This is a genomic window from Chryseobacterium sediminis, from assembly GCF_008386505.1.
GTDB lineage: Bacteria > Bacteroidota > Bacteroidia > Flavobacteriales > Weeksellaceae > Chryseobacterium > Chryseobacterium sediminis.
Genome location: NZ_VUNZ01000005.1, coordinates 1 through 57671 on the forward strand (window position 1 = coordinate 1; position 57671 = coordinate 57671).

Annotated in this window: 53 protein-coding genes and 2 tRNA genes (1 of these 55 running past the window's edge); 29 read left to right on the forward strand and 26 right to left on the reverse strand. The window is 36.2% G+C overall.

Features of this window, described 5'->3' with window-relative positions:
• Positions 1-121: 121 nt before the first annotated feature.
• A complete protein-coding gene (locus FW780_RS22530; RefSeq protein WP_167510764.1) occupies positions 122-292 on the forward strand; it encodes a hypothetical protein in 171 nt (56 codons plus the stop codon).
• A gap of 482 nt (positions 293-774) precedes the next feature.
• Here FW780_RS22530 and FW780_RS22535 read toward each other — a convergent pair whose 3' ends face one another.
• Positions 775-936: a bacteriocin-like protein gene (locus tag FW780_RS22535; protein ID WP_167510765.1), complete on the reverse strand. Its 162-nt coding sequence runs from the start codon at positions 934-936 to the stop codon at positions 775-777.
• A gap of 227 nt (positions 937-1163) precedes the next feature.
• Between FW780_RS22535 and FW780_RS19865 the strand changes: the two genes are divergently transcribed.
• Positions 1164-1436, forward strand: coding sequence for a bacteriocin-like protein (locus FW780_RS19865; RefSeq protein WP_149835365.1), 273 nt, complete (start codon positions 1164-1166; stop codon positions 1434-1436).
• Positions 1437-1524: 88 nt separating this feature from the next.
• On the opposite strand, the gene FW780_RS19870 is transcribed toward FW780_RS19865, so the two are convergent.
• Complete coding sequence (locus FW780_RS19870) at positions 1525-2475, reverse strand: isopenicillin N synthase family dioxygenase (RefSeq protein WP_142718760.1); 951 nt, start codon at positions 2473-2475, stop codon at positions 1525-1527.
• Positions 2476-2559: 84 nt separating this feature from the next.
• Between FW780_RS19870 and menD the strand changes: the two genes are divergently transcribed.
• Positions 2560-4230: a 2-succinyl-5-enolpyruvyl-6-hydroxy-3-cyclohexene-1-carboxylic-acid synthase gene (menD, locus tag FW780_RS19875; RefSeq protein WP_149835366.1), complete on the forward strand. Its 1671-nt coding sequence runs from the start codon at positions 2560-2562 to the stop codon at positions 4228-4230.
• A gap of 2 nt (positions 4231-4232) precedes the next feature.
• Here menD and FW780_RS19880 read toward each other — a convergent pair whose 3' ends face one another.
• Entirely contained in the window at positions 4233-4859 is a 627-nt protein-coding gene (locus tag FW780_RS19880) for an aminotransferase class IV (protein ID WP_149835367.1), read from the reverse strand.
• A complete protein-coding gene (locus FW780_RS19885; RefSeq protein WP_149835368.1) occupies positions 4843-5820 on the reverse strand; it encodes an aminodeoxychorismate synthase component I in 978 nt (325 codons plus the stop codon). Before FW780_RS19885 ends, FW780_RS19880 begins: the two co-directional genes overlap by 17 nt.
• Before the next feature lie 44 nt (positions 5821-5864).
• On the opposite strand from FW780_RS19885, the gene FW780_RS19890 reads away from it, so the two are divergent.
• The 4 genes from FW780_RS19890 to FW780_RS19905 all read left to right on the forward strand — a co-directional run bounded on the left by FW780_RS19890 (position 5865) and on the right by FW780_RS19905 (position 8730).
• Positions 5865-6590: a hypothetical protein gene (locus tag FW780_RS19890; RefSeq protein WP_149835369.1), complete on the forward strand. Its 726-nt coding sequence runs from the start codon at positions 5865-5867 to the stop codon at positions 6588-6590.
• 72 nt (positions 6591-6662) lie between these two features.
• Positions 6663-7391, forward strand: coding sequence for a beta-carotene 15,15'-monooxygenase (locus tag FW780_RS19895; protein ID WP_149835370.1), 729 nt, complete (start codon positions 6663-6665; stop codon positions 7389-7391).
• 10 nt (positions 7392-7401) lie between these two features.
• Complete coding sequence (locus tag FW780_RS19900; RefSeq protein ID WP_149835371.1) at positions 7402-8481, forward strand: AI-2E family transporter; 1080 nt, start codon at positions 7402-7404, stop codon at positions 8479-8481.
• Between the two features lie 21 nt (positions 8482-8502).
• On the forward strand, positions 8503-8730 hold the full coding sequence (locus FW780_RS19905) for a DUF3820 family protein (protein ID WP_149835545.1): 228 nt from the start codon (positions 8503-8505) through the stop codon (positions 8728-8730).
• Between the two features lie 79 nt (positions 8731-8809).
• Here the strand turns inward: FW780_RS19905 and uvrB are convergent, their stop codons facing one another.
• Positions 8810-10801, reverse strand: coding sequence for an excinuclease ABC subunit UvrB (gene uvrB / locus FW780_RS19910; protein ID WP_149835372.1), 1992 nt, complete (start codon positions 10799-10801; stop codon positions 8810-8812).
• Between the two features lie 335 nt (positions 10802-11136).
• Between uvrB and FW780_RS19915 the strand changes: the two genes are divergently transcribed.
• Positions 11137-12354 carry a PQQ-dependent sugar dehydrogenase gene (locus tag FW780_RS19915; RefSeq protein ID WP_149835373.1) on the forward strand — a complete coding sequence of 406 codons (1218 nt, stop codon included), beginning with the start codon at positions 11137-11139 and terminating at the stop codon, positions 12352-12354.
• A 42-nt stretch (positions 12355-12396) separates the two neighbouring features.
• Here FW780_RS19915 and FW780_RS19920 read toward each other — a convergent pair whose 3' ends face one another.
• The 8 genes from FW780_RS19920 to FW780_RS19955 all read right to left on the reverse strand — a co-directional run bounded on the left by FW780_RS19920 (position 12397) and on the right by FW780_RS19955 (position 22336).
• Complete coding sequence (locus FW780_RS19920) at positions 12397-14835, reverse strand: TonB-dependent receptor plug domain-containing protein (RefSeq protein WP_149835374.1); 2439 nt, start codon at positions 14833-14835, stop codon at positions 12397-12399.
• A gap of 162 nt (positions 14836-14997) precedes the next feature.
• A complete protein-coding gene (locus FW780_RS19925; RefSeq protein ID WP_149835375.1) occupies positions 14998-16155 on the reverse strand; it encodes a pyridoxal phosphate-dependent aminotransferase in 1158 nt (385 codons plus the stop codon).
• A 2-nt stretch (positions 16156-16157) separates the two neighbouring features.
• Positions 16158-17234 (reverse strand): FAD-dependent monooxygenase, encoded by a 1077-nt coding sequence (locus tag FW780_RS19930; RefSeq protein ID WP_149835376.1) that lies wholly within the window; start codon positions 17232-17234, stop codon positions 16158-16160.
• A gap of 217 nt (positions 17235-17451) precedes the next feature.
• Complete coding sequence (locus tag FW780_RS19935; RefSeq protein ID WP_149835377.1) at positions 17452-18828, reverse strand: tryptophanase; 1377 nt, start codon at positions 18826-18828, stop codon at positions 17452-17454.
• A 92-nt stretch (positions 18829-18920) separates the two neighbouring features.
• Complete coding sequence (locus FW780_RS19940; protein WP_047381900.1) at positions 18921-19538, reverse strand: DUF502 domain-containing protein; 618 nt, start codon at positions 19536-19538, stop codon at positions 18921-18923.
• Positions 19539-19562: 24 nt separating this feature from the next.
• Positions 19563-20141 (reverse strand): tRNA-(ms[2]io[6]A)-hydroxylase, encoded by a 579-nt coding sequence (gene miaE / locus FW780_RS19945; protein ID WP_149835378.1) that lies wholly within the window; start codon positions 20139-20141, stop codon positions 19563-19565.
• 74 nt (positions 20142-20215) lie between these two features.
• The gene (locus FW780_RS19950; protein ID WP_149835379.1) at positions 20216-21304 is read right to left on the reverse strand and encodes an acyltransferase family protein; all 1089 of its coding nucleotides are present in this window, start codon (positions 21302-21304) and stop codon (positions 20216-20218) included.
• A gap of 144 nt (positions 21305-21448) precedes the next feature.
• Positions 21449-22336 carry a neutral zinc metallopeptidase gene (locus FW780_RS19955; RefSeq protein WP_149835380.1) on the reverse strand — a complete coding sequence of 296 codons (888 nt, stop codon included), beginning with the start codon at positions 22334-22336 and terminating at the stop codon, positions 21449-21451.
• A 184-nt stretch (positions 22337-22520) separates the two neighbouring features.
• On the opposite strand from FW780_RS19955, the gene rplU reads away from it, so the two are divergent.
• The 4 genes from rplU to FW780_RS22545 all read left to right on the forward strand — a co-directional run bounded on the left by rplU (position 22521) and on the right by FW780_RS22545 (position 24092).
• A complete protein-coding gene (gene rplU, locus FW780_RS19960; protein WP_076597840.1) occupies positions 22521-23099 on the forward strand; it encodes a 50S ribosomal protein L21 in 579 nt (192 codons plus the stop codon).
• A gap of 12 nt (positions 23100-23111) precedes the next feature.
• Positions 23112-23369 (forward strand): 50S ribosomal protein L27, encoded by a 258-nt coding sequence (gene rpmA, locus FW780_RS19965; RefSeq protein WP_027372929.1) that lies wholly within the window; start codon positions 23112-23114, stop codon positions 23367-23369.
• Between the two features lie 190 nt (positions 23370-23559).
• Positions 23560-23727, forward strand: a complete 168-nt coding sequence (locus tag FW780_RS22540; protein WP_167510766.1) for a bacteriocin-like protein — start codon at positions 23560-23562, stop codon at positions 23725-23727.
• 197 nt (positions 23728-23924) lie between these two features.
• Complete coding sequence (locus tag FW780_RS22545; protein WP_167510767.1) at positions 23925-24092, forward strand: bacteriocin-like protein; 168 nt, start codon at positions 23925-23927, stop codon at positions 24090-24092.
• Between the two features lie 87 nt (positions 24093-24179).
• On the opposite strand, the gene FW780_RS19970 is transcribed toward FW780_RS22545, so the two are convergent.
• From FW780_RS19970 to FW780_RS19995, 6 genes are all read right to left on the reverse strand, one after another.
• A complete protein-coding gene (locus FW780_RS19970) occupies positions 24180-26711 on the reverse strand; it encodes a DUF5686 family protein (protein ID WP_241676953.1) in 2532 nt (843 codons plus the stop codon).
• Between the two features lie 264 nt (positions 26712-26975).
• Positions 26976-27049: transfer RNA gene (locus FW780_RS19975), tRNA-Asn, on the reverse strand.
• Between the two features lie 293 nt (positions 27050-27342).
• Positions 27343-30519 (reverse strand): S41 family peptidase, encoded by a 3177-nt coding sequence (locus FW780_RS19980; RefSeq protein ID WP_149835382.1) that lies wholly within the window; start codon positions 30517-30519, stop codon positions 27343-27345.
• Between the two features lie 297 nt (positions 30520-30816).
• Positions 30817-30890 (reverse strand) — tRNA-Asn (locus FW780_RS19985).
• 80 nt (positions 30891-30970) lie between these two features.
• Positions 30971-32461 carry an RIP metalloprotease RseP gene (gene rseP, locus FW780_RS19990; protein WP_149835383.1) on the reverse strand — a complete coding sequence of 497 codons (1491 nt, stop codon included), beginning with the start codon at positions 32459-32461 and terminating at the stop codon, positions 30971-30973.
• 106 nt (positions 32462-32567) lie between these two features.
• Positions 32568-33008: a DUF6646 family protein gene (locus FW780_RS19995; RefSeq protein WP_047424548.1), complete on the reverse strand. Its 441-nt coding sequence runs from the start codon at positions 33006-33008 to the stop codon at positions 32568-32570.
• A gap of 222 nt (positions 33009-33230) precedes the next feature.
• On the opposite strand from FW780_RS19995, the gene FW780_RS20000 reads away from it, so the two are divergent.
• Complete coding sequence (locus FW780_RS20000; protein WP_149835384.1) at positions 33231-33983, forward strand: nitrilase-related carbon-nitrogen hydrolase; 753 nt, start codon at positions 33231-33233, stop codon at positions 33981-33983.
• 133 nt (positions 33984-34116) lie between these two features.
• Here FW780_RS20000 and FW780_RS20005 read toward each other — a convergent pair whose 3' ends face one another.
• Genes FW780_RS20005 through FW780_RS20015 form a run of 3 tightly spaced genes read right to left on the reverse strand, consistent with a single transcriptional unit; the run spans position 34117 to position 36221 of the window.
• On the reverse strand, positions 34117-34416 hold the full coding sequence (locus FW780_RS20005; protein WP_034692844.1) for a thioredoxin family protein: 300 nt from the start codon (positions 34414-34416) through the stop codon (positions 34117-34119).
• Between the two features lie 13 nt (positions 34417-34429).
• Positions 34430-34807 carry a rhodanese-like domain-containing protein gene (locus FW780_RS20010; RefSeq protein ID WP_149835385.1) on the reverse strand — a complete coding sequence of 126 codons (378 nt, stop codon included), beginning with the start codon at positions 34805-34807 and terminating at the stop codon, positions 34430-34432.
• A 4-nt stretch (positions 34808-34811) separates the two neighbouring features.
• Positions 34812-36221, reverse strand: coding sequence for an MBL fold metallo-hydrolase (locus FW780_RS20015; RefSeq protein ID WP_149835386.1), 1410 nt, complete (start codon positions 36219-36221; stop codon positions 34812-34814).
• 342 nt (positions 36222-36563) lie between these two features.
• Here FW780_RS20015 and FW780_RS20020 point away from each other — a divergent pair, with 342 nt between their 5' ends.
• From FW780_RS20020 to FW780_RS20075, 12 genes are all read left to right on the forward strand, one after another.
• Positions 36564-38090: a helicase HerA-like domain-containing protein gene (locus FW780_RS20020; protein WP_149835387.1), complete on the forward strand. Its 1527-nt coding sequence runs from the start codon at positions 36564-36566 to the stop codon at positions 38088-38090.
• Positions 38091-38251: 161 nt separating this feature from the next.
• Positions 38252-39475, forward strand: coding sequence for a 3'-5' exonuclease (locus FW780_RS20025; RefSeq protein WP_047424557.1), 1224 nt, complete (start codon positions 38252-38254; stop codon positions 39473-39475).
• A 260-nt stretch (positions 39476-39735) separates the two neighbouring features.
• The gene (gene lysA, locus FW780_RS20030) at positions 39736-40938 is read left to right on the forward strand and encodes a diaminopimelate decarboxylase (RefSeq protein ID WP_174774481.1); all 1203 of its coding nucleotides are present in this window, start codon (positions 39736-39738) and stop codon (positions 40936-40938) included.
• A 262-nt stretch (positions 40939-41200) separates the two neighbouring features.
• A complete protein-coding gene (locus FW780_RS20035) occupies positions 41201-42934 on the forward strand; it encodes a thiamine pyrophosphate-dependent enzyme (RefSeq protein ID WP_149835388.1) in 1734 nt (577 codons plus the stop codon).
• A gap of 136 nt (positions 42935-43070) precedes the next feature.
• The gene (locus FW780_RS20040; protein ID WP_149835389.1) at positions 43071-43553 is read left to right on the forward strand and encodes a hypothetical protein; all 483 of its coding nucleotides are present in this window, start codon (positions 43071-43073) and stop codon (positions 43551-43553) included.
• Between the two features lie 17 nt (positions 43554-43570).
• Positions 43571-44296: an energy transducer TonB gene (locus FW780_RS20045; protein WP_149835390.1), complete on the forward strand. Its 726-nt coding sequence runs from the start codon at positions 43571-43573 to the stop codon at positions 44294-44296.
• Positions 44297-44379: 83 nt separating this feature from the next.
• A complete protein-coding gene (gene miaB / locus FW780_RS20050; RefSeq protein WP_149835391.1) occupies positions 44380-45816 on the forward strand; it encodes a tRNA (N6-isopentenyl adenosine(37)-C2)-methylthiotransferase MiaB in 1437 nt (478 codons plus the stop codon).
• A gap of 242 nt (positions 45817-46058) precedes the next feature.
• Positions 46059-46784, forward strand: a complete 726-nt coding sequence (locus FW780_RS20055) for a tetratricopeptide repeat protein (RefSeq protein ID WP_149835392.1) — start codon at positions 46059-46061, stop codon at positions 46782-46784.
• 112 nt (positions 46785-46896) lie between these two features.
• Positions 46897-48186, forward strand: a complete 1290-nt coding sequence (locus tag FW780_RS20060; RefSeq protein ID WP_149835393.1) for a sigma-54 interaction domain-containing protein — start codon at positions 46897-46899, stop codon at positions 48184-48186.
• A 13-nt stretch (positions 48187-48199) separates the two neighbouring features.
• Complete coding sequence (locus tag FW780_RS20065; protein WP_149835394.1) at positions 48200-48904, forward strand: hypothetical protein; 705 nt, start codon at positions 48200-48202, stop codon at positions 48902-48904.
• Positions 48894-49445 carry an LptE family protein gene (locus FW780_RS20070; protein WP_149835395.1) on the forward strand — a complete coding sequence of 184 codons (552 nt, stop codon included), beginning with the start codon at positions 48894-48896 and terminating at the stop codon, positions 49443-49445. The genes FW780_RS20065 and FW780_RS20070 overlap by 11 nt, the downstream gene beginning before the upstream one ends.
• A 1-nt stretch (position 49446) precedes the next feature.
• Positions 49447-51573 carry a hypothetical protein gene (locus FW780_RS20075; RefSeq protein WP_149835396.1) on the forward strand — a complete coding sequence of 709 codons (2127 nt, stop codon included), beginning with the start codon at positions 49447-49449 and terminating at the stop codon, positions 51571-51573.
• A 39-nt stretch (positions 51574-51612) separates the two neighbouring features.
• Here the strand turns inward: FW780_RS20075 and FW780_RS20080 are convergent, their stop codons facing one another.
• The 4 genes from FW780_RS20080 to FW780_RS20095 form a co-directional block, all read right to left on the reverse strand.
• Complete coding sequence (locus FW780_RS20080) at positions 51613-52221, reverse strand: DUF4126 domain-containing protein (RefSeq protein WP_149835397.1); 609 nt, start codon at positions 52219-52221, stop codon at positions 51613-51615.
• A gap of 128 nt (positions 52222-52349) precedes the next feature.
• On the reverse strand, positions 52350-52721 hold the full coding sequence (rnpA, locus tag FW780_RS20085) for a ribonuclease P protein component (protein WP_149835398.1): 372 nt from the start codon (positions 52719-52721) through the stop codon (positions 52350-52352).
• 92 nt (positions 52722-52813) lie between these two features.
• Positions 52814-53539, reverse strand: coding sequence for a tRNA threonylcarbamoyladenosine dehydratase (locus tag FW780_RS20090; RefSeq protein ID WP_149835399.1), 726 nt, complete (start codon positions 53537-53539; stop codon positions 52814-52816).
• Positions 53532-54155: a TatD family hydrolase gene (locus tag FW780_RS20095; RefSeq protein WP_149835400.1), complete on the reverse strand. Its 624-nt coding sequence runs from the start codon at positions 54153-54155 to the stop codon at positions 53532-53534. Before FW780_RS20095 ends, FW780_RS20090 begins: the two co-directional genes overlap by 8 nt.
• 96 nt (positions 54156-54251) lie before the next feature.
• On the opposite strand from FW780_RS20095, the gene FW780_RS20100 reads away from it, so the two are divergent.
• The 4 genes from FW780_RS20100 to coaBC all read left to right on the forward strand — a co-directional run.
• The gene (locus FW780_RS20100) at positions 54252-54881 is read left to right on the forward strand and encodes a TetR/AcrR family transcriptional regulator (protein WP_142725174.1); all 630 of its coding nucleotides are present in this window, start codon (positions 54252-54254) and stop codon (positions 54879-54881) included.
• 103 nt (positions 54882-54984) lie between these two features.
• Positions 54985-55980, forward strand: coding sequence for an outer membrane protein assembly factor BamD (locus FW780_RS20105; protein ID WP_149835401.1), 996 nt, complete (start codon positions 54985-54987; stop codon positions 55978-55980).
• Positions 55981-56022: 42 nt separating this feature from the next.
• The gene (locus FW780_RS20110; RefSeq protein WP_047424579.1) at positions 56023-56346 is read left to right on the forward strand and encodes a DNA-directed RNA polymerase subunit omega; all 324 of its coding nucleotides are present in this window, start codon (positions 56023-56025) and stop codon (positions 56344-56346) included.
• Positions 56347-56469: 123 nt separating this feature from the next.
• Positions 56470-57671, forward strand: partial view of a bifunctional phosphopantothenoylcysteine decarboxylase/phosphopantothenate--cysteine ligase CoaBC gene (gene coaBC / locus FW780_RS20115; protein ID WP_149835402.1) — the 5' portion only. Its footprint extends 4 nt past the window's final position; the window shows 1202 of its 1206 coding nt (coding positions 1-1202); its start codon is at positions 56470-56472; its stop codon lies beyond the right edge, outside the window.

Sequence of the window (57671 nt, forward strand, 5' to 3'; positions counted from 1 at the left end):
GTAGGCCGCCGCCAGTTTTTATTTTATTTTTAAAAAATCCTTTATCTTATGATAAAGGATTTTTTTTGTTGTATACCCCAGGCCAGACAATTTCAAAGCGGGTACCCCCCCAATATAAGCAATGAGTAATCAGTATGATTCATTGTTTCTGATATCATCCGGTACAGAGATGGCTGATCCATTATCATTCATCGTTCATAACTTATCATTTATCATTGATGATGACATCCCCAGCTGTCACTCCGAAGGAGTCTCAACGACCTATTTTACATTATTCTATTACAAATTATAATCCCCAATAAATAAGCTTAGATTCCTATGGAATGACACAATTGAAAAAGAGGATACTTATAACACTATATGAAACTCGTAACCCGTAACAAGAACCTCGTAACCCGGATTCCGAAACTCATCATTCATAACTTATAATTCATAATTAGCTTCCTAGCCCTGATAGTAATGGTTACCCCGCAGTAAGGGGTTTGGAGAGTAAGTGGGTTTGAGCGTGGGAGAGTCCAGGCATGAGGAGTATAAATGGATAGCAGGATGAAGCTCCTGTTTTTAATTGCTAATGTCTTTACTTTAATATCAGATATCACTATGATTTGTCATACATTATTTTTAAGCCCATGAACAGCTTATCTTCTATGAAATCTATTCGGCTATAAAAATAGTATAAGAGAGGCTAGAATCTGTCTTATTGTAACCATAAACAAACAAAAAACCGCTTCAACTAAGAAACGGTTCCCATTTTATGACATTTTGATTTCAATCTTACATATCACTGTTCGTATCCGGACATTTGAAATCGTCACTGCAGGTAGCGCAAACAATTACTCCGCTGCAATAATACATACAGAAATCTGTTTCAGGAAGAGTAGCACCTCCGGAAATGTGTTTTAATTGGCCTTTTTGTAGTTTTTTTAGATTTTTCATATTGTTTTAATTAAAAATTTGTATGTAAAGTAAAAATAGTTAAAATATTTTTAATTAAACGAGTTGTGGCATGTAAAAATATAAAGTTTAATAAAATTATTGTCTATTGAATGAGTTATAGACTCTATTTGGTTTAAATATTTGATTATTAATGAAATAAATATTATTTTTAAACAAGCGTTATCCGAAAAGCTTGTAGAGTAGGAAATACCAAAAATCAAAAAACTATGAAAAATCTAAAAAAACTTTCAAGAGAAGACAAGAAAAGTATTGTTGCTGGAATAGACTTTCCGGCATATTGTTTTGAGGGTGGAGGACCTGGAGAAGGAGGTTGTTCTGCGGGAGAAATCTGTTCAGGTGGAAAATGTGTGCCTTACGGAGGAAATTCGGGAGGAGGAGGAAACCCTGGCGGTGGGGGTGATTCTTATACCTGTATCTGTCCCTGGGGAACTTTTACACAACCAACTCCGTGTCCGGAATTTTATTGTATAACAGGATAGAAAGAAAATTTAATCTGACTGCTATTAATTTAGTAATAAGGAATAATAAGAACAGCTGCCCCGAAAGAGACAGCTGTTTTTCTTTTTTTTATTTTTTAATCAATCCCAATTCGATTAATCGCTCATGCAGGAATTCTCCGGCGGTTGTATCTTCGTATAGTTTTGGATTGTTTTCGTCTACACAATTCTCAAGTGCATTTAAAGACATTGCACTGACAGGATGCATAAAGAAAGGAATTGAGTATCTTGAAGTACTCCACAACTCTCTTGGCGGGTTTACCACTCTGTGGATAGTAGATTTCAATTTGTTGTTAGTATGTCTTGAAAGCATATCTCCAACATTGATCATCAGTTCATCCGGTTCTGCAATGGCATCAATCCATTCTCCATTATGGTTCTGAACCTGAAGACCTTTCCCCTGCGCACCCATTAAAAGGGTAATAAGGTTAATATCACCATGAGCAGCAGCTCTTACAGCATCATCCGGTTCTTCAGTAATTGGCGGATAATGAATAGGTCTTAAAATAGAATTTCCTTCAGCGATTTTGTCATCAAAATAAAATTCATTTAAACCAAGGTGTAATGCTAAAGCTCTTAGTACATACTGTCCTGTTTTCTCAAGCATCTGGAATGCTTCTTTACCCACTTCGTTGAATTTTGGAAGTTCATCAACGATTACATTGTCCGGATACTCAGTTTTGTATTTTGAATCATCAGACAAATATTGTCCAAAATGCCAAAATTCTTTTAAGTCTCCTTTTTTGAAACCTTTTGCAGTTTCTTTACCGAATCCTACATAACCTCTCTGGCCGCCAATACCTGGAATCTCATACTTTTGTTTCGTTTCCACTGGCTGTTCAAAAAAGTTTTTTACCTCTCCATACAAATCATCCACTAGGTTGTCATCAAGAAAATGGCCTTTTAAGGCTACAAAACCAATTTCTTCATAAGCTTTTCCGATTTCATTTACAAATTTCTGTTTGCGTTCCGGGTTGTCCGAAAGGAAATCACGCAGGTCTACACTAGGTATTTTATCCATTTTTAGAAATTTACGAATAGCAAAATTACATTTTTTTTAAATTAAATGATTTTAAAATCATTATTTATAAGTTAAATTTGCTGTATGAAAAAATATTCTTCTAAGAGAAGTATCCAAATACTTGCACATCTTCTTCAACAGTACGGAATTGCTGATATCGTAATTTCTCCGGGGTCAAGAAATGCTCCTTTGGCCATTCATTTTTCAGAGGTAGATAGTTTTAACTGTTACAGTATTGTAGACGAAAGAAGTGCTGCTTTTGTGGCAATGGGGATGGCGAAAAGCGAAAAGAAACCGGTAGCAATTACCTGTACCAGCGGATCTGCTGTCGTAAACTACTATCCTGCTGTTACTGAAGCTTTTTATCAGAATATTCCACTTTTGGTGCTTACTGCTGACCGACCAACCGATTATGTTGATCTGTTTGATGGGCAGACGATAAGACAGAAGGATGTTTTTCATCAGCATTCCTATGGTGACTTCCAGCTTTTGGAAGACAGTAAGGAACATGCAGAAGATATTAATTTTGATATCATTAAAAAAGCTATCGAACTTTGCTTTGAAAAGCAGGGTCCGGTACATATTAATATTCCTTTGGAAGAGCCTTTGTATGAACTGGTTTCAGAGCTTCCAACTTTTCCTACCGTGGAAAAGACAATTAAGCATAAAGAATATGAAATTCCTTCAAATCTGATTGCTGAATGGCATACCTCACAAAGAATTATGCTGTTGGTAGGAACAAGAGATTATAGCCCTGAGTTGGAAAATCAATTGACGCAATTGGTGAAAAACCATTCTGTTATTGTTTTGAGTGAAGCCAATTCTAACCTGCATCATGAGAAGTTTTTTAAACATATAGACCGTTATATCTTTAATTTTACTGAAGAGGATTACAAAACTTATGCTCCTGACCTATTGATTACAGTCGGGCAGAACGTAGTTTCCAAAAAAGTAAAACAGTTCCTGAGAAGTGCCCGTCCTAAACAGCACTGGCACCTGGATGAAGTATGGCAGCCTGATACATATTTCTCACTGACAGAAAAAATTGAAGTTAAGCCTGAAGTTTTCTTCTCAAAACTATTGAAATTTATCAATCTGGAGCCTAGACCTTATTTTAATCTTTGGGACGTTTTAAGAGATAAAAAAGATGCTAAACACGAGCAGTTTTTGAATACGATAGATTTCTCAGATTTTTATTTCTTCAATAAAGCTTCACAGACGATTCCTGAAAATTATAACATCCATTTCAGTAATTCCTCAGGGATAAGATATGCACAGCTGTTTGATTTTGGAAAAAGAAAAATGTACTGTAACAGAGGAACCAGCGGTATTGACGGATCTACTTCTACTGCAATGGGGTTTGCTATTAAAAATGAAAATCCTACTTTGTTGATTACAGGGGATTTAAGTTTCTTTTATGATATTAATGGACTTTGGAATCAATATATTCCGCCGTTTGTAAGAATTATGATTTTCAATAACGGGGAAGGAAATATATTTAAAATCATTCCGGGACCTGGAAATGCCAACCCGAATACATTAGACGAGTTTATTGCCACAAAACACCGTAAAAATGCAGAATCTCTTGCCAAGCACTTTGGGTTCTCCTACATAAGAGTAGAGGATGAAATTACGCTTGACAGAGTTCTGGAGAATTTCTTCAAACCTGATGCACAGCCAAAAATCCTGGAAGTAAATACTCACGGGAAGAATAGCGCAGATGTACTGAAGTCGTACTTTGAATTTATGAAATAATCTTAAAGATCAAGATATTCTTCATTCCCAGGCAGATTGATAATTCTGTCTATAGGATAGATGAACATATCATCAAAATCATTTAAGGCATTAATGATCTGGAAATGGGTGAATTGCTTTATATTTTGTAAAGTGATCTCCGTTTCTTTGATCTTTTTATGCTTTAAAAGATGTTGTCTTTGTACTCCGTTTAGCAGATAGGTAGCAGGTGTAAACCAGTCTTTCCCTTTTAAAAATAAAAGATTGGAAAAAGAGGTATCGGTGATATGATTATTTTTAACGATGATAATTTCTTCTGTTTTGGATTTCATCTTCATTTTATCCAACTCTTTACGGTCTTCAAACTTGAATGAATAATCAAAACTGTTGTTCTCTACCAGCTTGAAATCATGAATTTCAGGGATAGCATAAGGAATCATCTGTGTTCTCAATCTTTTATCGAGATCATATGAAATTCTTAATTTGAAAAGGCCATCCTCATCATGCTGCAGATTTTTATAAATCTTGGCCAGATCAATGGAGTCTTCTTTCCCGAAATGAGAAAAAGTTTGATTGACACGTTTCTGGTGTAGATCCAATAGAAAAACCTCCTGATCTTCTACTTTAATGCTTTCAATGAATTGGGACATAGATTTTATTTTTCATTTCCTGATATTCGTCTTCTAATTTACTCATGTGCGTTATACCGCCTCCGCTTTTGAAATAAAGTTGATTTCCTTCTTTTTCTATAAAGCGGATCATCACACAGCTATCAACATTCTGGCCGTCAAACCAGCCGCAAACGCCCGTGTAATATCCTCTTTCATACCCTTCTGCATCCAGAATTATTTCCAGTGTTTTAGGCTTGGGGGCTCCTAAAATAGAGCCTGCAGGAAGAAGCTTCTGCATAATACTTCCTACTTTTCCGTCAAATTCAGGTTTTATCATTCCTGAAATTTCAGAACTCATTGCATACAGATCCTTTTGCTGGGTTTTGATGAAATCAATATGCTGGAACTGGTCCACTTTTACATCATCGGCCACCATGCTCAGATCATTCCGGAGCAGATCTACTACTGTATAATGTTCTGCTTTTTCTTTTTTATCATTCTTCAGTATTTCAGCCGCATTTTCAATAGAGGCATCTATAGTGCCTTTCATGGGATAGGTTAAAATTTTACCGTTAATGATCTTTACAAAAGTTTCAGGAGAAAAAAATACAAAAAAATCTTTATAAAAAACTTTATACTTCGCATTTGAATGATAAAAAATTTCTTCTAAGGTTAAATTTGTCTCTATCTTCGTTTTTCTAGTATAGTTTACTAAATAAGAGTTTCCTAAACGAATATTTTTCTGAACTTTGTCAAAGCCGATTTTAAAACTTTCCAATGTTTCCGGAAAGGATTTCCAGATTACTTTTTTATCTAGTGCGTGTGTTTCTTTTGTGTTTGAAAACTCTTGAAAATCAATAATTAAACCTGATTTTTCAATTTCATTTTCCTGGTATATTTCGACATTCTCCGATAGAAAGTCGATTACGAAAAAATAGGGAACCTTCTGAAGAGAAAGCTCGTCCATTTCCATAAATTTTTGATGATTCACTGAAAACATTCTGCAAAAATAATTATTGATGTTTACTTTTGCATAAATTTTTTATGATGCAGAACAAATATCCTCAGAAACCGGGACTAGATTTTATATTGAAGCAGGCTTTTTTTTATTGGAATAAAACACTGGTTTTTCAGTTGATGTTTTCCATCATCTTTTTTGCAATACTGCTTACTGCTGTTATGCTTTTTGGAACGAAATATGAAGTTTTCTCTTACAATAAAGAATTGGAGGAAGCCTTTTTGCAAGGCACAAAAGTATATCTGAAAAAAATGGAAGCAATAACCGCTACCGAAAATTACCAGATGTTTACACTGGCGATTTGGGGAACTACAGCATTTTTATATCCATTGAATCTGGGGATGTTCCAAATCTTCAGGAAAATTGACCTTAAAGAGAATATTGTGATCGGGGATCTGTTTGCAGGATACAACGGGCTCAACTTTTTTAAGTATGTAGGGTATTTTCTTTTCTGGTTCTTTATTTACAAATTTACGATTCCTACGATAGTACTGGCGGTGCTTTGGGTTGCAGTGACGTTATTTATAGCGCCACTTATGTTTTTTACAGATAAAAGGATATTCGAGGCTATTTCTCTGAACTTTAAAGCCCTTAAAATGTATTTTGTGGAAATAATGGTTTGTGTAATTGTTGCTTTTCTTTTTAAGTATTTAGGTTTTGCTCTGTTTTTGATAGGAGGGCTTTTCACATTTCCTTTTTGGAATGCTATGATTTATTCACTTTATAAAACTGTTTTTTCTGAGAAAAGTTAAAATTCATTCGTGTTTAATGTGATTTTTTGCTAAAAAAAACTAATTTTGGTAAAATCATTAAATATTTAAACTATGTCTGAATTTAACGAATTTGATCAGCAAGGCTCTGTACCTAACAGAGATACGGGGTCGATTATTTCTCATGCCTTTGAAATGTATAAAGGTGTTTTCGGTTACGGAATCGTAGCAATGATTATTTATCTGGTTGGAGGGTCTGTTATTCAGATGCTTACCGGATTTGACTCTGCTTCCATCGTAGAAGATATGAAATCTTCAGGAGGTGACTACAATTATTGGAGCGCTCCGGGACTTCCTTTGTATATGGGGGCATCCAGTCTTTTCGGTATCTTATTATCTCCTTTGTATGTAGGATTGATCTACATGGTAAATAAATATAATACCAAAAGCCCTATTGAGTTTTCTGATCTATTCATCGGGTACCGTCAGAATTTTGTAAACATATTGATCTATAGTCTTCTATCGGGGATTATTTCTTCAATTGCTCTTGCATTATGTGTACTGCCGATTATTTTTGTATATCCATTCCTTTTATTAGGGTATCCTATTCTGTTATTTGAAAATGCTTCAGCTACAGATGCTTTAGGGAAATCTTTCAATATTGCTAAAGAAAACTATGGAATTTTCTTACTAACCGGATTCTTAGGATTCCTGATTTCTATTGCAGGGGTTATTCTTTGCGGAATCGGGGTTATTTTAACCGCTCCGTTTATTATGATTGTAATGTACTCTACTTATTGTGCTTTCTTAGGAAAACCAAGACAAATTATGTATAGTAAATAATATAAAATACATGATAAATAAGGACAAACAAATAAGCAGTGTTGCAATAAAGCAGATGTCGTTGCTGGCCATTATTGTGGTGTTGGCAGGGCTCATCTGTTTTAATCTGGCATTGTTTATTCCCTCTGTTTTGGGGGCAATCACCATTTATGTAGTCTGTAGGAAATATAACTTTTACCTGCAGGAAGAAAAGAAATGGAAACCCTCACTTGCTGCATTTGCCTTAATGTTTGCGAGTCTTATTGTTCTTATTCTTCCCATTTATTTTATTGCTGATCTGATTATTGATAAACTGGGAAATGCACAGGCTTATATGGCTAAGTTCAATATTTTCCTGGATAAAATACATTCTTACATATTTTCCAAAACAGGATTTGATATTCTGAGTAAAGAAAATATGACGAAACTGAAAGATAATGTAGGAAAGATTTCAACATCAGCACTCAGTGGTACATTCAATACCCTTACCGTAGTGATGTCCATGTATTTCATTCTCTATTTTATGCTGGAAAAACCAAGGCTTTTTGAAAAGATCCTTACTTCTTCTGCTCCTTTGAAGAGATCCAACATTTCTCTGATAGGCGATAAAATGAGAAAACTTATTATGGCCAATGCGATCGGGATTCCTGTTGTAGCAGTAGGACAGGGGATTGTAGCCCTTATAGGATATCTTATTTTTGGGGCACCGGGAGCTGTATTGCTTTTTGCATTAACGGCGGCTGCTTCAGTGATTCCTGTTGTAGGAACTGCTATTGTGTATGTGCCGGTATGTATCTTTATGATTGCAGAAGGAAATACAGTACAGGGAGTTGGCTTAGCAATCTATTGTGTTGTTGTAGTAGGTCTTACGGATAATCTTCTTCGTTTTACCCTTTTAAAGAAGCTGGAAAATATCCACCCTTTGAATACGGTATTTGGAATTATCATGGGAATGAATCTTTTTGGCTTCATGGGCCTTATTTTCGGGCCTATTCTGATCTCCCTGACACTTCTTTTGGTTCAGGTGTACAGAAATGAATTCTCGGACGAAGAGACTCCTCCGGATCTTGAACTGCCTGGCCAAAATGATCTTGAAGAAAAATTAATTTAATTATATAAAAGCGTGGAAGGAATCAATCCTGAAATATTAAAAGAAATCTGTGTTATGAAAATGCCTTTCGGTAAGTATGAAGGAACGGTCCTGGTAGATCTTCCGGTAAGCTACCTCGAATGGTTCAACAGAAACGGAATGCCAAAGGGAAAACTGGGAATGCAGCTTTCAACAGTTTATGAGATTAAATTAAATGGTCTGATGGATCTTTTGACTCCCATCAGAGCAGCAATAAGAAACGGCTTGTAAAAAATAAAATATTCAATCCAGGTATAAAGTTTCGGCGGCATCGAAGATGCCGCCGAAACTTTTTTATAAATCAGTTGTATTAAGCTTTCAAAGCTGCAATTTCATCTCTCAGCTTGGCTGCTTTTATAAAGTCAAGGTTTTTCGCTGCAGCTTCCATTTCTTTCTGCTTCTGAGTAATCATTTTCTCTATATCTTCACTTGCATACGTTGCTTTTGTTTCTGCAACTTTCTGAAGGATTTCTTTTTGGGTATACTTTTCATCAGGGAAATCTTTGCTTCTTCCGACAAGGTTTTCAGAAATCTTTTTATTCAATGCTTTTGGCTTCAGGCCGTTATCGTCATTGTACTGCATTTGTTTTGCACGACGGTATTCGGTTTCATCAAGAGTAGCCTGCATAGATTTAGTAATTTTATCAGCATACATGATTGCTTTTCCATTCACATTCCTTGCGGCCCGGCCCACGGTTTGAATCATTGATCTTCTGCTTCTCAACATTCCTTCTTTATCAGCATCCAGAATAGCAACTAACGAAACTTCAGGTAAATCCAATCCTTCTCGTAATAAGTTAACTCCAATAAGCACATCAAAAAGTCCCAGACGAAGATCCTGCATAATCTGAATACGTTCCAGTGTTTCGACATCAGAGTGAATATATCTGGTTCGGATTCCGAATTTGGTAAAGTATTTCGTAAGTTCTTCAGCCATTTTCTTTGTTAAAGTGGTCACCAGTACTCTTTCATCAGCATCAGATCTTTTATGGATTTCCTCCATCAAATCATCAATCTGATTTATGGTAGGTCTTACCTCAATAATAGGGTCAAGAAGCCCTGTCGGACGGATGATCTGCTCTATATAAGCTCCTCCGGTTTTCTCAAGTTCATAATCTGCAGGAGTTGCGGATACGTAGATAACCTGATTCTGAATGGCTTCAAATTCTTCAAATTTTAAAGGTCTGTTATCCATTGCAGCCGGAAGTCTGAAACCGTATTCCACTAATGCTTCTTTTCTGCTTCGGTCACCACCATACATGGCATGAACCTGTGGAACCGTTACGTGACTTTCATCAATAACCATTAAAAAGTCTTTAGGGAAATAATCAATCAGGCAGAAAGGTCTTGTACCCGGAAGACGGCCATCCAGATATCTCGAATAGTTCTCAATTCCTGAACAATAGCCAAGTTCTTTAATCATTTCAAGATCCAATTCGGTTCTTTCCTGAAGTCGCTTGGCTTCTAATGGTTTTCCTACAGAACTAAAGAAATCAACCTGTTTTACCATATCATCCTGAATATCTTTAATAGCACCGTTTAAGGTCTCTTTTGATGTTACAAAAAGATTGGCAGGATAAATTTGTATTTGGTCAAAATTGTCTTCTACATTTCCTGTAACCGGGTCAAAACTTTGAATTTTTTCAATTTCATCTCCAAAAAACTGAATTCTGATGGCATTATCAGTATAAGCAGGAAAAACATCAATTACATCCCCTTTTACACGAAATGTTCCTCGTTGAAACTCATTTAATGTTCTGGCATATAATGCATTAACTAAGGAGTGGAGAAGTGCTGTTCTTGTCACTTTTTCACCAATAGCAATGGAAATTAATGATTTATGAAATTCTGTAGGGTTTCCGATACCATAAATACAGGAAACAGAGGCCACAATCAAAACATCCCTTCTTCCTGAAAGAAGGCTGGCAGTTGCAGAGAGACGTAGTTTTTCAACTTCTTCATTGATGCTCAGGTCTTTTTCAATATAAGTTCCCGTTGTGGCAATATAAGCCTCGGGTTGGTAGTAATCATAGTAGCTGACAAAGTATTCCACAGCATTTTCCGGGAAAAACTCTTTAAACTCCATAAAGAGCTGTGCCGCAAGAGTCTTATTGTGAGCCAGAACTAAGGTTGGACGCTGAACATTTTTAACAACATTTGCAACAGTAAAGGTTTTTCCGGAGCCGGTAACCCCAAGAAGCGTCTGATATTTCTCACCGATCTCTATTCCTTCGGTAAGTTTTTCAATAGCTTGTGGCTGATCTCCGGTAGGTTTATATTCTGATTGAAGCTTAAAATCCATAGAAAAGAATGTATACAACAAAAATACGAAAGAAATTATTAGACAGGATAATGTTTTGAAGATGAATATTTTGATAATAAAATTTTAACTTATCATCCTGAAGTTTTGATTTTTTAAATTTGTATGAATAAGAATAGTTGAAAAAATAAAAAAAGCGGTGGAAATGGCGTTTTCGTTGTTATAGTCGAGTACAGAATTATTTTTAGAATCTGTTAATTTAATCTCTCTCATTCTACAATGTTGTAATTTGTTTTATGGATGTAGAATAAGAATAAAACTAACAAATTTTATGGCATTATTTTTCCATTCATTGTACAATCACCAATCCTAATATTATGAAAATCAATCAATTTTATATCCCGGCACTGAGTCTTTTTCTTATTTTGTCATCGTGTAAAGAAAATCATGCGAACGCTCAGAAAACCGGAAATGACGGTAGTGTAGAGACTGAGAAACCAAATTCTGATTACCAGCCGGCATTTAAAGGACAGACAAGAATCAAAACAGTAAAAAGTACAACGGCGTATAATGTAGAGATATTGAATAAAGATTTAGGAAGACCTTGGGGGATTATCAATTTACCTGATGGAAAATTTCTGATCACAGACAAGAATGGCCACATGAATGTTGTTTCAACAGATGGAATACAAGTGTCAAAAATAGATGGCTTTCCAAAAGTGGATTCAAAAGGGCAGGGCGGAATGCTTGATGTAGCTCTTGATCCTGATTTTACCACCAACAATATTATTTATTTCAGTTTTTCGGAACCGTTTGGTAAAGGAAATCTAACTTCCGTGGCAAAAGGTAAGCTGTCTGCAGATCTTAAAAATATCTCAGAAGTAAAAGTTATTTTCCGTGCAGAGCCTTCTTATGACGGAGATAAACACTATGGAAGCCGTTTGGCTTTTGATAAAGATGGAAATTTATTTGTCAGTACAGGAGAAAGATCAGATAAAGTAACCCGTGTGTATGCTCAGAAAACGGATAATTACCTTGGAAAAATTCTAAAAATCACAAAAGACGGAAAACCAGCTCCGGGAAATCCTTTTATCGGAAAACCGGGTTTTAAGCCTGAAATTTATGCTTATGGTGTACGTAATCCGCAAGGAATGGCTATTGATTCTAACGGAAACCTTTGGGATGTGGAGATGGGACCGAGAGGTGGAGATGAAATCAATCTGATCCAGGCCGGAAAAAATTACGGATGGGGAGATGTCACCTATGGAATTGAATATTCAGGAGACAAAGTAGGACAGGGAATTACCCAAAAAGAAGGAACTGAACAGCCTGTCTACTATTGGGATCCTGTAATTTCACCAAGCGGAATTACTTTTTATACCGGAAATATTGAGGAATGGAAGGGAAATTTGATGATCGGATGTTTAAGTGGTGAGCATATTGACAGAATTGTTATGAAAGACAATAAAGTGGTGGGAGAGGAGCGTCTTCTCGCAGATCAGAAAGAACGTTTCCGGGATGTATTGAACGGAATGGACGGGAATCTTTATGCAGTAACCGACAGTGGTAAATTGTATAAGATTTCAAAAAAATAAATAAAAAAACTCCTGAAAACTTTCAGGAGTTTTTATTTTCAGTTAAAACTTAAAGTTAAGTCTGGCAAAAGCCTGTCTTCCGGCAAATCCCATCTGTACAGGATCAAAAATACCTCCGGATTCTGTATTTCCGCTGGTTACCTGAGTGGTTTGCAGCGTAGGATATCTGTTGAATAGATTTTTACTGCCCACAGTCAGGTTCAGGTTCTTGCAAAACTCGTAACCGAAAGAAATATCGGTAGTTACTTTCGGGTTATATATTTGTTCCGTATCATCATAGCCAATCAGTGTTGCTTTATCAAACCTTACCATCTGCAGATTCACATTGAATTTGTTGATTTTATAATTGAGGTTTAAATTAACTTTTGTTTTTGGAGCAGAGGCGAGGATAAAAGCCTTTTCTCTATTGCTCAGATAAATATCTTCTTTCCCTGCCAGCTGTTCAGAAGTATTTACTTTGGTAATTTCCATATCGTTATAGTTTCCGGCTAAGGTAGCAGTCAGTTTCCCGGAACCAAGGTTTTCAGTATAACTTAAGATAAGGTCAACTCCTTTCGTGCGCGTATCAATTGCATTAGAAAAGAACTGCACCTGATCAATAAATGGATTGTCTGCCTGAACGTCTGCCGGTAAGTCTGCCTGTGCAAAATATCCGGTAAGAACGATTCTGTTTTTAACCTGAATATAATATCCATCTACTGTTGCCGTGAACTTTCCTGTGTTGAAAGTAAATCCGGCACTTCCGTTCACAGAGGTTTCCTGTTTTAGCTGAGGAATCCCAAGGCTGCCTGCTAGCTTACTGTCGTTAGAGGCTAGCTGAATAGTAACCAACTGACCGCCCTGAAAGTTGGTAAATTGCTGACTGTAATACTTCTGAGCCAATGAAGGCGCTCGGAATCCTGTAGAAACGGAACCTCGGAATGCAAACTGCGGAGTGATCGCATATCTTGTTGCGAATTTTCCATTCAGAGTACTTCCGAAATCATTATAATTTTCAAATCTTCCGGCAATACTCACCATCCAGTTTTTAGTCACATCCAGTTCAGTATCTACATAGGCTGCAAAGTTATTTCTGCTTTTGCCAATATCCGTAGAATACCCCGGAAATCCCTGAGAACCACCCGGTCTTACATTCCCGCTTAAAGGGTTGGTGACAAGAAGGTTTTGGGGAGTACTGGCAGTAACAAGATTTCCATTGACATCATACATAGCGTAAGAAGCTTCTTCCCCTTTGATGATATCAAATTTTTCATATCTGAATTCTGATCCGAAAGCGATATTCAGTCCTTCCAGCACTTTAAACTGTTTTACAGCATTAAAACCGGTTGTATTCTGTAACAGGGAATGTCCTCCTGCATTAAAGCTTGTAGGCGATTTGATACCCAAAGTGGCATTAATCGTATTGTCAATCTGATAGGTAAATCTATTGTTGCCAAAGGCGTTATAAAAATCTACATCCCAGTCTAAGACCTTAAATTTTAAACCATTATCAAATGTAAAATCTGTAATACTTGTATTTTCAATCGGATTAAATCCTGTAGGATAAACTTCAGGAATATTTCCGTCCGCATCAGCTGATCTGGTCCATGCGTAGGCCTTGGTATTTCTGTGAGAAAAACCTTGACGAGAATAGAATTTCAGACCATCAGACAATGGAAGTTCAATATTTCCGAAAAAGTAAATATTTTGAGCTTTTGCGTCCCCGAAACGCTGTCTTGGTGCGGGAGATGGATCATTGTAAATATCTGGATTTGCATTTCGTATTGCATAATCTTTGTTGATAAACTCTACAGTAAAGTTTCCAAAACCTCCTTTTGAACCTATTTTAGTTCCTAAATTTCCACTGAAATCAAAGGTGGTTCCGTCGATTTTGTGATCTGAAACAACATCATTATTTCCTGGACTTTTAAAAAGGTTCATTCCTGTGAATAGATTTCCTTCAAAACCTTTATCCCGGTCATTCAAAATAACATTGATTACCCCTGCGATAGCATCAGATCCATATTGAGCTGAAGCTCCGTCACGAAGAACTTCCACTCTTTTTATGGCACCAATAGGGATGGTATTCATGTCATACCCTGTATTTCCTCTTCCTTTAGTCCCAAAAAGATTGATCAGTGAAGACTGATGATATCTTTTTCCATTTAACAAAAGTAGGGTTTGATCAGGACCCAACCCTCTTAAAGTGGCGGGATCTACTGCATCAGCACCGTCAGACCCTGATTGTTTGTTGGAATTGAAAGAAGGCGCAGAAAACTGTAAAAGCTGGTTGACTTCTACTTGTCCGGTTGACTGGCTTACCTGTTTGATATCGATGATGTCAATAGGAACAGGCGTATTCACTACGGTTCTCTTTTTATTCCGGCTTCCGGTGATGGCTACTTCGTCAATCTTCGATTCTTTCAGGGTATCCTTTATTTGCTGGGCATAGGATAGAGTAGAAACTCCAAGAAAAACAATGCTGATGTATTTTATTTTCATATAGATAATTTTGAGTGGTGATTTAATCAAAATTATCAATATTTATTTTTAAATCCATACTAAAATTAAATATTTAATATGGATGTCTTAATTTAATACGGTTTTGTATTTATTTAAGAAAAATAATAACCTATTGTTTAATTTTAATGAAAAATTTTAATGTTAAAAGCTGGTAATGATTCTGTTAATTCCTTCTTCTAAAATTTCCTGTGAGGTGGAAAAACAAATTCTGATATGTCCTTCTGCTCCTTTTCCGAACCATCTCTCGGATCCGGGAACAATGGCAACCTTCCCCTGTTTTAAAACATGTTGAGCAAACTGATCGCTGGACATTCCGTTTTCAATCTTTGGAAACAGCACAAAAGTAGCTTCAGGCAGATTAGGGGTTACAATTTCTGAACGGCTTAAGAGTTTAAATGCAAGATCTCTGTTGCTCTGTAAGTGAGTCAGGAATTTCCTGTACCAAGGTTTTGCTTTCTCCAAAGCTACGCTTCCGGCAATCTGGGATAAAGTAGAAACGCCTTCTATTGTTGAATTGAAATTGGATTTTTCTGTAAAATCTTCAAGAATATCCTGATCATTACACAATACTGCCCCGATTCTCAGCCCAGCAATTCCAAATGATTTTGAAAATCCATACACGGTAAAGCTTTTTCTCTTTGCCTTCTCAGAAACGGAAGAATAGGTATGAAAGTCTTTGCTGTCATAAATAATATCACTCCAGATTTCATCACTCATTACCCAAAGATCATGAGCTGCAGCAATTTCTGCTATTTTTATTAAAACTTCTTTAGAATAAACCTTTCCCAGAGGATTATGTGGATTGCAGATGCTGATAAGTTTGGTTTTGGGATTGATTAAAGAAACCAGTTTTTCAAAATCAATGTCTCCCGTTGTGGTATCTACAGGACAAAGCATTACTTTTCCACCCGCTGTTTCCACTGATTTTTTGAAGAGAAAATCTACAGGATCGAGAATAATGGCTTCATCTCCGGAGTTCAAAACATAAGAGGCTATCAGGAACATACCCTGAGCGGCACTATTGACGGCCAGAACATTTTCAGGAGAAAAGCTTCCGTGTTTTTCTTTATTAAAATGATCCGCAACACTTTTTTTGAATTCCGGAAGACCGGAAAATGGTCCGTAACTTAGATAGCCGTCTTTCAGGTATTCAATAATTCCCTGTTCTATTTCAGGAGCTGTCCTGAAGTCCGGATCTGCGGCGGTAAGTGGAATAATTCCCTCTTCCAGTGTTGCCCATCTTCCGTTGTAGGCTTTTCTTTTCAAGGCTTCAAAGTTGATATCGTTATTGGTGAACATAGTTATTTATAAGATATGGGTAAAATATTTTCTGATTGTTGATTGAGCGGCAGTAGGAACTGATTGAGCAATGTTCTTCCGTTGTTGATATGAACCTCAATTTCAGGCTTCCTTTTTGCTTCGTATTTTCTGAAGGCCTCTGTTGTATTTTCCTCTTCAACTAAGTATTTCGTTAATAGAGAAGAGTCTTTTAACGCAGAGGTTACTCCCTGGCTTGTAAATGGAATCAATGGGTGAGCTGCATCTCCAATGAATACAGTGTTTTCTTTATAAAAAGGATTTAGTTTTTCAAGTTCATACACACGCCACAAATGTACGTTCTTATAGTCCGATTTCTGTATGATTGATGGGACTAAAGGATGCCAGCTTTCAAATACTTCAAGCATATATTTCCTTAGATTCTCTGCTGAACACTCGTTGATCATATATTTTTCATTATCAAACTGTGAATACCAAAGAATGGTGTTATCGGTAAGTTTAAGAATCCCAAAAGTCAACCCGCCTTCTTCATGATGGAATTTTATAAAATCATTTTCAACAGAATCCGCAATTTCCTTATCCTGAATGATATTGACTACTTCACTTTCCCTTACCAGTTTCATGGTTTCATCTTTAAAAATACTGCTTCTGATACGACTTTTAGAACCATCGGAAATAATAATGATGTCTTCATCAATATCCCTTCTGTCCGAAAGTTTCATTTTTCCCTTCTGTTGATCATCCGGGATGATGGTTTGTTCGTAGGTTATTTTTTCAGGAGATATATTTTGAGTCAGGAGATCAATTAATGCATGTCTTGAAATGGCAAAAACATGGTTAAGTTCCTTTTCTGCCAGTACTTTTCCTGTATGGGTGTACTGTATGTATTTTTTCAAAAAATTTCCATGCTTAAGAAGAAGATTAGGATCTATTATCTGATAAAGGTATTCCATCCCTTCCTGTGGGATTAGAAAGCCATGACCTGCCAGATCTTTCTTTTTTCTTCTTTCGTAAATGTGATAATCAATCTTGTGCTTTTCTAAGTAATTCGCCATGCTTAAACCGGAAATACCGGCACCCACGACAGCAATTTTCTTCATTTTCGGAATAACGGATTTTTCAGGTTGGGTCTCAAGTATTTTTATATCTGTTCCATCAGATGGATACAAAATTAAAATTAAAAACCTTCACTATTCCAAAAAATTAATTTGATTTGGTTTTCTGAAAAATAAAAGAAAAAGATTATTCATTATATGCGATAAAGAAACCTTTTGCCTTTTAATATAAAAAAACCGGAAAAAAATTCCGGTTTTATGATTAAGCTTTTTCAAGCTGAACTGTAAAGTGTCTTAAGATTTCCGGTTCCCAGGTAATCTTGTATCCTTTTGCTATTTCGTCACGTCTTTCATAGACGTTCTTAATAGCAGCAGCGATATAATCCATATGGTTGTTGGTATAGGTTCTTCTAGGAATTGCCAGACGTACCAATTCTAATTTTGGATAACGGTTTTCTCTTGTTGCAGGATCTCTGTCAGCCAATAGTGTTCCTATTTCTACAGTTCTGATCCCTGCTTCTTTATAAATTTCAAGACCTAATGTCTGTGCCGGATATTCTTCACGGGAAACATTCGGAAGGAAGTTTAAAGAATCAATGAATACAGCGTGTCCTCCGATTGGTTTTTGAACGGGAATTCCATATTCAATCAGTTTATTCCCCAGATATTCAACCTGAGAAATTCTGCTTTCAAGATAAGCAAACTCAGTAGCTTCATCAAGACCTACAGCTAATGCAGCCATATCTCTTCCAGCCATTCCTCCGTAGGTAATAAAACCTTCGTAAATGATGGTGAAGTTGGATGCTTTTCTGAATACTTCTTCATTATTCAAAGCGATGAATCCACCGATATTTACTAAACCATCTTTTTTAGAGCTCATTGTCATCCCATCTCCATAAGAGAAAATTTCCTTACAGATTTCTTTGATGCTTCTGTTTTCCTGTCCTGCTTCTCTTTTTTTGATGAAGTAAGCATTCTCAGCAAATCGCGCTGAATCAAAGAATACGGGGATTCCATATTGGTCAGAAAGTGCTTTTACAGCCTTCATGTTTTCTAATGATACAGGCTGTCCTCCTGAAGAGTTACATGTAATGGTAATTAAGCAGAAAGGGATATTTTCTTTTGGGTGACTTTTATAAACTTCTTCAAGCTTCTCAAGGTTGATATTTCCTTTGAAAGGGTGAAGATCATTAATATCAAAAGCTTCATCAATAGTACAGTCGATGGCGTGTGCCTTTCTGATCTCGATATGTCCTTTTGTTGTGTCAAAATGAGAGTTCCCTGGAACTACATCACCTTCTTTTACCAATACTGAGAAAAGAACGTTTTCTGCAGCTCTTCCCTGGTGAGTTGGTAATAAGTATTTGAATCCTGTAATGTTCTCTACAGTTTTCTGTAATTGCTCAAAAGAGCGGGATCCTGCGTAGCTTTCATCTCCGGTCATCAAAGCAGACCATTGTCTATCAGACATTGCTCCAGTTCCTGAATCGGTAAGCAGGTCAATATAAACATGTGAAGATCTTAAATTGAAAAGGTTATAATTAGCTTCTTTAAGCCATTGTTCTCTTTCTTCTCTGGTAGATTGGTAGATTTCCTCCACCATTTTGATGCGGAATGGTTCCGCGTACGGTAAATTCATGAGTTAAATTATGTTTTAAATTGTTTGTAAAGAAAATGTGTTTGAAAATAATTTTCAAAATTCATCAATGTATACATAAGGCTTTGGAAGTATTATTCCGGAGCTTTAAATATATTTTCATCAGAATGGAATCCGGCTACACCGCCGCTCACTGCAAACTTCATTGCAGAAGCAGCTGTCATTCCCACTACAGGTTTGATGTTTTTTTCTTCAGTAACAATTACCCAGCCCGAGATGGCGTACGAGTGGGGAAGATATACCGCAACGTAATTATGCTTGTCAACGTCCGACATTTCTTTTTGAGTTAAAAAACCGATTCTCCAGATCTCTGGATTTTGATTGGTTTTTACCCATACAGGATCGTTGAATTTTTTCTTATCACCTACAAATGAAGACATTACGTCTTTCGTAGGAGTGTAAATATGTTTTACTCCCGGAGTTTTCTCCAGTAAGCTGTCCATCGTATCGAAAAAGAACCTTCCGACCACGAATTTATTTCCCAAATACCCTAAAATAGCTGTAAATAAAATAATTGATACAAAAACAAGCCCTGGAATCTGCTTTGCAAGAGACGGAACAAGATTGTCTATTGCACTTACAATATACCAGATTACAAAAATGGTAAGCCCGATAGGACCAATAATAACCAGCCCCTGAAAAAAGTTCTTCAGGAATAGATTGGCAATATTTTCAAAGCTTGGCTTCTTCAATGTGTATTCTTTACTGTTTCTATTTTAACCGTGAATGGTTTCTTTGTTTCCGTAGGATTTAATGATGCTGGCTTCGTATTCCAGCCATTCTTCCCAACGTTTATTTACTTTTTCAGGATTTCCAAGCTGTCTTGCAAATCCAATGAATGTAGTATAATGGTTGGCTTCAGAAATCATGAGTTCTTTGTAGAAGACTTTAAGTTCTTCGTCTTTGATGTTTTCGGTAAGAACTTTGAATCTTTCACAGCTTCTAGCCTCAATCATAGCTGCAAAAAGCATCTTATCTACGATGAGGTCTTCTCTTGTTCCCTGAACGATAAATTTCGCCAGTTCATTCACATAATCATCTTTTCTTGCTCTTCCAAAGGTATGTCCTCTTTTTTTAATGATCTCATGCACCTGATTGAAATGATCCAGTTCCTCCTGTGCAATGGCAAGGAGTTCTGTCACAATCTCAGGATATTCCGGAAGCATTGTAATCAGGCCTATGGCATTGGTGGCTGCTTTTTGCTCACACCAGGCATGATCTGTTAAAATTTCTCCGATGTTTCCTTCTGCAATATTTGCCCACCTTGGATCGGTAGGTAGTTTCAACTTAAACATGTTGTAAAATTTCTGTAAATTTAAACAAATTGAGGTAAGAAATGTGACTTTATTTCAATTTGAACGTTAAAGTCTTAAGAGGCGGTCTTTCTTCTTAGGAATTCCAAAATATTCCAACCCCAGCTATCTACTTTTTTTAATCCGGCAGAGATCATGAAGGCTAATATGATATTAATACCATAAATAATGATCATTAAAATCCACCAAGGCATATTTTCTTTTAACGGAACAACCAGAAAATACACCAATGAAGAACTTATTCCCTGTGCAAAATAGAAGAAAATAGCATTCTTTCCGATGTGGGTAATGAAATTCTCTTTTGTGATCTTTAATCGGTTATAAAGAACAAATAATGTTACCAGAGAGAATAATGTCCAGATGATATAAGGGATTTTTGGAGGGAATTTGTTTTTATTGATCTTATAGAAAATTTCTCCTCCATAATACCAGAACATCCATACAAGAGCGATTCCTACTAGTGTATATAATATAGGGATTGCTTTTGCGGGGATTTTTTTTCCTCGCATTGTATGACCAATTAAAAATACAGCGAGATAAAAGGCGACGTATCCTACTTGTCCTGTTGGATAATATTCCGGGAAGATGTTGAATAATAAAGTTAAGCCAATGCAAAGTCCGATGAACCAATTGATATGTCTCGGAAAGAACCTTAAGATAAGGACTCCAAAAACCGTTAGAACATAATACACTTTAAGATACCAGAAGCTACCCATCACCACAGGAAAAGTATCAGCATTAGTATATTGATGCAGATACCAGTTGCCAAGATTTTCCCATTGAGGAATTGTTGAAATGCTGGTTGTAGAATATTTAGATCCAAATGTGGAATAAAAGCTTTGAAGCCATTCCATCGAAAAGAAACTCAGTCCAAAAACTTTAAAGAAATAATCTAAAAAGAACAGGAAAGTCACAAATATCATATAGGTAATCTGCAGTTTCAGCAGTCGGTACAATGTTTTTTCAATATTGGCTCCGGAAGTAATCCCACTTAGAGCATAAAAAAGAGCCACGTCAAAAACAAGCGAAAAGACTCTTACTTCTGTAGGAATATAAAACTGTCCAGACCAGAAAGCAGTATGGATAAATATGATAGAAAGTGTTGCCAGCCCTTTGGCGAAATCAATATAGAGATCTCTGTTCATTATAGATTATTGGAAGTTTTTTATTTTTTCAAAAATACAAACAAATTGATTTTATAGAACATAAAAAGCTTTTAAAAGCAAAAAAAGGGGCGGAACATACTGCCCGCCTCCTTTCTTAAATATGCTAAAAATGAATGTTCTCGTTTATTGAAGATGTTTAAATTCTTCTGCAGAAATTTCTCCAGACTGAATTTTTCTCAGCTCATCTATATATTGACTCATGTATGCATCAATTTCAGGATTCACTGTATTCTTAGCCATCTTATAAGTTCCGTTTAATACTCCCTGATAATAATAGAAGAAGTTATAATCGAAATTAGAAGCATTAAGATCATACTGTCCCAAAAGGAATCCTAAACGAACTGCTGATCTTCTTTGTGCAGGAGTTCCGTGGTGTCCCGGATTGGTGGTCTGATAATCCCCGATGCTTTGCGCAAACTCGTAAGCTGCTGCAATTTCAGGAAAGCTGGTTTTATTATAACCATTAGGTCTTCTCAGGTAGTATCCTGCAAAACCGTCTGCTTCAAGCTCGTTGGGTCTTGCTGTGTTTTCACTTACTGAAGGAAGTCCAAAGATATACTGCAGCTGATGTCCGTACTCGTGAGCAAGGATCATTGCATTAACAATATCGCCTCCTTTTGATTTTGCGTCATAATAGATGGCATATCCATAATAAATCTTTCCGGTAGAATAGGAAATCGCATTGTACGTTGAATTGAAATTGGATGCATCATTTACAAATCGCAGCGTAGGATTGCTTCTTCCCCATAGACTTGCAATTTTAGTCATCTGACTGTTCATAAAATTGGTGTCTGTGGAATTCTGAAGTCCGGTTAGTAAAACTGAATTCGCGCTCCAGTTATTATCTACATAAGAGCAGATTTTTTCCAGATCTCCCGGCTGATCAATTTTTGCACTAAGTTCTTGTTGCTGAGGTTGAACACTGTTGTCCATTTGGTCATCACTACATGCTGTCAATGAAGTTACAGCAATGGCGCCTGCTAGTAAGCAGAGATTAAAGTTTCTTTTCATATATAAATTCAATTTGGTAAAACGAAGGTATGAAATTATCTCTTAAGTGTGAGTACATTATTAAAAAAAATTATTCAAAACATAGTGAATAGGATTTATATTAAAAAAACATTGCTTTGATTGTAAGCTATTTAGAAAATTATATGTATATTTGCACCTCGAAATAACTAAAAATTTATAAACAATGTTTGCAATTGTAGAAATAGCAGGGCTTCAATACAAAGTTGAGCAAGACCAGAAGTTGTTTGTAAACCGTTTAAAAGGAGATAAAGGAGGAAAAGTTTCTTTCGATAAAGTTCTTCTTACTGTAAACGGTGCAATCACTGTAGGCGCCCCAGCTGTAAACGGAATCACTGTAGAAGCAGAGATCCTTGACCACGTTAAAGCTGATAAAGTAATCGTTTTCAAAAAGAAAAGAAGAAAAGGTTACAAAGTGAAAAACGGTCACAGACAATCTTTAACTCAAATCGTAATCACTGGTATTACTGGTTTTGAAGGTGGAGCTAAAAAAGCTGCTGCTAAAAAAGAAACTGTGAAAGGTGAAGTTCTTTCTGACAACGCAACTGTTAACTTTGGTGAAGATCACGAATTGAACTATCACTTAAAGAAAAACAACTTGTCTCAGTCTAAAGAGAACAGAGAAACTTTAATTACTTTAGGTAAAGCAGTTAAAGTGGAATTAGAAAAGAATATTCTTACTCATGAAGAAGTAGATGCTGCTATCATTAAGAATATCGATCAATTTAAAGCACTTAATAAATAATCCAGTAATAAAATGGCACACAAGAAAGGAGTCGGTAGTTCCAAGAACGGTAGAGAGTCTCACTCTAAAAGATTAGGTGTGAAGATTTTCGGAGGACAAGCAGCTATTGCCGGAAATATTATTGTTAGACAAAGAGGTACTCAGCACCACCCAGGTGATAACGTGGGAATCGGTAAAGATCACACTTTGTTTGCATTAGTAGATGGTAAAGTAGTTTTCAGAAAGAAAGCAAACAACAGATCTTTTGTATCTGTAGAACCAAACGCATAATTTTTAAGCGTTTTATAAAAATTAAATCCTCAGCATTTGCTGAGGATTTTTTTTGTTCTTACAATTATAATAATGTTTTAATATATTCAAATGTTTGTGAAATATTTTTATATTTGTTAACTATTCAATTATGAATTAGTTGCAAGAGCCGAAAAGCATAAAGAGTAGGCAAACAATAAAACAAATATCCATGAAAAATTTAAAAAAATTGACCAAAAAGAATTTAAAAGAACTAACCGGAGGAGTAGCGGCAGTTTGTCCTTCTATGTTTCAGTCCTGTGATGAATGGTGCAGATGGTCGCCTTGGCAAAAATCACACTGTATGCTTTCTCAGCCATGTACAGAATGCTTTGAATAATATTAAATAGAATCCTCTTTAAGGCTTTGGAAAGCTGAGCCCAATTTTAAGGTTCAGCTTTTTTATTTTAAGTTAAAAAGTCTAAATAATATCCTTTGGTGGTGAAATAATTATATATTTGTTCACAATCAAATAAAAATCATTGCGGCAGCCGAAAAGCAGAGAGAGTAGGCAACAAATAAAAACTAAATATAATCATGAAAAATTTAAGAAAATTAACGAAAAAAAATCTGAAGAGTATTAAGGGAGGTTCCGTATGGTGTCCACCAAAGCCTATTACATCATGTAGTACATGGTGTGGATTGACAAAGGAGCAGAAAATGCGTTGCCTGCTTGATGTAGAAGAGCCATGCGAGTGCTTTTAATCATCATCTCTGACTTTTTATAGAGCTAAAATAAAAATTCGGCGGCTTCAAAGAAGCCGCCGAACCTGTTTATATAATGTTTCTGTTTTAGAATCCTACCTGGAATCCTGCTTTGACACCGAATTTTGAAATATCCGGTCTGTCAAGATAATTTCCTCTCCAGTTGAAATCTACTCTGAAAATTCTAAGGTTTCCGATTCCTATATTTTCAATTCCGAATCCGTATTCGTAATAGATATGCTCGCTGGGTGCAGAATATTTAAAGCCTTCTACATTGATTGCCTTGGAAGCATCGCTTAATGTTCCGTAAGCTCCTCTGATAAATGCAACTTCTCTAAGTTTCAGTTTTTTAATCAATGGAATGTAAGAAAGGATCTTACCGTTAAAATGATGTTCCAGCTGAAGAGTGGTATAAGCATCAGTCACAAACTCATAATAGTTAAGCTGAGAGAATGTATTTGGAACCAGACCATATGAAAGGTTGGCAGGAATGATATTCTGTAATGCTAAAGGAACTGTATTAAAGTTCTTTCCTGCCTCAAAATTCACGACCAGTTTTCCCATGCTTCCAATTAAAAACGGCTTATAAAGCATGAATTGAAGCTTGTCATAGTTGAAGTCGGCATTGAATAATCCTTCAATACCTCTGGTATATCTTAAAACAATAGTTGGTGCAAGATTTCTTGCCTGGTAGCGGTCAATACCTGTTTGTGAAAACTTGGCTCCGGGTTTTGCAATTAAACTGATGGTAACATGTGAGTCATTCACTGTTTGTCTCAATTGTCCGTCTTTGTGATACATCAGATTGAACTTCTCCGGAATAGCAGACTTGATGCTTTGCATTACTCCATCTACTCTTATCTGAAAGTTTTTCCAGGGTTCAATAGCTGCAAAAACACTTGTTTTATTTACCGAACTTAAAGAAATGTTTTCTCCTCTTGCAAAAAAGGTACTGGAAGATGAAGATTGCGGGGTGACACCATCACCGGATGTAAGCTGTCCTCCAAGCTGAACAATATCTCTGCTGGTTCCTGCTCCAATCATAAAGCGGTTAAGCTTATTGAACATATATCTTGCCTCAACGCCATATTTAAATTGTTGATCTTTGAACCCGTAAGCTGTATAAAACTGCGCTCTCCAGGTATCATTCAATCCAAAATAGGTTCTTGCTCCCAATCGTATTCTGTCTCCTTCCACTTCATTTCTTCCATAAATAGAAAAAATAGGACCAATATCTATTCCTTTAAAGGCATTATAATATCGTGAACCCAGGGTTTCAAACAGTTTTACCATTCGGTTGAATTTTGGGGTCTGCTGAAGCTGATCAAGCATGTTGTAAACCCCCTGCTCAGCTTTAGATAAAGTGTCAGGTCTGGCTTTGGTCCAGTATGCATCGTCTTTATTGGTAAACTTATCTTCATATTCCTCTTCTGTGCGCTTGAATACTTTTGGATCAAGAGGTTTATTAAACTCATATTCGGAATAATCTACTGATCTTTTGGCTATAATACTTTTGGCTCCTTTCTTTTTTGAAAAAGGGCTCATTTCAAATTCAGTAATCAGTTTTTTAGGAAGAAAAGTTGTTTCATCAGGGTTATCATACTCAACTTGTGTATAGACGCTGTTAACAAAGTTTACATTGATTTTCTGGGTTGATTTTAATGTTGCGCCTAAAACGGCATACGTATCTGTATCTATATAAAGGTTTCCCTGAAAGGCAAGGATATCTTTTCTCTTAGGCTGATATCTGATCTGAAAGGCCTTCTCACCACGAATAGTAATGGTATCCATAAGGCTGTAGTCATAAGTACTGAACCCATCTGTTCCCACCGGACTCTGGAATCCGATATCGAAATAGTTCAAAGTATTATCGTAGATATTGATGTCACGATAGAGGTTTTTTGCTGAAACAGTAATTACCTGATTATCCTGGAAACCTGATGTTTTTTGAGCAATTAAAGTTCTTTTGCTGTCTTTATCGGGTCTGTTTTTACCAAAATTTTCATACACGGCTTCATTCAAAAAGATGGGAAGGCCTAGTCTTCCGCTGGCTGTAGAATCAGCGTAATCGAAAATGAAATCCAGTTTATTGAAAATCTTTTTCTTCATGAATGCACTGTCCAGGTTGTTCAGATCAAATTGAGTCTTTTCGTATTCTTTAAAGGAATAAGTGTCAAATTTTTCTAACCCGTTATTTCTTTTTTGTGCCCATACTTTTTGCATGATGGCATAAGCAGGGTTTTCTTTTTTATTCTTGTATTTGGTCTTACCGCTTTGAAGGACAATTTCCTGAATGTCACTTACTTTAGCCTGGGAAAGCTGTACAAAGATGTTTTCAGCATTTTCGGGGGTAATATCAAGTGTTTCTGTAGTATAGCTTTTTCTGGAAAATTTTAACTGATGAATGATGCTGTCTGACTGAATAGCAAAGCTGCCTGAAGTGGTCGTCAGGAAAGGTGTTTTCTCGTTGTTGATAAAAATATCAACTTTACTGAGCTCTTTATTGCTTTTTTCGTCAACAATCCTGCCGCTGACACGGTTTTGAGCACATACGGAACTGGAGAGTATCAGGAAAAAAAATAAAAGATAGTGTTTTTGGGAGTTATTGTTTAACATCATTCGTTTCTTCAGGCAATTAGCATAAACAAAAAGTATGCAGTTTATTAAAAAAATAGGTAAAAAAATAAAATATTTTTATTCTACTCTATAAAACGGCAAATGTAGCGAAAATTATATATGTGTTGATGAAAATTAAAGCGGAAATTTTAATGCTTATTGAATAAGAATCAGAGGATTAATAGCAGGTAAAAAGTCTTTGGATTTATAAGTTATCTGGCTGCGATTTATAAACAAAAAAAGACTTACATTTCTGTAAGTCTTTTGCTCCTCCTGCTGGGCTCGAACCAGCGACCCTCTGATTAACAGTCAGATGCTCTAACCAACTGAGCTAAGGAGGAATGTCCTTTGTTTTAGGTGGTGCAAATATAATATGAATATCCGTACCAAGCAAGTTTTATCGTGTATTCTGAATGGTTTTTAACTAAATGTATTGAAATTCAATAAGAAATATTTTGTTTTTTTTGAATTGATTCCGGAAATAGTCTTAGAAATACAGACGTCAAAATGGGTTAATGAGAATGGCAACTTGTGTATTCAAGGTTTTTAGCCTCAATCTGGTTCTGAAATAACGGTTATTTTTGCCGTTATTTCAGAACCAGATATATTTGTCGATGTTTGTACAGGACTATCCTTATTTTTTCAAATCCTTAAGTATTTCCTGAACAGCCCGTTCCAACTGAGGATCGTTGTCCTGAAGACGGTCCATAAAGGTATTTTTTACGTAGATGTCAGGTTTTACACCTGTCTTTTCAAGATTTTGTCCATCCAAAGTATAAGTTCCCCATGACGGCAGTCTATAAGAAGACCCGTCTACCAAACCTTTGGCTGAAGTGAAAATAATCCAGCGATAGGTATCCTGACCAATAATTTTACCTAGCTTCAGGGCTTTAAATCCGGCTGCAGTCATCTCGGCATCACTTAATGAAGCTTCATTAATCAGAAGAACAATAGGTTTTCCGGAAGGAGCAAAGTTAGGCTGTGTTGTCATTTTTCCTTCACGATATTTCCATTGTAAATAAGGTTTCTGAGAAAGGAAATTTAGCACCTTATCATGAACATTTCCACCTGTATTATAACGAAGATCAAGAATAACAGCATCCTTTCTGTTTTCCTGTTCTACCATATCCAGAAGGAAACGGTCCAGCTCGTCCGTAGACATATTTTTCATGCACGAATAAGCAATACGGTTGTTGCTAAGCTTATCAACACGCTGGTGATTGTTATAAATCCAGTCATCGTAAAGCAGTGCTTTTAGTTCTCCATTTGAAATAGGGTGTACCTTAGTGGTTATATTTTTACCATCACGGTTGAAAGTAAGAACAAGTTCATCCTGCTTTTTAGGGCTTGTAAAATACGTTTCGCGGTTTTCATTCGGGTCAATCTTTTTTCCGTTGACAGAAATCAATTGATCTCCGGGTTTAATATCAACTCCTGAGCGGTAAGCCGGAGATTTTCTTACAATACTTTCTACAGTGTAAGGTTGATCTTTTTTGAAGATAATTCCAGTCTCGTTGGTGAAATAGTTCAGGAACATTGCTTCTTCTTTTCCTGTTGAAGAAAACCCTGTGTGTGAAGAATTAAGCTCTCCTAAAAGATCATTTAATAAAATCCTCAGATCATTTCTGTTATGTACATACGGAAGATATTTGGCATATTGTTCCTTCTTTGCTTTCCAGTCAATACCGTGGAACTTTTCATCATAGAAGTTCTCTTCCACACCAGTCCATGCTTCAGCATACATCTGAGTGAATTCTGATGCCAGATCTTTATCAAAGCTATATTGAATATTTATTTTCTCAGGTTTTAATGCTGCAATAGTTGTTTTATAAATATTGCCTTCTATCAGTGCAAATAAGTTTTTTTCGTTTTTAGTAAGGTAATACGCTGCCTTATCGAAAACTTTTTCGGATTTGGCCGGTTCAAAATCTGTAAATACTTTTTTGAACAGCTGTCTTTTTCCATTATCCTGATTAGAGTTGAATAACAGAATTTCTTTTTTGTCATCAGAGAAAACCGCAGGATCGTCCTGATATCCGTATCGGTCGGTAACCAATTCGATTCTGTCCAGAGTATCTTCAGGATTTACTTTTAATTCTTTGATTACCGGTTCTTTTTCTTCCTTTTTCTCTTTGTCCTTGTCGTCTTCTTTTTTGTTCTTCTTGTCTTTATCTTTATCAGAAGACTTTGTTTCCTTCTTTTCTTCTGTGAAGAGATTGTCGAATTTTTCAGATTTAAAAGGTTCGTCAAACCAGTCTAAAGCCATACGGTAAATGTTTGACTTCTGCATACCTAAAGGATAAGACGGGTTGGTTCTGTCGCTGGCGAAATAAATATACCTGCCATTTGGTGACCATACAGGATCTTCTTCGGAAACACCGGTATTGGTAAGATTTAAGGTTTGTCCTTTTTTGATGTTATAGATGAAGATATCCAGTTCAAAGTTTCTTTTCGCAGAAAACAGGACGTATTCATTATTTGGCGAGAAAGAAGGCCTTGAGTTTTGAAAAGCCCATATTTCATCCTTTACAATGATTGTAGATTTGAAACTTTTTAAATCCAATAATCTTACTTCATCGCGGCCGCTTAAATAAACTGCTTTTGAAAGATCACTGTTGAATGTTATATTTCGGTTATTACGTAAATCTTCCGTTAATTGCTTTGACTGGCCTTTTCCGTCTGCGGGAATAGTAAACCAGTTTTGGTATCCGTTGTAGGTCTGGCTGTAAAGCAGGGTACGGTTGTCTTTCAGCCATTTTACTTCCATAGCACGTTCTTTTCCGTCAGAAACCTGTTGTGCAAATTTCCCTTCAATATCAGATACAAATACAACACCACGGCTTATAAAGGCCATTTTTTTACCATCCGGAGATACATCATAATAGGAAATATTATTTTCCACATTGAAATTTTGTTCTTTTTCCAGTGTTTTATTGGTGTTCAGGCTGACATTCAGAGGTTTTGTATTTTTTGAAGCAATGTCGTAAATATAAAGCTGATAATCTTTTTCAAAAATGACTTTAGATCCATCTGCAGAAACCGAAGGTTTTTTAATGGAAGTATCAAATTGAGTTAAAGAAGTCTTTTGACCGTTTTCGAGTTTATAAAGATTGTATTCCCCATTATTCTCATCGGAAATAAAATAAATAATACCGTTTTTATCTACACTTGGGTTGAAATCTTTTCCTTCATAGTTAGTGTACTGTTTGAAAGAATTGCTTTTTGGGTTGTATCCTAAAATATCAGGATTGTTTTCTCCTTTATAGCGCTTACGCTGTACCTGATGAGCGCTTTCAGAAGAACTTGTGAAAAGGTATTCTCCGGCAGGTGTTTCTACGAGTCCATTGGTATTGTTAAAATAATTGTTGAATAGCTTTTGTGGTGTTTTTCCCTCGATTGTAGTTTTAAAACTGCCAAAATTATTATTTCTGCCGGAAGTAAAATAAATAGTTTTGCTGTCCCATGACCAACTTTCCATTTCGTCTCTTCCGGTGTGGAAGGTTAACTGCTTGATGGTTCCTCCTTCAGCAGGCATCACATACACATCATAATTTCCATATTGATTAGAACTGAATGCAAGCCATTTTCCATCCGGTGAAAGGCGGGGATTGATTTCTTCTCCGTCCAGAGCAGTAATCCTTGAAGCGTTTCCACCATTGGAGTCTACTTTCCAGATGTCTCCATCATAAGAGAAATAAGCTGTTTTGCCATCAGGGCTCAATGAAGGGCTTGATAGGAAATAAGACTTGTCCTGTGCTGAAATCCCTATAATAGAAAATGCTGTTAATAACGAAATAATAGTTTTCTTCATGGTATAATTGGGTATTGATGCAATAATTTTAATTTTATTGATGTTTGTCTTTGTAGAGAAATATTCATTTGCTGAGAGTTTTCTCAATCCGGATTACTCTAAAATAAGAATAGTCGGATTATTATGGAAATCGTTACATGAAAATGCCTGAAAGAGTGGATGATGTTCGGTAAAAACGGGTAGATGCTTCATGAAAAACTTAAGAAAGGTTATAAAATTTATCTTTTTTAAGTTATAGTTGTGTGGCTATTTAGATATAAGCACAAAAAAAGACTTACAGAAATGTAAGTCTTTTTGCTCCTCCTGCTGGGCTCGAACCAGCGACCCTCTGATTAACAGTCAGATGCTCTAACCAACTGAGCTAAGGAGGAATGTCCTTTGTTTTAAGTGGTGCAAATATAGGACGAATATTTATACCCTACAAATATTTTTGTGAAAAAATTTAAAAAAATTATAATTTTCCAGTAAATACCTTGAAGATATCGCTTCCAAAGATCAGTAACATCAAGCCTAACAGGAAGATAACTCCAATCATCTGCGCGTTTTCCAAAACCTTCTGAGGAACTGGTTTTCCTACAATAATTTCATATAATGTAAATAAAACGTGTCCGCCGTCAAGCCCCGGAATAGGAATAAGATTCAGGAATGCCAACCAAACGGAGAACATTGCTGTAAAGCTCCAGAAAGCAACCCAATTGATTTTAAAGCTTCCGTCTGCATCTTTATCTACAGGCATATTTTTTACAATTGCAATAGGACCTCCTACATTTTTATACCCCTGAACTTTAGAGTTGAACATGATTTTGAATTGCTTAACCTGAGTTGTTAATGCCTCAATCGTTCTTGTAAACCCTCTTGGAATAGCTTCTCCAAAAGAGTATTTTTTATTGGTTACGACACCTTTTGCAATGCTCTTTGTATCAATTGCGATCCCAAGTTTTCCGTTTTTGTCAACGGAAACAGCTGGTAAAGTCTGTAAAGCTCCGTTTCTTTCAACATCTACAGAAACTGTTTTTCCTTTGTTTTCCCCTAAAAGAGTGCTTACTTCATCAAAGAAAGCTGCTTTCTTACCATTGATTCCTACAATTTTATCTCCTTTTGCAAGACCTGATGCCTGAGAAGAAGGAGTTGCCAATGAATCAATCACCATAGAAACCCTTGGTGTAATGTATAGTTTTGCTTCTCTTTGTTTAAGAACATCTGCAACACCATCAGCATTCACCGGGAAAGTAACTTCCTGTCCGTTTCTGTTTACAGTAACATTATCTCCTAAAAGAATATTGATTGAAGTATTTTCAAGTCTTTCTGCAGGTTTCCCGTCTACGCTGATAATTTTGTCACCATTCTGGAAACCCATTTTCTTTCCTGCCGGAGTAGCTTCAATACCATTGTCGAATTTCGTGATATCTGTATAGGTTTCTCCGTTGAAGAATGATAAAGAGCTGTAGATTAGCCATGCAAGGAAAAAATTAACCGTAACTCCTCCCAACATAATAATAAGTCTCTGCCAAGCCGGTTTTGATCTGAATTCCCATGGTTCTGCCGGTTTTTTCATTTGGGCAGTATCCATACTTTCGTCCACCATTCCGGCAATTTTCACATATCCTCCGAAAGGAAGCCATCCAATTCCGTATTTGGTTTGTTCAGGGTGTTTTCTCCAGTCGTTTTCCGGAAGTTTTGATATATCGATAGGAACTTCTTCCTTCTTTCCGTTTACCTCTATTACTTCAGAATCCGGCAGGTTCTTTGATAAAAACTTATACTGCCATTTTCCGTTGATTTTCTTCATGGAGAATATGGAGAAGTAAGGATCAAAAAACAGAAAAAACTTCTCTGCTCTGGTCTTAAACCATATTGCCGGTAAAAAATGCCCAAGCTCATGAAGAAGCACAAGTATAGAGATGCTCAGAATGAACTGAAAAAGTTTGATTGCTATTTCCATTAATAAATTTTAGATTTTAATTTGCAAAGGTAACAATTATCAAAACTATGCCAAATAAAAAAGCTCCCCGAAACGAGAAGCTTTGTCATATTTAAAGACGATTTGATTATAAATTGAAAGAAACACCCAGACTGCCATTATTACCTACTTCTGCAAATACCCCTATTTTCTCGGTGAAGAAATAGCGGGCTCCAATGTGAGCGCCAACTCCGAAGTCTCTTCCAAGAACTCCAAGATCTACACCAGGGTAGATGTCCCATTTTGAGGGAAGGTTCAGTGCTTCCTGTAAATGAAAGTTCAGCCTTCCGAAAACAAAAACACGATTATCCTTATCGTTGTTTTTATAATTGTCAAAATAGCCGTTGATCCCGGCTCCTACTGAAATAAGTTTATTGAGACCATAGTCGTAAGTTCCCGTTACTCCGGTTCCATATCCCCAGGCACTCAGCCCCAGTTGTATTTTCTGATCTCCTTTTCCTGTCCAGGCCTGAGCATTAGCCATTGCTCCAAAAAAGAGGATCGTCACCATAAAAAACAATTTCTTCATAAATTTTAAATTTTTAAGGATAGTAATAAAAAATATCTCTATCAAAAATGAAACCGAAAGAATAAGAGTATTACAAAAAGAGAAGACTTTAATAAATTATTAAGAAATATAGCTTGGTTTTTGTGGGAAAAACGATTTTTTCAACGGTTTAATTCTCCTTTTGTAATCATAAAAGCTGTATTTTTATACATCAGATTTGTAATAATTAAAAAAGAATAAAAGATGAAAGTTGTAGGGCTTAATTTAGATATCATCTGGAAAAATAAAACTGAGAATTTTAGACTCATAGAAAACGAACTTCAGAATGTGGAAGCAGATCTGTTTCTTCTTCCGGAAATGTTTTCTACAGGTTTCTGTATGGATGCTTCTGAAGTATCAGACAGAAATAATGAATCACTTGAATTTTTAAAAAAGTTATCAAAAGAAAAGAATGCAGCCTTTTGTGGGAGTTCGCCGGTAGAACAAAACGGAGATTTTTACAACAGAATGTATTTCGTACAGCCTGATGGTGAAACATCTTTTTATGATAAAAGGCACTTGTTTTCTTTTTCTGGTGAAGATAAAGTGTATACACCTGGAAAAGACAGGGTAATTGTTGAATATAAGGGGATACGATTTCTACTTCAGGTATGTTATGATCTTCGTTTTCCGGTTTTTGCCAGAAACAATGACGATTATGATGCTATTTTATATGTGGCCAACTGGCCTGAAAAAAGAGTAGGAGCATGGGAACATTTGTTAAAAGCCAGAGCTATTGAAAATTTGTCTTTTGTATTTGGTTTAAACAGAATTGGAACCGATGGAAACAATTTGTTGTATCAGGAAAGTTCTCACGGCTTCTTTGCAGACGGAAAAGAAATCTCTGAAAAACGAGGGAATCTTGTGTCCGCAGAACTCAATATGGATGAATTGAAGGATTTCAGAACCCATTTTCAGTTTTTGAATGATAGAGATTCCTTTTCTATTGAATTTTAGGATTTTCCCACAGATTCCACAGATCTTCACAGGTTTTTAATTTCTATGTAAAGAAAAATAAGCATAATTATCTGTGGAAATCTGTGCGATCTGCGGGAATTATAAAAAGCAAAAACTGTGAAAAATCACAGTTTTAAGCATATTCTTGTAAAAGTTGTGTGAGGGTATTCACATCATGAACACCACTTTCCTTCCATAGCATTTCTCCTTTTTTGAAAATTGCAAGAGTAGGAACTCCACGTACTCCATATTGGGCAGCTAATGCAGGATATTGGTCTACATCTACCTTAATGATTCTGGCTCCTTCACCGATATTTTCTTTTACCGTATTTAATACTGAAGACTGTACCTTACAGGGCTGGCACCATGTAGCGAAAAAGTCAATCAGTACAGGTCTTTCAGAATCAATGATTTCCTGAAATTTTTGTGACATAGTTTTGGTTTTATTAGTTTGATTTTTTGTTTGTTTCGTCCTGGATTGCTTTTACATTCTTCCAGCTTGTACCATCATAAGCTTCCACTCCGTTTTTCTTCAGAATTTCCATAGCCTGATCTGCCTGAACTCCTTTATTGCAGAATACTACAACTTTTTTACCCTTCAGGGTTTCTATATTGCTTTGAATCTCCGCTAATGGAATGTTGATGGCATTTTTTGCCGTTCCGGCAGCATACTGTTCCGGAATTCTGACATCCACCAAAGTTACATCAGAACTGTTGACCACTTCTTTGATGTTGGCTTCGGGTGTGGCAGCTGTATGAGGTGTTTTACAGGCACTTAGCGTAAAAGTTAATGCTAAAACAAGTCCAAAAAACGGTAACTTCATGATCTTACAACGTTTTGGATTGGCATACAAAATCAGTAGTCGGTAATTTTTCCGTTTTTTTAATACCGTTAAAACCTCCTTCTATTTCAGTAAAGTTTCTGATTCCGTGTGAGTTAAGTATGCTTGCGGCAATCATGCTTCTATATCCGCCTGCACAGTGAAGGAAGAAGTGTTCCGAATCATCTATGGTGCGGGCCCAGTCACTGATAGTGTCTAATGGCTTATTGTAAGCATTGTCAATATGTTCTGCAGAATATTCAGTTAGTTTTCGTACATCAATTACTTTTGCATCTTCTGTAAACTGCTCAGCAAATTCAGCAGGGGTAATTCTTTTAATCTCATCAGTTTCCTTACCCGCATTTTTCCAGGCTTCAAAACTTCCCTTCAGATATCCTGCTACGTTATCAAAACCTACTCTGCTTAGTCTGGTAATTACTTCTTCTTCAGTTCCTTCATCTGTTACCAGTAATAGTGGATGTTTTACGTCTACGATAAGGTTTCCTACCCATGGGGCAAAATCACCTTTCAAGCCTATATTGATGGAGTTGGGAACAAATCCTTTATGGAAGTCTGCCGCTCCTCTTGTATCTAAAATTAATGCTCCGGTTTCTTCAGCCAATGCTTCAAAATCTTCAGGTGCTACAGGTTGTAAACCTTTGTTCATTACAACATCCAGACTTTCATATCCTCCTTTGTTTAATGTGACATTCATTCCGAAATATTTCGGAGGAGCTGTTAACCCATCAAGAACTTCTCTGATGAAAGAGGCTTTATCAGGTTGATTAAGCGCATAATTCGTTCTCTTTTGGTTTCCTAAAATGTCTACCGTTTCCTTCTGCATATTTTTTCCGCAGGCAGAACCAGCACCGTGAGCAGGATAAACCGTAATGCTGTCATCCAATGGCATAATCTTGTTCTGAAGACTGTCATACAGAATTCCCGCAAGGTCTTCCTGAGTAAGATTAGTTGCCTTCTGTGCAAGATCCGGTCTTCCGACATCCCCTAAAAACAGAGTGTCACCAGTAAAAATTGCAGTTTCAACACCATTTTCATCTATTAAAAGGTAAGTGCTGCTTTCCATTGTGTGTCCTGGAGTGTGCATTACCTTTATTTTTACTTTTCCGATCTCAAAAATCTGATTGTCTTCAGCAATGATTGCTTCAAATTCAGGAGCTGCGGTCGGTCCATATACAATTGGCGCTCCTGTTTTTTTGCTTAAATCCAAATGCCCGGATACAAAATCAGCATGGAAGTGAGTTTCAAAAATATATTTTAAAGTGACATTGTCTTTTTCCAGACGATCCAGGTAAGGTTTTACTTCTCTTAAAGGATCTATAATGACAGCTTCATTCTCTGATACAATATAATAGGCACCCTGAGCCAGACAGCCCGTATATATTTGTTCAATTTTCATTGGGGTCTTTTTTTAATGAGTTAAAGATACAAAGTATTAGATAAATTCTAAATGAAATGTTAAATCCCATTGATAGTTTCTTTCAATACTTTGTTAAACGAATGTTTAATCCATTGTGTTTTTCAGCAAAAAGAATGCCTTACATCTTATGAATTTGCAAATGCTGTTTTTTATCATGTCTTCTTTAGAAATCATCTATTGTTCATAGATCGATACATGTGGTTTGAAATTTGTTTATGCAGATACAAACTTATTTTTTGAAGAAATAAAAATAAGTTCATTGGAAAATATCTTTACATATTCTCCAAAAATTTTATATTTATAAGTTAAAAAAGCGATCAGATGGCAGACAAAACACAATTTATTGAAGAACTAAACACAAGATACACTCCAAAAGGAGAACATATTATATTAGGAAAAGGAATGCTGGATGGAGAAGTTGTTACAGAAGTAAACGTAACCATTCCCCTGAAAACGATTAACCGTCATGGTCTTATTGCCGGAGCCACCGGAACTGGTAAGACCAAAACACTACAGGTATTTGCAGAACAGCTTTCTCATGCAGGGATTCCATCTCTGGTTCTGGATATCAAAGGAGATTTCTCCGGAATTGCAGAAGCAGGCCAGATGAATCCTATCATTGAAGAAAGATATGCTAAAACACAGCTTCCTTATAATCCGCAAAGCTTTCCGGTAGAACTGATGAGTATTTCCGGAGGTGACGGTGTAAAATTGAGGGCTACTGTTACAGAATTTGGACCTGTTTTACTAAGTAAAATCCTTGAACTTAATGATACTCAGCAAAGCATTATGTCTATTGTCTTCAAATATTGTGATGATAAAGGTCTTCCGTTGATTGACCTTAATGATTTGAAGAAAGTATTGCAGTATGTGACGGATAATGCACAAGGAAAAGCAGAGCTTGCAGCAAATTACGGTTCCATTGCATCGGCATCTCTTGGAACAATTTTAAGATCTATTGTTGCTTTGGAACAACAGGGGGCTGCAGGTTTCTTTGGAGAACTGAGCTTTGATGTTCATGATTTACTGGAAACAAGAGACGGAAAAGGAGTAGTCAATATTTTAAGAGTGTCGGACATTCAGAATAAGCCGCAGCTTTTCTCAACGTTTATGCTTTCGCTTTTTGCAGAAATTTATATGACGTTTCCTGAAGAAGGAGATAGCGGTAAACCAAAGCTGGTATTATTTATAGATGAAGCACATCTTATTTTTGATGAAGCTTCCAAAGCTCTCCTTTCACAGATTGAAACGATGGTAAAACTGATTCGTTCCAAAGGAGTGGGAATTTATTTCATTACCCAGATCCCGGGAGATGTTCCTGAAAATGTACTTTCTCAATTAGGATTAAAAATCCAGCATGCATTAAGAGGTTTTACAGCAAAAGATAAAAAAGAGATTTCTAAGGCCGTTGAAAATTATCCTACCACAGAATACTATAATGCTTCCAGCCTGATCCAGAATTTAGGAATCGGGGAAGCGTTTGTTACGGCTCTGGATGAAAAAGGAATACCTACACCATTAGTACACACTTATCTGATCTCTCCGGAATCAAGAATGGATGTTCTGAGTGAAGCTGAAGTCTCTGATTTAACCGGTAGATCTGCACTCGTTGCAAAATATGAACAACCTATTGACAGAGAGTCTGCTTATGAAATGCTAACCAACAGAATGGAACAGGCTGCACAAAATCCAGCACCTACCCAAAAAACAAAACCGGTAAAAGAAGAACCTGGTATGTTTGAGCAGGTATTGCAGAGTAAAGCCGGCCGTACTTTTACTTCTACATTAATGAGAGAAGGAGCAAAAGCGATTCTCGGGATGTTCGGTTTGGGAGGCAGAAGAAGATAGTTTGAGGGATAATAAGGGATGATCTGCTGGGTTTTGATATAATTTTTGTTATTTTAGCAGGTTATCTTTACTTAACAGTGAGAAATAAAACCTGATTTTATTGGGGAATAAATCAGAGGTTTTAAATATGAATTATAAAATAGCAGTTAACACACATTAGAATGTATTCAATTATAGATATAGAAAGTAATGGTGCAGGTTATAGAAATGAATGCATTATAGATATTGCCATCTACAGATATGATGGTCAGAAAATTACGGATCAGTTTATATCCCTTGTTAACCCTGAAGGAGATATTACCCCTTTTGTACAGAAATTGACCAGTATTACCCCAAAAATGGTCAAAACAGCTCCGAAATTTCACGAAATTGCCAAAAGAGTCATTGAAATTACTCAAAATACGACGTTGGTAGGCCACAATATTGATTTTGATTACAGAATGCTTCGTCAGTCTTTCAAAAGGCTTGGTTATGAATTCAAAATCAATACTTTAGATACTATTCCTTTGGCTAAAAAACTGATTCCTGATGAGGTAAGTTATTCTCTTGGAAAACTGGTGAAATCACTGGGAATTCCTTTGACCAATCATCATAGGGCTGAAGGCGATGCAAGAGCTACACTGGAACTTTTTAAACTTCTTGTTTCAAAAGATACTGAAAACGAGATTATTCAGAAACAGCACGAAGAATCTAATGCAAAAACCTATATTAACAAGATCAAAGAACTTACTCAGGATCTTCCTAATGATAAAGGCTTTGTTTATTTTCAGGATGAAGCAGGGCGCATTATTTTCTCCGATTATGTACAGGATATCAACAAGTTTTCCAAAAAAGTTTTCAATTCCAAATCCAAAAAATGGGAACAGACTCAGAAAGATGTTGAACAGATTAATTTTGAGCTTACAGGAACAGACATTATTGCTAAGCTGATTTTGAATTCCAAGAATATTAAAAAGAAAGAAGTATTGCCTTTTGGATTGTATTTCAGGAATAATAAATATATAGTTGAGAAAAATACACTCAATAAAACCGAAAAACCTGTTTTAAAATTCAGATCATTCACGCAAGGAACAAAAGCAGTTCAGTTTATTGGTTCTCAGGAAGAGTTTAAAGATTATGCCGTATTAAAGCAGAAAATTGAATTCAGAAAAAGAAATGAACTTTGGCTTGGGCCGGGAAGAAAACTGGGTGAAAAATTATTTTTAATCATCGAAAACGGAAAAGTTATTTCATTTGGTTTTTATGAGCTGTTTACGCAGATTCAGACTCTAAGTAAGCTGGCTAAATTAAAAATTGATCTTCCGTTATCTTCCACAGATTTGAATAATGAATTACAGCTGGCACTGCTTCGAGGTGATTTTGAGACCCTGCCTTTACCGAAATGATATAGGAATTAACACTTTATAAGTTGATCTGAAAGAAGATGCTTTTCAAATCAATTTTCGTAAAATAAAAAATAAATAGTATTTTTGCAAAAAATAAATAGTAGCAATGCAAAATTTTAAACAAATAAAAACTGGAAAAAAGGGAGCTGTAAGGTTCTCTAAGGTTTGGAATATTTAAAAGAGTTGTCTTGCATAAAAAATAATCAATGCGGCAGGCTCTTTTTATAAGAATCTGCCTTTTTTTATGTTAAAATGAAATTATGAATTCAAAAGAATTATTAAAGATTGCCAATGAGTTTGGCACCCCGGTGTATGTTTATGATGCGGAATCCATCAAAGTTCAATACGAAAAACTTACATCTTCTTTTTTAAAACATACAAAGTTCTTCTATGCAGCGAAGGCGTTGACAAACATCAATATCCTTAAGTATGTCAAGAATCTGGGAGCTTCTTTGGATTGTGTATCCATTAATGAAGTAAAGCTTGGATTAAAGGCAGGATTTTCAAAAGAAAAGATATTGTTTACTCCCAACTGTGTTGATCTTGCTGAAATAGAAGAAGCAATGACTTTTGGTGTTCATATAAACATTGATAACATTTCTATTCTTGAACAGTTCGGGAACAAGTACGGAAATACATATCCTATTTTAGTAAGAATCAACCCGCATATTTTTGCCGGCGGTAACTATAAAATTTCAACAGGGCATATTGATAGTAAATTCGGTATTTCCATTCATCAGGTGCGTCATATCGAAAGAGTGATGAAAAGTACAAATCTGAATGTGGAAGGACTTCATATGCATACAGGAAGTGAGATCAAAGATCCGGATGTATTTTTACAGGCTCTGGAAATCATGTTAGAACTTTCTGAACATTTCCCGAACCTGAAATATCTGGATATGGGAAGTGGTTTCAAAATTCCTTATCAGGACAGTGAAGAAGAAACAGATGTAAGAACATTAGGGAAGAAAGTAGAAAAAGTAATTTCTGAATTTTCAAAATCTACAGGAAAGAAATTTGAGTTATGGTTTGAACCAGGGAAATTCTTAGTTGGGAAAAGCGGATATTTATTAGTTAAAGCTAATGTGATCAAGCAGACAACTGCTACTGTTTTCGTGGGAGTAAACTCAGGATTCAATCACCTTATCCGTCCAATGTTCTATGATTCTTACCACATGATTGAAAACTTATCCAATCCAAAAGGAGCAGAAAGAATTTATACCGTTGTAGGAAACATCTGTGAAACCGATACGTTTGCATGGGACAGAAAACTGAATGAAGTGAGAGAAGGAGACATTCTTGCCTTCCATAATGCGGGAGCTTATGGTTTTGAAATGAGTTCAAACTTCAATTCAAGATTAAAACCTGCTGAAGTACTGTTCTTAGACGGAAAAGCACATTTGATCCGTAAAAGAGATGAGTTTGAAGATCTATTGAGAAATCAGATCGAAGTAGTGATGTAAACTCAAAATATAATATTTGAACAGCCGCCTTTTTGGGTGGCTGTTTTGTTTTAAAGCTATATGTTTGGCTATTGTTGATGTACCAAACCTATGAGATTTTAAAAATATTAGAATAAATTTTCACTATAAAAATTACAAAGTTTTAACATTGAAACCGGGTGACAGTTCCAACTTTATTAGCTAAATTTGATAGACATAGGGTTACTGATACCCATCTCTAGCCCTGTTTTTCACCAAAAAATAATACCAAAATATAATAATTATGGCAAAAAACATAGCAGAGCAAATTGTTGAAATGCTCGAAAATGCCAATGTGAAAAGAATTTATGCAGTAACCGGTGACAGTCTCAACCATCTGAATATTGCTGTCAAAAAAAGCAGCATCCAATGGATTCATGTGCGACACGAAGAAGTAGGAGCTTATGCAGCGGCGGCAGAGGCAGAACTGGATGGTCTGGCGGTATGTGCAGGAAGTTGTGGCCCGGGACATGTTCACCTTATCAATGGAGTGTATGAAGCGCACAGATCTCATGTTCCTATGCTGGTGATTGCTTCCACGATTCCCAGTGACGAAATGGGAATGGATTACTTTCAGGAAACCAACACGATAAAACTTTTTGATGACTGCAGTTATTATAATCAGATGATTACCCGTCCGGAGCAGGTGCAGAGAACCGTTCAGACTGCTATTCAACATGCAATTTCAAAAAAAGGAGTTGCTGTGATAGGACTTCCGGGAGATGTTTCCGAACTGGATGCGGAAGAAGGGGCTACTTCCACTCAAATCTTTAAAACCAATCCTGTTGTGAGACCTTCAGATGACGAACTGAAGCAACTGGCAGCATTGGTAAATAATAGTAAAAAAGTAACTTTATACTGCGGAGCAGGAGCAGGAGAGGCAAGTGCCGAAGTTATACTATTGTCTAAGCTTTTAAAAGCACCTGTAGGATATTCTTTCCGGGGAAAAATGGCAATTCAACCTAATAATCCTAATGAAGTGGGACTTACCGGATTGTTGGGGTTTCCATCGGCTTATCATGCAATGCACGAAGCAGATCTGGTTCTTCTTTTAGGAACCGATTTTCCGTACCAGAAATTTATGCCGGTAAAAAATAAAATTGTACAGATAGACGAAAGTCCGGAAAGATTGGGAAGAAGAGCAAAACTGGAATTGGGTCTTGCAGGAGATATCAAAGAAACGATAAGAGCATTGCTTCCTTTATTAGAAGAAAAAACGGATGTTCACTTTTTGAATGAGCAGCTGGCATTTTATGATAAAGTAAAAGAAAATCAGTTGGAATATGTAAAAGATTTTGGCAAAGAGAATGCTATCCAACCGGAATATGTGGCGCATACTTTAGATAAACTGGCCAAAAAAGATGCTATTTTTACCGTAGATACAGGAATGTGCTGTGTGTGGGGAGCCCGGTTTATTACAGGAACGGGTGAAAGGAAAATGCTTGGTTCTTTTAACCACGGATCAATGGCCAATGCTATGCCGATGGCAATCGGAGCTGCTTTAGCACACCCGGAAAAACAGGTTATTGCCATGTGTGGAGACGGAGGATTGTCTATGTTATTGGGGGATATGGCGACTATTTTTCAATATAAATTACCCATAAAACTAATCGTTTTCAACAACAGGACCCTTGGCATGGTAAAACTGGAAATGGAAGTCGGCGGAATGCCTGACAATGAAACCGATATGATTAATCCCGACTTTGCTATGGTAGCTCATGCAATGGGATATCCGGGTAAGAATGTACACCTTCCCGAAGAAGTGGAAAGCGCGATCCAAGAATGTCTGGATCACAACGGGCCTTATCTTCTGAACATCTTTACCAACCCCAACGCACTTGCTCTTCCTCCTAAAATTGAGTTTGATCAGATTATGGGAATGACCAAATCCATGGCGCAACTGATGCTTGGTGGTAAAATGGATGAGGTTTTTGAAACGGTGAAAACGAATTATAAACACATCAAAGGCCTTCTTTAAGGTCAGAATATAAAGATTTCAAGACATACTTTGAATTCACAATATTCATACTTAAAACTTCATACTTTGTGTGAAGTTTTTCTTTTTTATAAATAAGCTAAATATTTACCTTTGTTTATTATTAGGAAACAAAATTATGAGAACGATACTTTTATTTTTGACCTTATGTGCAGCGAATTTTTCATTTGCACAGGATCAGGAAGAACGAGATGATTCATTTATCAGAGAAAGTAATAAAACTCTTTTAAAAATAGATATTAAAGAACCTTTTATGCAGGTTGCTGTAAAATGCAATGATTTTAAACCTGCAGCTTATGAAGGAGGCGTTGCTGCCTATAAAGATATTCTGAACAAATATATGTATGCTTATCTCAATTCAGATTTCTATGCGCTTACAGGAGACTTTACCTTTACTCTAGTTCTTGATGATAAAGGAAAAGTTGTGGATGTAAAGGGGACGCCTAAAGTTCAGAACAGTGAAGTTTTTTTTGACGATATGCAGTATGTTGTAAGAAGAATAAAGAAAAACTGGACACCGGCGTCTTGTAACGGGCAGCCTGTAGCTTCACAGATTAAAGTTAAAATGAACTTCTCTTCAATGTCAGCAGATATTGATTAAATAATTTAAACACAAAAATGAAAAAGACTTTTATTATTTTTTTTCTGGCTTTTGTCTCTCTGTATAAAGCTCAGATACTTGATGAATACCCGGAGAAGCAAAGCTTTTATGAAGGTGGAATAGTTAATTTTTACAAAGATGTTCATGAATTTCTTATCAATAGTACATTGAAGGAATGTGATGATAAAGAAATTTATCAGCCTAGAATTATCATCACCGATAAATCTGAAGTTAAATTTATTAAAGACCAGGATACGGCTAATATTGCAAGGAATAAATGTGCATATGATCTTTCCAGAGAAGTTCTTAAGAATCTTAAAAAATGGAAACCTGCTGAAGTAAAAGGCTGGAAAATTGGAGCCATTACAGAATTTATTTTATATCCAAAAGATCTGATGAGCAATTATCAACCGGGTTATGATGCCAATAAATTTGTAGCACATACCAAATACCCAGAAGGATCAAAAGCTTTTCATACATTATTTCATGATAATTTTATGATGATTTTTGAAGATTATCAACTTAACGGGAAGGTAAATCTGGAATTTTATATCAGTAAAGACGGGCATATTATTAATCCTAGAATTTATCCTGAGATTTATAATCAAAATTTTAATAATGATTTTATGCGGACTCTTGCAAGGATGAAGAAGATCTGGATACCAGCTTTTTATAAAGATATTCCTATTGTTGAGAGGATTTCATTTCCGGTACAGTTTTCAGTAACATTTACTGAAAGATAATCCTGACATTCTGTCACAATATTTTGTATCTTTGCAAACTTATTTGTTCGTAATTTAAAATTGCGAACCTTAAATTGATTATCGTGCAGGAAAAATATATAGACGAAACAAAACAGGGCGAAGCTTTTGCTATTGCAGAAAGACCTGAGAATTCTAAAAAACTGTTTTTAGAAAGCTATGGTTGTCAGATGAATTTCTCTGACTCTGAAATTGTTGCATCCATTCTTAATGAACAGGGGTATAATACAACGATGAAAGTTGAAGAAGCTGACCTGATTCTTTTAAATACATGTTCTATCCGTGAAAAAGCAGAACAGACTGTAAGAATGCGTCTTTCCCAATTCAAAAATCTTAAAAAAGAAAAACCGAATATGACGGTTGGTGTTTTGGGTTGTATGGCTGAAAGATTGAAAACCAAATTCTTAGAAGAAGAACAGCTGGTTGATCTTGTTGTAGGTCCGGATGCTTACAGAGACTTGCCAAATCTTTTAAAAGAAACCGACGATGGAAGAGATGCAATCAACGTAATTCTTTCCAAAGAAGAAACGTATGCAGATATCAATCCTGTCCGTTTAGGAGGAAACGGCGTTACAGCTTTTGTTACCATTACCAGAGGTTGCGATAATATGTGTACGTTCTGTGTAGTTCCTTTTACAAGAGGAAGAGAAAGAAGCCGTGATCCACATTCTATTATTGATGAATGTAAAGACCTTGCCAACAGCGGATATAAAGAAATTACCCTTTTAGGACAAAATGTAGACTCTTACCTTTGGTACGGAGGAGGTCCTAAAAAAGATTTCGCCAAAGCTTCTGAAATGCAGAAAGCAACAGCTGTTAATTTTGCCCAGCTTCTTGATTTGGTGGCTAAAGCAGTTCCTGAATTAAGAATCAGATTCTCCACTTCAAATCCACAGGATATGAGTCTGGATGTATTCAGAATGATGGCAAAACACGATAATATTTGCAAATACGTACACCTTCCTGTACAAAGCGGAAGCAATAATATGCTTGAAGCAATGAACAGACAGCATACGCGTGAAGAATATCTTGAGTTGATTAAAAAAGCAAAAGAAATTGTTCCTGAAGTTGCCTTTTCTCAGGATATGATCGTTGGATTTTGTAATGAATCTGAAGAAGATCACCAGGATACTTTAAGCCTGATGAGAGAAGTAGAATATGACTACGGTTACATGTTCGCTTACTCAGAAAGACCGGGAACTCCGGCTCACAAAAAGATGGAAGACAACATTCCTGCCGATGTGAAGCAGAGACGTCTTGCTGAGGTTATTGCACTTCAGGGAGAACTTTCAAAACAAAGAATGAAATCTTATGTAGGAAGAATGCACCAGATTCTGATTGAAGGAATTTCCAAAAAGAACAAAAATCAATGGAAAGGAAGAAACTCTCAGAATGCCGTATGTGTCTTCGATCAGCTTGAAGGACAGAAAATTGGTGACATTGTGAACGTTTTTGTCTATGACAATACACAAGGCACACTTTTAGGGAGAACAGCGGAATAATTATATATATTCTTAAAAGAAAATCAACGGCTATATTACCGTAAGATTTTTAGTAAATTGTGAAAGAAAGACAGGCCTGTTCAGATTACAACATATGAACCGGGATCTGAAAGAAACTGTGCTTGATGAAGAATTAGAAAATTGATTGCTGCAGTTTACAAAATCACTCGGTGGCCGGATGCCAAAAGAGATAAAAGGTTTAAAAGTAGATTATTATCAGTATTTAACCTATAAAATTGAAAATGGAAAAGTTTCAGAGGTATTACCTTAGCTTTTTGTTACTTATCGTTTACACCAATACTATTGCACAGGTCAACTGTAATGCAGTAGAGGGTGAGAACTGTAAAAAAGCGTGTGAGTTATACAACTGGGCTTCAGATTTACAAGGTTTCGCAGAATCTCAGGAAGGTTTCGATAAAGCCATTGAACTGTGTCCTGATTTCTCCCGTGCTTATATGGAAAAAGCTGTTCCATATCTTAAAAACGGTGATTTCGTAACCTGGAAAATTTTAATTGATAAAGCAGTTGCTTTAGATCCCCAAATGCATCTTGGCTATAGAGGCTGGACTAAGTTTCAGTTTTTAAGAGACTATAAAGGTGCTATTCAGGATTTAGAGGAGCTAAAAAAATATTATCCCGGAGATTTAGGAAGATCTCAAAACAGAGACTATAATCTGGATGTAGTAAAAGCTATGTCCTACAGTGCGTTAGGACAAAAAGAAAAAGCAGCGGGGATTATAGAAAGGCTTCTGGCTACCAGAGGTTATGTGAAGGGAATGTTTGATCATTACCAGCTGGGAGTTACTTATTTCGAGCTGGGAAGGTATGACAAAGCCCTGGAAAATTTTGAAAAACGAAGCAAGGAATACAACTTTGCCGAGAATATATACTTTAAAAGTAAAGTTTCTAAGATCAGAAACAAAGATTATTTAGATTTAAAAATGTTAGCCCTACAAACAAACGTATGATGAAGGAAAGACGATGAAGAATGTCTACACTCATCATTTTAACAAAGTCTACAGAAAAGAGATGTAAGAGCTGTAGAAGATTAACATTAAATCAATAATCAAAAATTTACTTATGAGCAACGAGTTACAAAACATAAAAAACCGTTTCGGAATTATCGGAAACTTTCCGGCACTCAACCGGGCCCTGGAAAAATCTATTCAGGTTGCCCCTACAGATATTTCTGTACTGGTAATAGGGGAAAGTGGGGTAGGAAAAGAATTTATTCCGAAAATTATCCATTCAGAATCTAAAAGAAAACATCAGCCTTATATTGTGGTAAACTGTGGAGCCATTCCGGAAGGAACCATAGATTCTGAGCTGTTCGGGCATGAAAAAGGTGCTTTTACAGGAGCTACTGCTACAAGAAAAGGATACTTTGAAGTAGCTGATGGCGGAACAATCTTTTTGGATGAGGTGGGAGAACTTCCACTTCAGACTCAGGTTCGTCTTTTAAGAGTTCTGGAAAGTGGGGAATTTATGAAAGTGGGATCTTCACAGGTTCAGAAAACCAATGTAAGAATTGTAGCCGCTACCAACGTTAATATGATGAAAGCAATCCATGACGGAAGATTCCGTGAGGATTTATATTACCGTTTGAATACCGTTCAGATAGATATGCCGCCTTTGAGAGAAAGAAAAGGAGACATTCATCTGTTATTCAGAAAATTTGCGATAGACTTTGCAGAAAAGTACAGAATGCCGGAACTTGAACTGGAGCAGAGTGCTGTTCATTACATAGAAAGTTATTCCTTCCCGGGTAACGTCCGCCAATTAAGAAACTTAGTAGAGCAGATGACCGTTGTGGAAAGGAACAGAAATATAACTGCTGAGAAGCTGTCTGAATATATTCCTATGGAAACCCACCTTCCTATGGTGGTCAATACTCAGAATACTCCTAAGCAGAACGATTTTGGAAGTGAAAGAGAAATCATGTATAAAATTCTATTCGATATGAGGAATGATATTAATGATTTAAAATCCTTAACTTCGGAATTGATTAAGAACAGAGGAACGGCAGATCTGAGCAACCATGAGAAAAACCTGATCAATAGGATTTATACCCCTGAAAGTCAGCCTCAGGTGAATCCGGGGTCTTTAGTCTATTTTGAAAATAATAATGATGCACCGGTAGTTCAGACTCCAACAATTATTTCAACTCCTGATGACAGCTATGAAGATATTGAAGATATCGAGGTAGAAGAAAACAGACCAGAGTCACTTTCTCTACAGAATAACGAAAAAGACTTGATTATTAAGGCGTTGGAGAAGCATAAAGGACGTAGGAACAGAGCCGCAGATGAACTGGGAATCTCGCAAAGAACTTTATACAGAAAAATAAAACAATATAACCTGGAAGATTAGCACAACATAAATAATGAAAGTAAATTTAACACCTAAGCCGATCAATTTTAAACTCGGAGAATATATTAATAAAGGAGTCGAACTTTTAAAGAAAGATTTCGGGAATATTTTTGTAGCATTTTTAGTGTGCTTTATCATGTCCATTATTCCGTTCTGCGGACTATTGGCGATGGGTAATTTATACAAATATCTTCAAAGACTGAACAGAAATCAACCGGCAAGTCCCGGAGATATCTTTGATTTTAAAGACTTTATGCCTTACTTTATGTTGCAGTTAATTATTTTTGGAGGTGTTATGTTACTTTACATTCCTTTATTTGCCGTGATGGGTGTGTCAGGGGCATTTTCTGAGCGTAATGAAGCTAATCCGATGGTTGCTCTTTTTGTGTTTCCTTATGTATTCTTACTGATTGCAGCGATCTACTATTTCGTATTGAAGGGTTTTTATATCATTCCATTAATCAGTCTTAAAGGAATTAAGGAAATAAAAGAAGCCTGGAATATTTCAAAAATAATGACCAAAGGAAATCTGTTGTCAATTTTTCTTTTCTCATTAGTAGTAAGTATTTTAGCTCAGATTGGTATTGTTGCCTGCGGAATAGGAATTTTTCTTACCATGCCATTTTTATACACGGCAAACTATTTTGCTTATGAAGATGCTATTCAACAAATTGAGTATGATGAAATTATTGAAATTGGATCTAAAAATGAATTTTAAAATTAAAAATATCAGCCTGAAACAATCACTGCTTACAGTAATGCTATTTGCATTGCTGGGAGTTTTAAATTCATGCTACAGCTTTACGGGATCATCTCTTACAGATGAAAAGACAGTTCAGATCAATGAATTTCCGAATAATGCACCCCTTGTAAACCCTGCATTATCCCAACAGTTTTCTACAGCAATACAAAACAGATTTCTTCAGAGAACAACACTGAAAGGAACAAAAGAAAATCCAGATATCCTGATAGAAGGAGAAATTACAGACTATTCCATTACTCCTACTACAATCAGTTCCAATACCCAGACAAACCCATCGGGTGGAGTGATTCAGCAGGCACAGAATAAACTTACGATTACCGTAAAGGTACATTATGAAAACAAAATTCATCCGGATGCAAGTTTTGACAGAACCTATTCCGATGAAGCAGCTTTCAACAGTGATGTATCACTAAGTCAAATCGAAGACCAGCAGGTAAAGTTGGTAACAGATAGAATTATTAATAAGATATTTAACGACATTGTAGCGAATTGGTAAGATGAATCCGAGAGTTTTAGAATTAATAAAAAATCCGAAAAATATTCAGTCCGAAGACCTTGGTCTTTTGAAAGAAGAGATTCACACTTTTCCTTATATTCAGAATATCAGGGCACTTCACCTGTATGGAGTCCATCTGTACGAAAAAGAAAATTATCAGAAAGAGCTTTCTACAACGGCAGCATATACTACTGATAAAAAGATTTTGTATCAGCTGATCAACGGAAAGATCAAACCAGAGCCAAAGCCAGAGATTGTTGAAGAGAAACAACCCTCTAAAATAATTGAAAAACCAGCTCAATTAGCTCCGAAAACCAAGTCTTTCCCTATCAGAAGAGAAGAAGACGTTTCTGTAGAAAAACCAACAGAAGAACAGGGAACGGCATGCGTTTTACCAACTGCACAGGAGGTTAAACATATTTATATCAATGGTGAACGAAACAGGATTTTATTTGAAGGAGAAGAAAACTTCCTTGATGAGCAAAATTCCGAGACGATAGATCTTGAATCTACTTTGGAATCAGGTGTTTTGGTTACTCAAAAAACTGAACCTGTAGTGGAGGAACCTGTTCAGCAAGAAGAAAAGCAAGCTGAAATAGAGGAGAAGGCAGGAGAAAATTTTACACCGGAAACGATCATTCATGAAAATCAGATTTCTTCAGAAAATGAAGAAGAAAAGATTGAAGAGGGCGAAAATACCAGTTTCCATGAGGTGTCTCCTTTATTGTCGGAGGAAAATACTGAAACAATAGCAGAAGAGCTTGTAAATGTAGGGTCAACCGATAATGAAGCTATATCTGTTTCTGAAGAAGAACCCGTTCAACAAGAAATACAAACTGAAGTAGAAGAAAATGCCGGAGAAAACTTTACGCCGGAAACCATTATCAACGAAGATCAGATTTCTGCTGAAAAAGAAAATAATAATCTAGAAGAGCCATCAGTAGAAGTATCCGATGCTGAAGTAAGCTTCCATGGAACAGATTCATTCCTGCCGGATGTTAAAATCCAGGCCAACAACGAAGAAATTTCTGAAAAACCTGAAGTTTCCCAGCCTCATATCAATAAACATGAGGAGGAAATGAGACGCCTGATTGAAGAAGTTGAGAAAAAAATGAAGGAGGCTAAACCTGTTGCTCAAGAAGAAAAGGAAGAGCCTGAAACAGCTGAAGATCATGAAATTAGCTTTGCTGAAACTCAAAATTTCCATTTCTGGTCAACAAGTGAGGATAAGCCTGTTGAAATTAAAGAAGAACCTGTAAAGGAAGAAGTTTTTGAAGATCAGTTATCTGAAGAGGTTAAAGCAGAAATTCCAGAAGAAAAAGAAGAAAATATTCCTGAAGTTCAGACAGCTTGGAAACCTATGAGTGTAGAGTCTAATATGCCTGATTCATTAATCAGCAAATCAGCAGAAACCACAGTTCCTGAAATAAAGACTCCGGTGGCAGAAATACCTCCTGCCGAAGAACCAGAACAGATAGTTGAAGTTGAAGCTCCATCTGAACCGATTGAAGCCATTGCAGAAATTGTTCAGGAAGATACTGTTTCAATAACAGAAGAAACTTCGGAAGTTGCTGAAAATCATTCTGCTCCTATTGAAGCAGTCGAAGAAAATACAGATAAAGCCGTTGTAAAAGAAGAAGTTCCTGTGATGAACGTTTCTTTCTTCGGAACTGATATCTCCACCCTCAAGGTGGAAGAAAAGCAGAAAGAAAGCAAAGAAGAATCTGTAGAGCAAATGCAGGAAGTTACGATGAAGAATACAACACAGCAGCAATTAGACAGCAATGTTCCCGGTTTTATCAATACCTGGCAGAGCTGGCTTAAGATTGACAGAACTGAAGAGATCGAAAAGGAAAAAACGGAAATCAAAGAAAAGGCGATTGAGACCTTCATTGAAAATAACCCTAGAATCAGTCAGTTAAAAGAAGAAAGTTCCTATGTTGTAAAAGAAAAGAATGATGATATCTCACATTTGATGACAGAGACATTAGCAAATCTTTATTTTGAACAGAAATTATATACAAAAGCGATAAAAGCATTTGAAATATTAATCAAAAAGAGTCCTGAGAAAAAAGAATATTTTGAATCTAAAATACAGGATATTAAGGACTTCAGAAGTAAAAATTAAAAGAAAAAAGGTGCTGTTCTAAACAGTACCTTTTTTTATTTATAAATTTTGAGGGTTACTTTTATTGCCCCTTAATTTTTTCCAGGCTCTCCGGCCAAAAACAATAACAAGAATTAATGTAATTATTGCAAGAATTGCTGCAATTACCGGTGCTGCCATAGCAAGAACAGACATAAGACCTGCTCCTGCTGTTTCCGTAGTTCCTACCACAGAATTACCTAATCCTCCTGTTGTTGCCGTAGAAGCGGCACGTATTCCTGCAAACCCTGAACTGATGGTGGCTGCTGTACCTCCACCCGCAATTAATGCCAGTGCCCATTGCGGAAATGTTCCCAGCTCAGCAAACTGACTGGCAAATAATATAGAACCCGCTACCGTCGCCATTGGAATGGAAACCGTATCAAGCAGATGATCGACAAAAGGGATGTAATAGGCCAGAATCTCGACCACTGTGGCAATTCCTGTTGTAATTAATGCAGGAAGGCCTGCAAGCCATTCAAAATGCTCATTCATAGGAATCCAGTTGAAATAAGAAGAAAGACTTACGATGAACATCGGGAGAAAGACCCGAAATCCTGTAGCTGCCGCCAATCCAATCCCGATAAATGCACTTATGACATAAGAAAAGTAGGGAATATTATCTAACATATTAATTTTCAGATTTATTGTTTTCCCTAAAATTACAAAAAGTATATGATATTAAGTGTTGTTAATTTCTAAGTTCCGGGATGCGGGTTTCGAGCTTCGCTATTTGTGATTTACTTTAGAATAAAAAATTACTTTTTCTGGGCTTCACAAAGTTTTATAAACTGTGCCTCCACATCCTGAAACTTCGGTGGCATCTCAGGAGATACCCAGAATAGCATGGCCATCGTTTTTTCTCCAAAGGCTTCTTTAAATAAGTCTTTATTCAAACGGTAGCATTCTCTCAGCAATCTTTTGATTCGGTTTCTGTGTACAGCTCTTTTAAAATATCTTTTTGAAACAGAAACCCCGAACCTGGAAGCTTCTACCGGAAGAGTGGCTTTGTCCTTCAGAATAATGATTCTCAGATTTCCGGTGGTTCTCCATTTGCCCTTATCAAAAAGCAAACTGATTTCCGTATTTTTTTTGAGCTTTTCCGCTCTGGGATACTTGGAATTTGTCATTTACGGAGTGTAAATATTGTTTTTTATTTTTTTACCATATTTTACAGATTCATGTAGTCGTTTTACAAATCTGCGAAATAAACAGGAAATATTTAATCCTGATTTAATAAATGATTAATCACTTCTGAAGCTGTATACAGCCCGAAAATAGCAGGCATATAGCTTATTGTTCCGTAAAAAGATCTTTTATAATTGGTTCCGTCAGTCATTTTTAAACTTTCTTCATCCTGAATATCATTGGCAAAAACACAACGAACCCCTTTGTCAATTTTTACTTTTTTCAGTCTCTTTCTTACCTGTCTTGCAAGATGACAGTGTTCTGTTTTGCTGATATCTCTTACCAATACTTTGCTTGGATCAGTTTTGCCGCCGGCTCCCATTGAGCTTACGATCTTTATCCTTCTTCTTTTGGCCGCAATAATTAAGGAAAGTTTTGGAGTAACGCTGTCGATGCAGTCCAAAACATAATCAAATTTTGCAGAATCCAAAACTTCATCCATCCTTTCCGGATTCAGGAATTCATTGATTTTTGTTAAATTAAGCTGTGGATTGATGTCAAGAAGCCTTTCAGCAACCACATCTACTTTGTGTTTTCCGACAGTGGAATGTAAAGCAGGCAGTTGTCTGTTGATATTTGTAATATCTACCGTATCACCATCCACAATGGTCATATTTCCTACCCCGGCTCTCGCCAGAAATTCTGCGGCAAAAGAACCTACTCCGCCTAAACCTACAACAAGTACATTCGCTTTTATCAGCTTATCCAATCCCTCTTCCTTTACCAAAAGTTCAGTTCTTTCCAGCCAGTATTTATCCATTTTTTATTAAGTGTAAATTTTCTAAAATCTGTTCATTCAGTTGTTCCAAGGAAATACCTTTTATCTCCGAAACTTTAATGTACAATTCTTCAATGTTAAAGTCTTCATTGTCAGTTTCTAAAAAGATTCTGTTTAATGGAGTCCTTTTTATAATATCCTGCAAAGATAAATTATACAAAACAGCTTTTCCAAAACTCAGGTAAAAATTATTGCTCAGAAGATCTTCAGCAATTTGTCGTTTTTTATTGAAACCATGGATGATCATTGGCTGTTCGGCCTTCTTTTTAAAAGAAATCACCTCATAAAATTTTCTTACACAATGAATAATCAATGGCTTTTTTACCTCATTTGCGATCTTTATCTGTCTTAAAAAAACTTCCTCCTGAGTTTTCTGATCTATAGAAACCAAAGAATCCAAACCACATTCACCAATGGCAAAACAATTTTCAGACATCATGCTTCTCATCCACGAAAACTGCTGCTCTATATTATGAAGGTCAATATCATTTGGGTGAATGCCGATGGAATAAGGGAAATCAGGCGGAATTCCTTCTGATAAATTATAAATTCCGTTTCTGATATATTTTTTATGATGGTGAAAATCAAAAAATTCCATGTTCAAAAATAAGTATTTTCAGATTTAATTTAAAATTATTAAACGATCGTTTATAAATGTGTTAAAAATTTCTTAACTTTACTCAAAGTACACTTCATGAAAAAAAAATTTACGGAAAAACAGATTCACATACTGGATATTGCAGAAGAACTCATTGCCAAAAAAGGGTATGAGGGTACTTCTGTAAGAGATATCTGTTCCAAAGCCAATATTAATGTGGCTATGATCTCTTATTACTTCGGTTCTAAAGAGAAAATGATGTCTTATCTATACCAGTACAGGGTACTGAAAACCAGAGAGAATTTTTCAGAATTTGCAGATACCATCAAAGACGGGAAACCTGAGATGCAGTTGAGGGAGATGATCAAATATATTGTTTCTCAGCTGTTCAAGTACAACTATTTCCACGGGTTTGTTACCCAGGAGCTTCGCCATACAGAAAACCTGAAAGACGAATTGCTTGATTTCTACCAGTTATTCGTAAAAAAGCTGGATGAAGTAATTAAAAAAGGAGTCGCTTCCGGTGTGTTTACTTTTACCCCAAAGCCTGAAGATATCCTTACCATGATTATTGGATCCACTTTATTTGTCATCAGGAATAAAAACTTTTATGAGTTGTATGTGCCAAGTAAAAATGAAGAAACCTATACGAAAGAAGCTGAAAAAAAGGTGAGAATGAATCTTTTATTAAGTGTTTTTGCAATTTTGGGATACGCTGCAGACTAAAATTACGTTAAATATTCATAAAAAAAAATCTATTGACAAAAAAGTTATATTTTTGCAAATTAGTAAATCGGCTGTATAATCCGAAAACTGTTGAACTTTTTATATGAAAAAATATATTTTAGGTCTTTTTGCTGTAGCGGTAATTTCATCTTGTGTAAGCCAGCAGGAAAGAGCAATGAGGAGTGCTGATAAAGAATTTATCTTGAAAGCAGCTAACGAAAACTTTGCTAAGAAAAAGTGGAAAAATGCATTGGCTCTTTATGACAGACTTGCAAATCTTGTAGCAGGAACAGATGATTTTCCTAATGTAGGTTTCAACACTGCTTATGCCAATTATTATGACAAGAGTTATAAATTGGCAGGTCACCAGTTCAAAAACTTTGCAGTGAGTTTTCCGAAAGATCCAAGAGCTGAAGAAGCAGCCTACATGTCTGCATTGTGCTATTATGAAGGATCTATGGATTATAACTTAGATCAGTCCAGTACAGAATTGGCGATCAATGAGCTTCAGGACTTTCTGAACAACTATCCAAACTCTGAGAGATCTAAAAATATCAGCCAGCTAATTGATGAATTGTCTTATAAGCTTGAGTTTAAAGCCTATGAAAATGGAAGACAATACTACAAAATGGGAGAGTATAAAGCAGCGAATGTAGCATTTGAAAACGTTCTGGAAGATTTCCCAAGTACAAAACTTCGTTCAAAAATTTATGATTATATCATGAAGTCCCGCTATGAACTGGCGATGAAGTCAATCTATAATCTTAAAGCTGAACGTATTGAAAGTGCATTAACTTATACAAGGCTGGTAGAAAAAGAACTTCCTAATACAGAATATTCTAAAACAGCTGCAGATCTGAGAGAAAAACTGGAAAAGGAAAAAGAACACTTTGCTGTTGTTAAAAAAGAAACAGAAGCAAGAATGGCAGCTTTAACAGCAAGACAGAAAAAAGAAGCTGAAAAACTAGCTGCTCAGGGTAAAACTGAACAACAAGTTAAAGATCAGATTAGCAATGAAAAGAAAGCAATGCAGTTACAGAGGGACAGTGCAGCACTTAAGACCCCACCTCCTGCAGCGACTTTCAAAATTCAAAGATAATTCGTAAATTTGCCATCTTAAAATAAAAATAATTTTCTCAAAATGAGTGTAAAAGATACAAAAGCAGAAGTAAATACTATTACTTACGATAAAGATAAGATTGAAGATAAAGTAGGTTCAATCTATGAAGCTATTGTTATCATGGGAAAGAGAGCAGAGCAGATCAATGCGGAGATCCGTACGGAACTTCACAATAAATTGGATGAATTTGCTGTTCACAATTCTACATTAGAAGAGGTTTTCGAAAACAGAGAACAAATTGAGATCTCTAAACATTACGAAAAGCTTCCAAAGCCAACTTCAATTGCTATTGAAGAATGGTTAAACGAAGATGTTTATTTCAGAAAAACAGAAGATAGAAAATAATCATCTGTGTTTTTTATAAATGAGGGTCATAAAAGAAATTAGTTCTTTTATGACCTTTGTTGTTTTAAAGCCTGATTGTGTGGGAAAAAATAAGTATTTTAGTATTTCAAAAATTAGAACTCAATGAGTATTTCCGGTAAAAAGATACTTATCGCCGTCTCTGGTGGAATTGCGGCCTACAAAATTCATTTTTTGATAAGGGATTTTGTAAAAAAAGGTGCAGAAGTACAGGTTATTATGACCCCCGATGCAGAGCATTTTGTAACGAAACTAAGTCTGTCTACACTATCAAAAAAACCCGTGTACTCAGAATTTTACAGCGATAACGGAACTTGGAACAGTCATGTGGAAATGGCACTGTGGGCAGATGTTATGATCGTAGCCCCGTGTACAGCCAATACACTGTCTAAGATGGTTCATGGGATGTGTGATAATCTGGTTATTGCAACGTATATGTCTGCAAAATGCCCGGTTTTCATAGCTCCTGCTATGGACCTTGATATGTATGTACATCCTTCTACAAAGAAGAATCTGGAACTTGCAGAAAGTTTTGGACATATTATAATTCCTGCAGAAAACGGAGAGCTGGCTAGCGGATTGATCGGGCAGGGAAGAATGGCCGAGCCATCAACAATTTTTAGTGCTGTTGAACATCATTTTATGGAAAGCAGCCATTCCAAAAGCCTTGAAGGAAAAACCGTTTTAATTACTGCCGGGCCTACTTACGAAGCCATAGACCCTGTAAGATTCATCGGAAATCATTCATCTGGAAAAATGGGATTTTCTCTGGCTGAAGAAGCTTCAAAAAGAGGAGCAAAAGTTATTTTGATTTCAGGACCGAGCTTCCAAACCATTAATAATCCCAATGTTGAGCTTCATAAAGTAACTTCAGCAAAAGAAATGCTGTCAAAAGTATTTGAATTTTATGATGGGGTAGATATTGGTATTGCAAGTGCAGCGGTGGCGGACTATGCTCCCAAAGAAGTGGCAAAGGAGAAAATCAAGAAAAATGATGATAACCTGACCATTGAGCTTGTGAAGAATCCGGATATCCTTAAAACGATGGGTGAAAAGAAAACACACCAGTTTTTGGTAGGATTTGCCCTGGAAACCCAAAATGAAGAAGAAAATGCAAAAGGGAAACTGGAAAAAAAGAATCTTGATATGATTGTTTTAAACTCTCTTCGTGACGAAGGTGCCGGATTTAAAAATGATACCAATAAAATCAAGATATTTACCAAAACGGAGAAGAAAGAATTCAATCTGAAATCCAAAGACGATGTAGCAAAAGATATTCTCAATTTTGTTGAGTCTCAACTTTTAAA

Bases quoted from the DNA above. Each gene is read 5' to 3' on its own strand.
- FW780_RS20090 (WP_149835399.1), bottom strand. From the start codon at position 53,539: ATGGATAAATACTGGCTGGAAAGAACTGAACTTTTGGTAAAGGAAGAG.
- FW780_RS20060 (WP_149835393.1), top strand. From the start codon at position 46,897: ATGAGCAACGAGTTACAAAACATAAAAAACCGTTTCGGAATTATCGGA.
- FW780_RS20045 (WP_149835390.1), top strand. From the start codon at position 43,571: ATGAAAAAGACTTTTATTATTTTTTTTCTGGCTTTTGTCTCTCTGTAT.
- rseP (WP_149835383.1), bottom strand. From the start codon at position 32,461: ATGGAAATAGCAATCAAACTTTTTCAGTTCATTCTGAGCATCTCTATA.
- FW780_RS20080 (WP_149835397.1), bottom strand. From the start codon at position 52,221: ATGTTAGATAATATTCCCTACTTTTCTTATGTCATAAGTGCATTTATC.
- FW780_RS20070 (WP_149835395.1), top strand. From the start codon at position 48,894: ATGAATTTTAAAATTAAAAATATCAGCCTGAAACAATCACTGCTTACA.
- FW780_RS20095 (WP_149835400.1), bottom strand. From the start codon at position 54,155: ATGGAATTTTTTGATTTTCACCATCATAAAAAATATATCAGAAACGGA.
- FW780_RS19870 (WP_142718760.1), bottom strand. From the start codon at position 2,475: ATGGATAAAATACCTAGTGTAGACCTGCGTGATTTCCTTTCGGACAAC.
- lysA (WP_174774481.1), top strand. From the start codon at position 39,736: ATGAATTCAAAAGAATTATTAAAGATTGCCAATGAGTTTGGCACCCCG.
- FW780_RS19930 (WP_149835376.1), bottom strand. From the start codon at position 17,234: ATGAAGAAAATTGCTGTCGTGGGTGCCGGTATTTCCGGTTTAAGCATG.
- FW780_RS20035 (WP_149835388.1), top strand. From the start codon at position 41,201: ATGGCAAAAAACATAGCAGAGCAAATTGTTGAAATGCTCGAAAATGCC.
- uvrB (WP_149835372.1), bottom strand. From the start codon at position 10,801: ATGGATTTTAAGCTTCAATCAGAATATAAACCTACCGGAGATCAGCCA.
- FW780_RS19920 (WP_149835374.1), bottom strand. From the start codon at position 14,835: ATGAAAATAAAATACATCAGCATTGTTTTTCTTGGAGTTTCTACTCTA.
- FW780_RS20020 (WP_149835387.1), top strand. From the start codon at position 36,564: ATGGCAGACAAAACACAATTTATTGAAGAACTAAACACAAGATACACT.
- FW780_RS20025 (WP_047424557.1), top strand. From the start codon at position 38,252: ATGTATTCAATTATAGATATAGAAAGTAATGGTGCAGGTTATAGAAAT.
- FW780_RS20015 (WP_149835386.1), bottom strand. From the start codon at position 36,221: ATGAAAATTGAACAAATATATACGGGCTGTCTGGCTCAGGGTGCCTAT.
- FW780_RS20040 (WP_149835389.1), top strand. From the start codon at position 43,071: ATGAGAACGATACTTTTATTTTTGACCTTATGTGCAGCGAATTTTTCA.
- FW780_RS20110 (WP_047424579.1), top strand. From the start codon at position 56,023: ATGAGTGTAAAAGATACAAAAGCAGAAGTAAATACTATTACTTACGAT.
- FW780_RS22545 (WP_167510767.1), top strand. From the start codon at position 23,925: ATGAAAAATTTAAGAAAATTAACGAAAAAAAATCTGAAGAGTATTAAG.
- FW780_RS19970 (WP_241676953.1), bottom strand. From the start codon at position 26,711: ATGATGTTAAACAATAACTCCCAAAAACACTATCTTTTATTTTTTTTC.
- FW780_RS20005 (WP_034692844.1), bottom strand. From the start codon at position 34,416: ATGTCACAAAAATTTCAGGAAATCATTGATTCTGAAAGACCTGTACTG.
- FW780_RS19980 (WP_149835382.1), bottom strand. From the start codon at position 30,519: ATGAAGAAAACTATTATTTCGTTATTAACAGCATTTTCTATTATAGGG.
- FW780_RS19890 (WP_149835369.1), top strand. From the start codon at position 5,865: ATGATGCAGAACAAATATCCTCAGAAACCGGGACTAGATTTTATATTG.
- menD (WP_149835366.1), top strand. From the start codon at position 2,560: ATGAAAAAATATTCTTCTAAGAGAAGTATCCAAATACTTGCACATCTT.
- rplU (WP_076597840.1), top strand. From the start codon at position 22,521: ATGTTTGCAATTGTAGAAATAGCAGGGCTTCAATACAAAGTTGAGCAA.
- FW780_RS19925 (WP_149835375.1), bottom strand. From the start codon at position 16,155: ATGTTCACCAATAACGATATCAACTTTGAAGCCTTGAAAAGAAAAGCC.
- FW780_RS20010 (WP_149835385.1), bottom strand. From the start codon at position 34,807: ATGAAGTTACCGTTTTTTGGACTTGTTTTAGCATTAACTTTTACGCTA.
- rnpA (WP_149835398.1), bottom strand. From the start codon at position 52,721: ATGACAAATTCCAAGTATCCCAGAGCGGAAAAGCTCAAAAAAAATACG.
- FW780_RS20055 (WP_149835392.1), top strand. From the start codon at position 46,059: ATGGAAAAGTTTCAGAGGTATTACCTTAGCTTTTTGTTACTTATCGTT.
- FW780_RS19865 (WP_149835365.1), top strand. From the start codon at position 1,164: ATGAAAAATCTAAAAAAACTTTCAAGAGAAGACAAGAAAAGTATTGTT.
- FW780_RS22530 (WP_167510764.1), top strand. From the start codon at position 122: ATGAGTAATCAGTATGATTCATTGTTTCTGATATCATCCGGTACAGAG.
- FW780_RS19915 (WP_149835373.1), top strand. From the start codon at position 11,137: ATGAAAATCAATCAATTTTATATCCCGGCACTGAGTCTTTTTCTTATT.
- rpmA (WP_027372929.1), top strand. From the start codon at position 23,112: ATGGCACACAAGAAAGGAGTCGGTAGTTCCAAGAACGGTAGAGAGTCT.
- FW780_RS19880 (WP_149835367.1), bottom strand. From the start codon at position 4,859: ATGTCCCAATTCATTGAAAGCATTAAAGTAGAAGATCAGGAGGTTTTT.
- FW780_RS20075 (WP_149835396.1), top strand. From the start codon at position 49,447: ATGAATCCGAGAGTTTTAGAATTAATAAAAAATCCGAAAAATATTCAG.
- FW780_RS19895 (WP_149835370.1), top strand. From the start codon at position 6,663: ATGTCTGAATTTAACGAATTTGATCAGCAAGGCTCTGTACCTAACAGA.
- FW780_RS19885 (WP_149835368.1), bottom strand. From the start codon at position 5,820: ATGTTTTCAGTGAATCATCAAAAATTTATGGAAATGGACGAGCTTTCT.
- FW780_RS19955 (WP_149835380.1), bottom strand. From the start codon at position 22,336: ATGAAAAGAAACTTTAATCTCTGCTTACTAGCAGGCGCCATTGCTGTA.
- FW780_RS20105 (WP_149835401.1), top strand. From the start codon at position 54,985: ATGAAAAAATATATTTTAGGTCTTTTTGCTGTAGCGGTAATTTCATCT.
- FW780_RS22540 (WP_167510766.1), top strand. From the start codon at position 23,560: ATGAAAAATTTAAAAAAATTGACCAAAAAGAATTTAAAAGAACTAACC.
- FW780_RS19995 (WP_047424548.1), bottom strand. From the start codon at position 33,008: ATGAAGAAATTGTTTTTTATGGTGACGATCCTCTTTTTTGGAGCAATG.
- FW780_RS20065 (WP_149835394.1), top strand. From the start codon at position 48,200: ATGAAAGTAAATTTAACACCTAAGCCGATCAATTTTAAACTCGGAGAA.
- FW780_RS19950 (WP_149835379.1), bottom strand. From the start codon at position 21,304: ATGAACAGAGATCTCTATATTGATTTCGCCAAAGGGCTGGCAACACTT.
- FW780_RS20000 (WP_149835384.1), top strand. From the start codon at position 33,231: ATGAAAGTTGTAGGGCTTAATTTAGATATCATCTGGAAAAATAAAACT.
- FW780_RS19900 (WP_149835371.1), top strand. From the start codon at position 7,402: ATGATAAATAAGGACAAACAAATAAGCAGTGTTGCAATAAAGCAGATG.
- FW780_RS20100 (WP_142725174.1), top strand. From the start codon at position 54,252: ATGAAAAAAAAATTTACGGAAAAACAGATTCACATACTGGATATTGCA.
- miaE (WP_149835378.1), bottom strand. From the start codon at position 20,141: ATGTTTAAGTTGAAACTACCTACCGATCCAAGGTGGGCAAATATTGCA.
- FW780_RS22535 (WP_167510765.1), bottom strand. From the start codon at position 936: ATGAAAAATCTAAAAAAACTACAAAAAGGCCAATTAAAACACATTTCC.
- FW780_RS19935 (WP_149835377.1), bottom strand. From the start codon at position 18,828: ATGAATTTACCGTACGCGGAACCATTCCGCATCAAAATGGTGGAGGAA.